The organism is Bradyrhizobium sp. SSBR45G (assembly GCF_030159255.1).
Classification (GTDB): domain Bacteria; phylum Pseudomonadota; class Alphaproteobacteria; order Rhizobiales; family Xanthobacteraceae; genus Bradyrhizobium.
The window spans coordinates 56209-112639 of the sequence record NZ_BSCT01000019.1; the positions used below are offsets into that span (position 1 = coordinate 56209).

53 protein-coding genes, 1 pseudogene and 1 riboswitch (2 of these 55 running past the window's edge) are annotated in these 56431 nt (G+C 66.0%); of the genes and pseudogenes, 32 read left to right on the forward strand and 22 right to left on the reverse strand.

The window, feature by feature from the left end:
- Window positions 1-668, forward strand: the 3' portion of a protein-coding gene (locus tag QQL87_RS21220) for a PRC-barrel domain-containing protein (protein ID WP_502871201.1). 64 nt of this gene lie to the left of the window's left edge; only the last 668 of its 732 coding nucleotides appear in the window; the start codon falls outside the window, past its left edge; it ends in the stop codon at window positions 666-668.
- 371 nt (window positions 669-1039) lie between these two features.
- On the opposite strand, the gene QQL87_RS21225 is transcribed toward QQL87_RS21220, so the two are convergent.
- Entirely contained in the window at window positions 1040-2002 is a 963-nt protein-coding gene (locus tag QQL87_RS21225; protein ID WP_284420610.1) for an AraC family transcriptional regulator, read from the reverse strand.
- 171 nt (window positions 2003-2173) lie between these two features.
- Here QQL87_RS21225 and QQL87_RS21230 point away from each other — a divergent pair, with 171 nt between their 5' ends.
- From QQL87_RS21230 to QQL87_RS21255, 6 genes are all read left to right on the forward strand, one after another.
- On the forward strand, window positions 2174-2944 hold the full coding sequence (locus tag QQL87_RS21230) for an alpha/beta hydrolase (RefSeq protein ID WP_284420609.1): 771 nt from the start codon (window positions 2174-2176) through the stop codon (window positions 2942-2944).
- A gap of 87 nt (window positions 2945-3031) precedes the next feature.
- Entirely contained in the window at window positions 3032-3904 is an 873-nt protein-coding gene (locus QQL87_RS21235; RefSeq protein ID WP_284420608.1) for an alpha/beta fold hydrolase, read from the forward strand.
- Between the two features lie 60 nt (window positions 3905-3964).
- On the forward strand, window positions 3965-4459 hold the full coding sequence (locus tag QQL87_RS21240; protein ID WP_284420607.1) for a DUF302 domain-containing protein: 495 nt from the start codon (window positions 3965-3967) through the stop codon (window positions 4457-4459).
- Between the two features lie 107 nt (window positions 4460-4566).
- Complete coding sequence (locus QQL87_RS21245; RefSeq protein ID WP_284420606.1) at window positions 4567-5094, forward strand: hypothetical protein; 528 nt, start codon at window positions 4567-4569, stop codon at window positions 5092-5094.
- Between the two features lie 64 nt (window positions 5095-5158).
- On the forward strand, window positions 5159-5938 hold the full coding sequence (locus QQL87_RS21250) for an alpha/beta fold hydrolase (RefSeq protein ID WP_284420667.1): 780 nt from the start codon (window positions 5159-5161) through the stop codon (window positions 5936-5938).
- A 411-nt stretch (window positions 5939-6349) separates the two neighbouring features.
- A complete protein-coding gene (locus QQL87_RS21255) occupies window positions 6350-6826 on the forward strand; it encodes a peptidoglycan-binding domain-containing protein (protein ID WP_284420605.1) in 477 nt (158 codons plus the stop codon).
- Window positions 6827-6864: 38 nt separating this feature from the next.
- Here the strand turns inward: QQL87_RS21255 and QQL87_RS21260 are convergent, their stop codons facing one another.
- The 4 genes from QQL87_RS21260 to QQL87_RS21275 form a co-directional block, all read right to left on the reverse strand.
- Complete coding sequence (locus QQL87_RS21260) at window positions 6865-7692, reverse strand: hypothetical protein (protein WP_284420604.1); 828 nt, start codon at window positions 7690-7692, stop codon at window positions 6865-6867.
- A 363-nt stretch (window positions 7693-8055) separates the two neighbouring features.
- The gene (gene frc / locus QQL87_RS21265; protein WP_284420603.1) at window positions 8056-9333 is read right to left on the reverse strand and encodes a formyl-CoA transferase; all 1278 of its coding nucleotides are present in this window, start codon (window positions 9331-9333) and stop codon (window positions 8056-8058) included.
- A 65-nt stretch (window positions 9334-9398) separates the two neighbouring features.
- A complete protein-coding gene (gene oxc, locus QQL87_RS21270; RefSeq protein WP_284420602.1) occupies window positions 9399-11132 on the reverse strand; it encodes an oxalyl-CoA decarboxylase in 1734 nt (577 codons plus the stop codon).
- Window positions 11133-11204: 72 nt separating this feature from the next.
- Window positions 11205-11936, reverse strand: coding sequence for a GntR family transcriptional regulator (locus QQL87_RS21275; RefSeq protein WP_284420601.1), 732 nt, complete (start codon window positions 11934-11936; stop codon window positions 11205-11207).
- 189 nt (window positions 11937-12125) lie between these two features.
- On the opposite strand from QQL87_RS21275, the gene QQL87_RS21280 reads away from it, so the two are divergent.
- From QQL87_RS21280 to hyi, 6 genes are all read left to right on the forward strand, one after another.
- Entirely contained in the window at window positions 12126-14270 is a 2145-nt protein-coding gene (locus tag QQL87_RS21280) for an acetate--CoA ligase family protein (RefSeq protein ID WP_284420600.1), read from the forward strand.
- 127 nt (window positions 14271-14397) lie between these two features.
- A complete protein-coding gene (locus QQL87_RS21285) occupies window positions 14398-15243 on the forward strand; it encodes an IclR family transcriptional regulator (RefSeq protein ID WP_284420599.1) in 846 nt (281 codons plus the stop codon).
- Between the two features lie 199 nt (window positions 15244-15442).
- Window positions 15443-16072 carry a hypothetical protein gene (locus QQL87_RS21290; RefSeq protein WP_284420598.1) on the forward strand — a complete coding sequence of 210 codons (630 nt, stop codon included), beginning with the start codon at window positions 15443-15445 and terminating at the stop codon, window positions 16070-16072.
- Between the two features lie 269 nt (window positions 16073-16341).
- Window positions 16342-18144 (forward strand): adenine deaminase, encoded by a 1803-nt coding sequence (locus tag QQL87_RS21295; protein WP_284420597.1) that lies wholly within the window; start codon window positions 16342-16344, stop codon window positions 18142-18144.
- A 171-nt stretch (window positions 18145-18315) separates the two neighbouring features.
- Window positions 18316-20103 carry a glyoxylate carboligase gene (gene gcl / locus QQL87_RS21300; protein ID WP_284420596.1) on the forward strand — a complete coding sequence of 596 codons (1788 nt, stop codon included), beginning with the start codon at window positions 18316-18318 and terminating at the stop codon, window positions 20101-20103.
- A 45-nt stretch (window positions 20104-20148) separates the two neighbouring features.
- Window positions 20149-20940 (forward strand): hydroxypyruvate isomerase, encoded by a 792-nt coding sequence (gene hyi, locus QQL87_RS21305; protein ID WP_284420595.1) that lies wholly within the window; start codon window positions 20149-20151, stop codon window positions 20938-20940.
- 173 nt (window positions 20941-21113) lie between these two features.
- Here the strand turns inward: hyi and argC are convergent, their stop codons facing one another.
- Window positions 21114-22088 (reverse strand): N-acetyl-gamma-glutamyl-phosphate reductase, encoded by a 975-nt coding sequence (argC, locus tag QQL87_RS21310; protein WP_284420594.1) that lies wholly within the window; start codon window positions 22086-22088, stop codon window positions 21114-21116.
- A gap of 618 nt (window positions 22089-22706) precedes the next feature.
- Between argC and QQL87_RS21315 the strand changes: the two are divergent.
- Window positions 22707-23277: pseudogene (locus QQL87_RS21315) on the forward strand (glutathione S-transferase family protein).
- Between the two features lie 449 nt (window positions 23278-23726).
- On the opposite strand, the gene QQL87_RS21320 reads toward QQL87_RS21315, so the two are convergent.
- From QQL87_RS21320 to QQL87_RS21340, 5 genes are all read right to left on the reverse strand, one after another.
- The gene (locus QQL87_RS21320) at window positions 23727-24392 is read right to left on the reverse strand and encodes a hypothetical protein (RefSeq protein ID WP_284420593.1); all 666 of its coding nucleotides are present in this window, start codon (window positions 24390-24392) and stop codon (window positions 23727-23729) included.
- A gap of 23 nt (window positions 24393-24415) precedes the next feature.
- A complete protein-coding gene (locus QQL87_RS21325; protein WP_284420592.1) occupies window positions 24416-25453 on the reverse strand; it encodes a hypothetical protein in 1038 nt (345 codons plus the stop codon).
- Between the two features lie 394 nt (window positions 25454-25847).
- Entirely contained in the window at window positions 25848-26528 is a 681-nt protein-coding gene (locus tag QQL87_RS21330; protein WP_284420590.1) for a response regulator transcription factor, read from the reverse strand.
- Window positions 26525-27634: a PAS domain-containing sensor histidine kinase gene (locus QQL87_RS21335; protein WP_284420589.1), complete on the reverse strand. Its 1110-nt coding sequence runs from the start codon at window positions 27632-27634 to the stop codon at window positions 26525-26527. The genes QQL87_RS21330 and QQL87_RS21335 overlap by 4 nt, the downstream gene beginning before the upstream one ends.
- Window positions 27635-27747: 113 nt before the next feature.
- Window positions 27748-28260: a hypothetical protein gene (locus QQL87_RS21340; RefSeq protein WP_284420588.1), complete on the reverse strand. Its 513-nt coding sequence runs from the start codon at window positions 28258-28260 to the stop codon at window positions 27748-27750.
- Window positions 28261-28881: 621 nt separating this feature from the next.
- On the opposite strand from QQL87_RS21340, the gene QQL87_RS21345 reads away from it, so the two are divergent.
- Window positions 28882-29271 carry a DUF1236 domain-containing protein gene (locus QQL87_RS21345; RefSeq protein WP_015665892.1) on the forward strand — a complete coding sequence of 130 codons (390 nt, stop codon included), beginning with the start codon at window positions 28882-28884 and terminating at the stop codon, window positions 29269-29271.
- 84 nt (window positions 29272-29355) lie between these two features.
- Here the strand turns inward: QQL87_RS21345 and QQL87_RS21350 are convergent, their stop codons facing one another.
- From QQL87_RS21350 to QQL87_RS21360, 3 genes are all read right to left on the reverse strand, one after another.
- Window positions 29356-29709: a VanZ family protein gene (locus tag QQL87_RS21350; RefSeq protein WP_284420586.1), complete on the reverse strand. Its 354-nt coding sequence runs from the start codon at window positions 29707-29709 to the stop codon at window positions 29356-29358.
- 119 nt (window positions 29710-29828) lie between these two features.
- Complete coding sequence (locus QQL87_RS21355; protein WP_284420585.1) at window positions 29829-30428, reverse strand: thiamine pyrophosphate-dependent enzyme; 600 nt, start codon at window positions 30426-30428, stop codon at window positions 29829-29831.
- Entirely contained in the window at window positions 30425-30973 is a 549-nt protein-coding gene (locus QQL87_RS21360) for a decarboxylase (protein WP_284420584.1), read from the reverse strand. Before QQL87_RS21360 ends, QQL87_RS21355 begins: the two co-directional genes overlap by 4 nt.
- A 165-nt stretch (window positions 30974-31138) precedes the next feature.
- On the opposite strand from QQL87_RS21360, the gene QQL87_RS21365 reads away from it, so the two are divergent.
- Window positions 31139-32188: a hydroxyacid dehydrogenase gene (locus QQL87_RS21365; RefSeq protein WP_284420583.1), complete on the forward strand. Its 1050-nt coding sequence runs from the start codon at window positions 31139-31141 to the stop codon at window positions 32186-32188.
- A 431-nt stretch (window positions 32189-32619) separates the two neighbouring features.
- Window positions 32620-32832, forward strand: coding sequence for a hypothetical protein (locus QQL87_RS21370; protein ID WP_284420582.1), 213 nt, complete (start codon window positions 32620-32622; stop codon window positions 32830-32832).
- Between the two features lie 9 nt (window positions 32833-32841).
- Here QQL87_RS21370 and QQL87_RS21375 read toward each other — a convergent pair whose 3' ends face one another.
- Together QQL87_RS21375 and QQL87_RS21380 are read right to left on the reverse strand one after the other, a co-directional pair.
- Window positions 32842-33414: a GNAT family N-acetyltransferase gene (locus tag QQL87_RS21375; protein ID WP_284420581.1), complete on the reverse strand. Its 573-nt coding sequence runs from the start codon at window positions 33412-33414 to the stop codon at window positions 32842-32844.
- Between the two features lie 8 nt (window positions 33415-33422).
- Complete coding sequence (locus QQL87_RS21380; protein ID WP_284420580.1) at window positions 33423-35780, reverse strand: Orn/Lys/Arg family decarboxylase; 2358 nt, start codon at window positions 35778-35780, stop codon at window positions 33423-33425.
- A 206-nt stretch (window positions 35781-35986) separates the two neighbouring features.
- Between QQL87_RS21380 and cobT the strand changes: the two genes are divergently transcribed.
- Genes cobT through cobS form a run of 3 tightly spaced genes read left to right on the forward strand, consistent with a single transcriptional unit; the run spans window position 35987 to window position 38351 of the window.
- The gene (cobT, locus tag QQL87_RS21385; RefSeq protein WP_284420666.1) at window positions 35987-37042 is read left to right on the forward strand and encodes a nicotinate-nucleotide--dimethylbenzimidazole phosphoribosyltransferase; all 1056 of its coding nucleotides are present in this window, start codon (window positions 35987-35989) and stop codon (window positions 37040-37042) included.
- On the forward strand, window positions 37042-37635 hold the full coding sequence (locus QQL87_RS21390; RefSeq protein ID WP_284420579.1) for a histidine phosphatase family protein: 594 nt from the start codon (window positions 37042-37044) through the stop codon (window positions 37633-37635). The genes cobT and QQL87_RS21390 overlap by 1 nt, the downstream gene beginning before the upstream one ends.
- Window positions 37632-38351, forward strand: coding sequence for an adenosylcobinamide-GDP ribazoletransferase (gene cobS, locus QQL87_RS21395; protein WP_284420577.1), 720 nt, complete (start codon window positions 37632-37634; stop codon window positions 38349-38351). The genes QQL87_RS21390 and cobS overlap by 4 nt, the downstream gene beginning before the upstream one ends.
- Here cobS and cobD read toward each other — a convergent pair.
- Complete coding sequence (gene cobD, locus QQL87_RS21400; RefSeq protein ID WP_284420576.1) at window positions 38348-39379, reverse strand: threonine-phosphate decarboxylase CobD; 1032 nt, start codon at window positions 39377-39379, stop codon at window positions 38348-38350. The genes cobS and cobD overlap by 4 nt on opposite strands.
- A 22-nt stretch (window positions 39380-39401) precedes the next feature.
- On the opposite strand from cobD, the gene cbiB reads away from it, so the two are divergent.
- Window positions 39402-40370 carry an adenosylcobinamide-phosphate synthase CbiB gene (gene cbiB, locus QQL87_RS21405; protein WP_284420575.1) on the forward strand — a complete coding sequence of 323 codons (969 nt, stop codon included), beginning with the start codon at window positions 39402-39404 and terminating at the stop codon, window positions 40368-40370.
- Here the strand turns inward: cbiB and QQL87_RS21410 are convergent.
- Genes QQL87_RS21410 through cobU form a run of 3 tightly spaced genes read right to left on the reverse strand, consistent with a single transcriptional unit; the run spans window position 40363 to window position 43007 of the window.
- Entirely contained in the window at window positions 40363-41841 is a 1479-nt protein-coding gene (locus QQL87_RS21410; protein WP_284420574.1) for a cobyric acid synthase, read from the reverse strand. The two genes, cbiB and QQL87_RS21410, sit on opposite strands and share 8 nt — an antisense overlap.
- Before the next feature lie 4 nt (window positions 41842-41845).
- Window positions 41846-42454 (reverse strand): cob(I)yrinic acid a,c-diamide adenosyltransferase, encoded by a 609-nt coding sequence (gene cobO, locus QQL87_RS21415; protein ID WP_284420573.1) that lies wholly within the window; start codon window positions 42452-42454, stop codon window positions 41846-41848.
- Between the two features lie 16 nt (window positions 42455-42470).
- Window positions 42471-43007, reverse strand: coding sequence for a bifunctional adenosylcobinamide kinase/adenosylcobinamide-phosphate guanylyltransferase (cobU, locus tag QQL87_RS21420; RefSeq protein ID WP_284420572.1), 537 nt, complete (start codon window positions 43005-43007; stop codon window positions 42471-42473).
- A 36-nt stretch (window positions 43008-43043) separates the two neighbouring features.
- Window positions 43044-43236: riboswitch (cobalamin riboswitch) on the forward strand.
- A 173-nt stretch (window positions 43237-43409) separates the two neighbouring features.
- Between cobU and QQL87_RS21425 the strand changes: the two genes are divergently transcribed.
- Genes QQL87_RS21425 through cobJ form a run of 7 tightly spaced genes read left to right on the forward strand, consistent with a single transcriptional unit; the run spans window position 43410 to window position 51704 of the window.
- Complete coding sequence (locus QQL87_RS21425) at window positions 43410-43802, forward strand: DUF1636 domain-containing protein (protein ID WP_284420570.1); 393 nt, start codon at window positions 43410-43412, stop codon at window positions 43800-43802.
- Between the two features lie 20 nt (window positions 43803-43822).
- The gene (gene cobW / locus QQL87_RS21430) at window positions 43823-44860 is read left to right on the forward strand and encodes a cobalamin biosynthesis protein CobW (protein WP_284420569.1); all 1038 of its coding nucleotides are present in this window, start codon (window positions 43823-43825) and stop codon (window positions 44858-44860) included.
- Window positions 44861-44869: 9 nt separating this feature from the next.
- Window positions 44870-48289, forward strand: a complete 3420-nt coding sequence (gene cobN / locus QQL87_RS21435) for a cobaltochelatase subunit CobN (RefSeq protein ID WP_284420568.1) — start codon at window positions 44870-44872, stop codon at window positions 48287-48289.
- On the forward strand, window positions 48286-49560 hold the full coding sequence (gene cobG / locus QQL87_RS21440) for a precorrin-3B synthase (protein ID WP_284420567.1): 1275 nt from the start codon (window positions 48286-48288) through the stop codon (window positions 49558-49560). Before cobN ends, cobG begins: the two co-directional genes overlap by 4 nt.
- Complete coding sequence (locus QQL87_RS21445) at window positions 49553-50185, forward strand: precorrin-8X methylmutase (protein WP_284420566.1); 633 nt, start codon at window positions 49553-49555, stop codon at window positions 50183-50185. The genes cobG and QQL87_RS21445 overlap by 8 nt, the downstream gene beginning before the upstream one ends.
- Complete coding sequence (locus QQL87_RS21450; RefSeq protein ID WP_284420565.1) at window positions 50182-50940, forward strand: precorrin-2 C(20)-methyltransferase; 759 nt, start codon at window positions 50182-50184, stop codon at window positions 50938-50940. Before QQL87_RS21445 ends, QQL87_RS21450 begins: the two co-directional genes overlap by 4 nt.
- Window positions 50937-51704 carry a precorrin-3B C(17)-methyltransferase gene (cobJ, locus tag QQL87_RS21455; RefSeq protein WP_284420564.1) on the forward strand — a complete coding sequence of 256 codons (768 nt, stop codon included), beginning with the start codon at window positions 50937-50939 and terminating at the stop codon, window positions 51702-51704. The genes QQL87_RS21450 and cobJ overlap by 4 nt, the downstream gene beginning before the upstream one ends.
- Here cobJ and QQL87_RS21460 read toward each other — a convergent pair.
- On the reverse strand, window positions 51668-52441 hold the full coding sequence (locus QQL87_RS21460) for a cobalt-precorrin-6A reductase (protein WP_284420562.1): 774 nt from the start codon (window positions 52439-52441) through the stop codon (window positions 51668-51670). The genes cobJ and QQL87_RS21460 overlap by 37 nt on opposite strands.
- Window positions 52442-52455: 14 nt before the next feature.
- Here QQL87_RS21460 and cbiE point away from each other — a divergent pair, with 14 nt between their 5' ends.
- From cbiE to cobM, 3 genes are read left to right on the forward strand one after another with little or no spacing between them, the layout of a single operon-like run.
- Window positions 52456-53691 carry a precorrin-6y C5,15-methyltransferase (decarboxylating) subunit CbiE gene (cbiE, locus tag QQL87_RS21465; protein ID WP_284420561.1) on the forward strand — a complete coding sequence of 412 codons (1236 nt, stop codon included), beginning with the start codon at window positions 52456-52458 and terminating at the stop codon, window positions 53689-53691.
- Window positions 53688-54086, forward strand: a complete 399-nt coding sequence (locus QQL87_RS21470) for a cobalamin biosynthesis protein (protein WP_284420560.1) — start codon at window positions 53688-53690, stop codon at window positions 54084-54086. Before cbiE ends, QQL87_RS21470 begins: the two co-directional genes overlap by 4 nt.
- The gene (gene cobM, locus QQL87_RS21475) at window positions 54083-54844 is read left to right on the forward strand and encodes a precorrin-4 C(11)-methyltransferase (RefSeq protein ID WP_284420558.1); all 762 of its coding nucleotides are present in this window, start codon (window positions 54083-54085) and stop codon (window positions 54842-54844) included. The genes QQL87_RS21470 and cobM overlap by 4 nt, the downstream gene beginning before the upstream one ends.
- Here cobM and QQL87_RS21480 read toward each other — a convergent pair.
- Entirely contained in the window at window positions 54814-55956 is a 1143-nt protein-coding gene (locus QQL87_RS21480) for a cobalt-precorrin-5B (C(1))-methyltransferase (RefSeq protein WP_284420556.1), read from the reverse strand. The genes cobM and QQL87_RS21480 overlap by 31 nt on opposite strands.
- Window positions 55957-55991: 35 nt before the next feature.
- Here QQL87_RS21480 and QQL87_RS21485 point away from each other — a divergent pair, with 35 nt between their 5' ends.
- Window positions 55992-56431, forward strand: partial view of a cobyrinic acid a,c-diamide synthase CobB gene (locus tag QQL87_RS21485; protein WP_284420555.1) — the 5' end (the start) only. Its footprint extends 901 nt past the window's final position; the window shows 440 of its 1341 coding nt (coding positions 1-440); it begins with the start codon at window positions 55992-55994; its stop codon lies beyond the right edge, outside the window.

Below are 56431 nucleotides of genomic sequence, written 5' to 3' on the forward strand. Positions count from 1 at the left end.
AGGCGGAGTGTGAGATTGCCGATGCCAGGCTGGAAGAAGCCATACAGCAAAACCCTAAGCTGCGTGGTCCCGCCAATAGTCAGTCGGTGCGCGATCTGAGAAGTTTGCGGGATGCCGCATTCACGCTCCGATCCTACGGGCGTCAGGAGGACTGTGAGCGTCTTCTGGCAAACATCCGCGAATTGATCGCTGGGCCGCCAATGGGCTCGTTGGGCGGCAATGACGAGGAAGAGGCCGACAAACAAAACGCAGCGCGGGAGCCGAAAGCTAGGCGCGGGGCGGCGCTGGGCAGTCGTGATAAAAAGGACGCAAAACCGCTTTCAAGGATTGATGAACTCACTCCCGGCTTGAGGACGGACGAAATGATCGGAGCGGAAGTCCGCAGTTCCGACGACAAGATCGTCGGCGAGGTCAGAAATATCGTTTTTGCCACCAAAGATGGCCGAGACTACGCGATCGTCGCTTCTGGCGGCTTTTTTACAGCGGGAAAGGAGAGCATTGTCGTGCCTATCAAATCGCTCAGGGTGACGCAGGATCGGTCGAGCTTCTTTCTTCCGATGTCCAGAGAGATCGTGAAAACTGTGCCCCTCATGCCTGATCAGGACTATGTGTGGCTGTCGGATAAAAACTGGCGTAGCCATAATGACGCGCTCTTTCAGGGGCGCTGAATACAGATGAACGATCTGGATTGAGACCATAAGTGCGAGCAAGATGCCCGTGCTCGTCGGCTCCGATAGCGTGCAACGATTCAATCGTTTTTGACCGTAACTTCCGTCCATTCGATCTGGATGAAGAAATCTCCGAGATCGTCGTGAAACTCGGATCGTACGAGTCACCTCAGCAACCTCGCGCAACTGCGTCAGGATGACCACTCCGGGTCGTAGACCGTCGTGTCTCAACGACTGGGCCAACTCAGCTGCATCACCGAAGCCGGGGCCTGGGTGATGAAGGAGATGTAGGCGTTGGGATCGGGCCGAAATGCGCCAAGGGACTGAACCGCCCGCGCGACAAGGCGCTACGACCTTCAGCTTGGCCAAGGTCAATCGGCGACTTCTGCTTCCAGAAGGTCACCTTGCCTTCGGCCGCCGTCAGAGCGTCGAACTGCCCGGTAACGGCCAGGCGATAGGCCGTGATGTCGAACAAACACCTTCGAAAATGCGGCCACGGTCTCGTAGCCGACACGGGTCGCGATCCGCGCAATCCCCTCGTCGCTTGATTCGAGGAGAGACGCAGCCTCATCCATTCGGCGGACGATCAGATAGCGGTACATGGACTGTCCGACGAGCCTGGTGAAGCGGGCCGAAAACGCCGAGCGACCCAGCCCCACGCGTTGCCCGAGATCGTCAAGGGTCCAGGGTCGATCCGGTCGTTCGTGGATCAACTGGAGCGCCGGTCCGATGTGCGGGTCCGCCATCGCCCCAAGCCAGCCGCCTTCTCCGGGGCCGAGAGACTTGACCCAGCTTCGCAACACTTCGACGAAGAGCACCTCCGTCAGTCGAGACAGCGCTACGCCCTGGCCGGGACGCTGATGCGCCGATTCGCTCACCATGCGGCGCAGAATCGCCTCGAGCCACTCACCGTCCTCCGCCGGCTTCAGCAGAAGCACGGGCGGAAGCAATTCGAGCACGCTCCCGCGTGAGGGCCGCGCCACGGTGAACTTGCCGCAGATCATCGTCGCGTAAGGCTGCGCGCTGCCACCGTGCCGAACGACGCCGAGATGCGCGGACGATCGATCGAGGTCGTTCACCGAAAATGGCTTCGTCCGGCGATCCGAATAAATCTCGTGGGGCTCGCCGCGCGAAACGACCACAAAGTCGCCCGCGGTCATATGGAGTTCGCGTCCCTCTTCGAGCGCGAGGGTCGCCGAGCCGCGACTGAGATAATGGAACAGCGCGTACGGGCGTTGTGGCAACGCCAGATTCCAGGGATGACCGAGCTCGAAGTGGAACAGCAGAGTCCCACCGAGGCGAATGCGGTCGAGTACTTCGGCAAGGATGTCCATGGCGGTGATGCTAATCCCGCGGACGATCCGACACAATACTTGGACGATTGGGCTCTACCGTCCAAGACCTCATCAGATTAGCTCCTGCCGAGCGCGCGGACGCATCGTGCGGTCTCATGCGTCCGGCCATCCCCGGACCTCACATCGTCCCTCGTCCAACTGGAGCTATCAATGCGACATCTTCTTCTCTCGACCGCCGCCGCAATCATGGCGGGAACGGCATTTTCCGCCTCTGCCCAATCGGCTGAGCCGCCTAAGGGGGCGGCTCATAACATTGTGCTCGTCCATGGCGCCTTCGTCGACCAGACGAGTTGGAAACCCGTCGCCGACATCCTCACGAAGCAGGGCTACAACGTCACGCTGGTCGAAAATCCGCTGACCTCCCTGGCCGCCGACGTCGAAGCCACCAAACAGGCGCTGGCGAAGCAGAACGGCAAGACCGTTCTGGTCGGCCATTCCTGGGGCGGTGTGGTCATCACGCAAGCCGGTAACGATCCCAAGGTCTCGGCGCTGGTCTACGTCTCCGCTTTCGCGCCTGACGTGGGACAATCTCTGGCGACCCTCGCCAAGAGCGGTCCGGCGACCGAAGGCACTGCCGCAATTCACCCTGACGACAAAGGCAATCTCTTCATCGATCCCAAGGTTTTTCCTTCGGCCGTCGCGGCTGACCTTCCGCCGCAGATCGCCGAATCCCTGGCAAACCATCAGCTGCCGTTGAACCACACGGCGTTCGAGGCGCCGGTCGATACGGCTGCCTGGCGCGACAAACCGACGTTCTACGTGATCAGCACCAAGGACAAGGTCATCGCCCCCGAGGTCCAGAAGTTCTTCGCCACCGAAATGAAGGCGCAGACAATCGATGTCGCCGGCAGCCATGCTTCGCTCGTCGTTCATGCAAAGGACGTCGCCGCGGTGATCGAAAAGGCCGCGCTGGTGAAGTGACAAGATCCGCTTCCGGCACGTTCGTGCCGGGAGCGCCGCACCGGTCACCCCAAACGATTATCTCATGCCAAGCATCCGGAGGATGACATGACTGTACGCGACATCGCGCGCCAGGACGCCACGCTCGAGACGGCGCCAACCCGTTACATCGAAGGCCACGGAATCCGCTTCGCCTATCGCCGCCTCGGCCCATCGAACGGAACGCCGCTGGTTCTGCTGCAGCACTTCTCGGGCAACATCGATGCGTGGGATCCCGCCGTCGTCAACGCCCTTGCCGCCGATCGCCCGGTGATCGCCTTCGACAATGCCGGGGTCGGCCGCTCGACCGGTCAAACGCCCGACAATGTCGAGGGGATGGCACGAGACGCGGTCGACTTCATCCACCTGCTCGGCCTTTCCGAAGTCGACCTGCTGGGCTTTTCCCTTGGTGGCTGCGTCGCCCAGCAGATCGCCGCCGAACACGGACAGCTGGTCCGCAAGCTCATCCTGGTCGGCACCGCGCCGAAGGGCGGAGAGCAGCATTTGTTGGCAGTTCTGCAGGAAGCGTTTTCCCAAAACGACGCGCCTGACCCGCGCCTGCCGCTGTTCTTCACGAAGTCGTCCTCCAGCCAATCATCCGGCCTGGCATTCCTGAGGCGGACGAAGATGCGTCAGGACGACCGCGACACCGATAACGGCAGTGCGGTCACCGATCCGCAGGCCAAGGCGCTGATCACCTGGTGCGCCACACCCGATCCCGAGCACGCTATTCTGCGCGCCATCCGCCAGCCCGCTCTCGTGATCAGCGGCAGCCACGACACCATGCTGCCCGCCAACAACGCCTACGCCATGTTCAAGGACCTCCCTCACGCTCAGCTCGTGCTCTATCCCGATTCAGGGCACGGCGCCCTGTTTCAGCACCACGAGACGTTCGTCAGCCACGTCCGAACCTTCCTGGAAGCGTCACCGGCGGCAGCATGATCCTCGGTGCGATCGGATGCGATCGGGGGCTTCACCATGAGAGTTGTTACGGAGGACAGGATGGCAACCGCAAAGGTCGACATCGAACGCTTCAGCCTCACGAGCTCAAAACCGTTCGACGCCGTTGTGGCCGCGTTCAAGTCTGCGGTCGGGCAACCGGATATGGTCTCGTTTTTCCGAGAGACGAGGGCGACACGATCCTTGCCGGATTTGGAGCGCGTCGTCCAGGGCGGCCTTGGCCGCACGGACCTCATGCTGTTCGCGGAATTCGACCTGGGCGACATTCTGCGTCGCGAGACCGGATCCGAGACGCCCAGGATCGTGCGCTTTGTGGTCGGCAATCCGCTCATCATGAAGGACATGGTCAAGCACGTGCCCGATGCTGGATCCTACGCTCCAGTCACCGTACTCATTGATGAGCGTCCCGATGGCGTGCACGTCTCCTATGACAAGATGGAAAGTTATCTGCTGCCTTATGGCAGCTCGGAAGCACTCGCCGTCGCTCGAAATCTCGATACGAAAGTCACAGCCTTGCTAAGCGAATGTGCAGGCTGAAACGTCTTGATAAAATCTTCGTCCGAAGGGCGCGGGTCACTCGTTTCAATCGCGGCGCGGCGGGCGTTGTCATGACGCGAGCCAGGAATTTGTAGGAAGGTTGCTCCATGTACAAGATGCTTGTTGCTAATCTCACTGCTTTGGCGCTTTCCACCGGGGCTGTCGCGGCTGCTCCCGCCGCCGGGAAAGAGCCGCTGGATGCTGCAACCCTGAGCGCGATCGAATCGAAGTTCCACAGGCTGATGGAATTGGCCAACGACCACGATTTCCAGGCTCTGCATGACATGTTCTGGCAATCGCCTTCGACCCTGTTGGTGGCGAAGAGCGCGATCCAGTCCGAGGGCAACTGGGCCGGCTTTTGGGGCAACGAGGCCGTTGATCAAAAGCTGCATGATATCGGCAGCTCTGGTCCGGTCGTGCTCGCGCCAGATTATTCCAAGCTCAAGGTCGTCGGCCTGACGCGCGACGTCGCGGAGTCCTACGTGCCGATGAACATCACGGTGTCATACGCGGGACAGGATGGAACAGCCAGGCCGTTCTTGATGATCATCAATTGGCTTCGCGTCGGGAACGACTGGAAGATCGCTGCCGAAATCATTCTGCCGGTGCCGCCGGGACCGGCCGTGAAGGGCTAGGCGCGGAGCGCGTGCGCGCTTACGTCATGAACCGGACATCCCATCCAACCCTGAAGGACGAGATATCATGATGGACAGACGCACGTTTTCCGCCGCTCTCCTGGCCGGTGCTGCGGCTTCGCTGATCTCCACACCTGGCATGGCCGCAACGTCAACTCCGGTGAAGGCGAAGAACGTCGTGCTCGTGCACGGACTGTTCGCCGATGGCTCGTGCTGGTCGGAGGTGATCGCGCGATTGCAAGGGGCAGGGCTCAATGCCACGGCGGTCCAAAATCCGCTGACGACACTGCCCGAGGCGGTGGCTTCGGCTCAGCGTGTGCTGGCGCGGCAGGATGGCCCGACGGTGCTGGTGGGGCATTCCTTCTCCGGGATGATCGTCACTGAGGCTGGTGTGCATCCGAACGTCTCCGCGCTGGTCTATGTGGCTGCACGTGCGCCGGACGCAGGCGAGGACTACACCGCTCTCGCCAAGACCTATCCGACGCCGCCGGCGACGGCGGGTATCGTCTTCGATGGCGACGAAGGACGTCTCAGCGAAAAGGCCTTTCTGCGTGATTTCGCGAGCGACCTGCCGAACGCAAAAGCGAAAGTGCTGTACGCCGTCCAGCAGCCGTTCCAGAAGGCGCTGCTCTCGGGCAAGACCACCAACGCGGCCTGGCGATCCAAGCCCAGCTATTATGCCGTTTCGACCGAAGACCGCACCATCAATCCGGACCTGGAGCGCTTCATGGCCAAGCGGATGGGCGCCAAGACCATCGAGGTGAAGGCCAGCCATCTCTCGCTGATCTCCCATCCCGACGACATCACGGGGCTGATCCTCGAAGCCGCGGGACAGCGTGCCTGACGACGGCGTGCGCGCACTCCGTGCGTCGATTCAATCGGTACGTCCCGAACTCTGAAGACTGGATGCCGGCGGCGTAGTTTCGATGAGAGGCATGTGGGGCGGGCGGGCGGCTTGCTTGGCGTCGTTCGGGTCAGTCTTCCAGGAAGGCTCACCGACGCCGGCAGATCTCGTTGCCTGAAGAGGCGTTCAGACCATCTTTCGGCAAGACGGCCAGGTTTGCGCGGGACCCATGCGCCGCGTGCGATGCGATGTAACAATCGGATCCAGCCGGGGGAACCGTGCAGGACGGACCGCAGTTACTCTGCAATGACGCGGGATGGCGCAGCCCGATGTTGGTGATTCCGTTCATTGCGCTGTATCTCTCCGGGGTAGAAACAAATTTTCGGCAGATTTGGGGGCGAAGGAAGGGCCATGCGCGCGGTGATCCTGGCATTGTTCATCCTGGTGATGGTTGCGAGCCCGAACGTGGCGAACGCCGGTCTGAGCAGCTCACCTCGTGGATCGAGCGCACCCGAAGAGACTGCGGTCGCGGCGGGGGAATCAAATCAGCAGACCGAGAACCAGATCGGCCTCACCAAGGCAAAGCGTCGTGCCGTGCAACGGGGGCTGACCAGGCTTGGGTTCGCCACCAAGATCAATGGGACGTTCGATGAATCGTCTCGCGCCGTCATCGCGCGTTGGCAGGAGGAGCGCGGCTATCCCACGACCGGCTTCCTCAATGCCGCCCAGCACAAGGCGCTGATGGACGCGGCCGCGGAGGCTGCCAAATCCGACCGCCAAGCCCGTCGCAGCACGGGACGTGGGCGAAATCAGCGGAGCGTGGGAGGTCCCATCGGCGCGATCGGCGGCGCGATGCACCGTGTGGTGGGCGGAATCTTCGGCAGGTAGCTCGTCCACCATCGAAAGAGTTGGGCGACCCGGGTTCCTCACGGATCATAGATGATCTTGGTTTTGATGCCCAATCGGGCAGCGATAGCATCGACCTCTTCCTGACTCTGAGGATAGTCTTCAAAGGCGATGCTTGCCTTGTAGAGGCGCGGAAAATATCGCGGGTTGAGCGTCCAGAGGATGTCGCTGTCCACCCCCGTTTGTCCGTAGAGGCTGGTCACTCGTTTTCTCACATAGAGGCTGTCCGGCGGCGCCACGGACGATGGGTCGATCGCCCTCTCCATGAGAAACCGGGTCAAGCGCGATGATGAGTGCTCCACGGGATCGCTGCCCTCTCGACATGGCCCACGCCGCAGCATTCTCGGACCACCTCCGCTCGGGGTCTTGAGGAATGCACAATACGGATCGGCGGGGTCGCTGCTTCTGGGATTGTGCCAGAGCACGAGGGAGTGCTTGAGCACGAAAGTGTGGTCGGGAGCGGTGATGATGAATTCAGCGCAGGCCGAGATGCAATAATCGTAAACGACGACCGTCGCATGCCGCTCGCGAATGAGATCGGCGAGTTCGAGGGCCTTGTCTTCCCTGCCGCCAGCGCTGCGGACGACGAACAGCCCGCCTGACTCGAGCGACTTGGTCAGCGAGACGTCGAGGCCTGGAAGCATCGACGCGTCGAAGCACATGATGTGCTTGTCGGGGCTGAGCGCCATGGGACTCCGTGGCCAGATCGCCCGGCAGTATGAGACGGCGCGGTAATAGCTCTCGCGATCATCCGCGTTGTCTTGGGACCATGCTGCGGGCGCCGACGCTGAAAGCGCGGCGGACAGCAGGACAATGGTCCGCCAGATCTTCTGCAACCGGTGGGCCACCGCGAAGACTCCTCAACGAACATCGACCTTTGGTTGCGTATCGTAATTTTCCATGATCTGCAGGATCAAGCACCAAGATCGTACAATCGTCGAGACGTCGCGCGCGGGTCACGAGCAGGCGAGGCAGTGACGACCTCGTCACCTCCACGCGTCCCTTGGTCCAGACATTCTTGACGGTGGCGATCAACTGACGCAACACGACCAACGCATTCGTCGGCGTGGACCCGGAGAGATGGATCCTCCGAATTGGAGCATCACCAGAATCAAAAAGCCGCCGGACGATGCCGGCGGCTTGGTATTGATGGAGGGCAGATGCGGTGGCATATGCACCGCATCTACCTTTTTTTGGCGTCGGGTCGCCGCTTACTCAGCAGCTTCCTTGCGCGGCGGATCGAGTGCGCCGGAGTCGTGGATCTCGGCGACCTGGTGGTCGCTGAAGCCCAGCACCTGGCGCAGGATCTCGTCGGTGTGCTCGCCGAGCAAAGGCGAGCGGGTGACGTTGGCCGGGCTGTCCGACAGCTTGATCGGGTTGCCGACGGAGAGGTACTTGCCGCGGGTCGGATGGTCGACCTCGACCAGGGTGCCGGTCTTGCGCAGCGACTCGTCCTCGGCGATCTCCTTCATCGACAGGATCGGGCCGCAGGGGATGTCGAACTCGTTCAGGATGTCCATGGCCTCGAACTTGGTCTTGGTCATGGTCCACTGCTCGATGCGGCCGAAGATCTCGTTCAGACGCGGCAGGCGGGCCGGCGGCTTGGCGTAGTTCGGATCGGTTTTCCAGGTCGGCTCGCCGATCACGTCGCAGATCTTCTCCCAGACCGGGGCCTGGGTGATGAAGTAGATGTAGGCGTTCGGGTCGGTCTCCCAGCCCTTGCACTTCAGGATGCGGCCCGGCTGGCCACCACCGGAATCGTTGCCGGCGCGCGGCACGGCATCGCCGAACGGGATGCCTTCGCCGAACTGGCTGTATTCCTTCATCGGGCCGCGCTCGAGACGCTGCTGGTCGCGCAGTTTGACGCGGCAGAGGTTGAGCACGCCGTCCTGCATCGCAGCCGTGACGCGCTGGCCCTTGCCGGAGTGGGTGCGCTGATAGAGTGCGGTCACGATGCCGAGCGCGAGGTGCAGGCCGGTGCCGGAATCGCCGATCTGGGCGCCGGTGACCAGCGGCAGGCCGTCACGGAAGCCGGTGGTCGAGGCGGCGCCGCCGGTGCACTGGGCGACGTTCTCGTAGACCTTGCAGTCCTCGTACGGTCCGGGACCGAAGCCCTTGATCGAGGCGACGATCATCTTCGGGTTGATCGCCTGGATCTTCTCCCAGGGGAAGCCCATGCGATCGAGCACGCCGGGGCCGAAATTCTCGACCAGCACGTCGCACTTCTTGATCAGCTCGGTCAGAACCTCCTTGCCCTTGGGGTTCTTGGTGTCGAGCGTGATCGACCGCTTGTTGTGGTTCAGCATCGTGAAATAGAGGCTGTCCACGTTCGGAATGTCCTGCAGCTGGCCGCGGGTGATATCACCCACGCCCGGCCGCTCGACCTTGATCACGTCGGCGCCGAACCAGGCCAGCAGCTGGGTGCAGGTCGGTCCGGACTGAACGTGGGTGAAATCGAGAATGCGAACGCCCTCGAGCGCCTTGGTCATGTCTTCCTCTCCGTAACGATTGGTCATCCCGCGACAGCGGGCATCTGATGTCCTTGCGGGTGGCCTTACTTCTTCTTTGTCAGCACGCTCTGCGGATTGAGGTTGCCGATGCGGCCGCTCTCAGACCCTGCAGCAGGATCGATCACGGCATTGATCAGGGTCGGCTTGCCGGAATCCATCGCTTCGTTGACGGCGCGCTTCAGCTCGTCCGGGGACGTGGCGTTGACACCGACGCCGCCGAAGGCCTCCATCATCTTGTCGTAGCGGGCACCCTTCACGAACACCGTGGTCGCCGGGTCGTCGCCCGCCGAGTTCTGATCGGTGCCGCGATAGATGCCGTCATTGTTGAAGATAACGACGCAGATCGGAAGATTGTAGCGACAGATCGTCTCGACCTCCATGCCGGAGAAGCCGAAGGCTGAGTCGCCCTCGATCGCCAGCACCGGCTTACCGGTCTCGACGGCGGCGGCGATCGCCGAGCCCATGCCGATACCCATGACGCCCCAGGTGCCGACGTCCAGGCGCTTGCGCGGCTGGTACATGTCGATCACGCCGCGGGCGAGGTCGAGCGTGTTGGCGCCCTCGTTGACCAGGATCGCGTCCGGACGCTCCTTGATGATGGTGCGGAGCACGCCGAGCGCGCCGTGATAGTCCATCGGCGAGTTGTTGTTCATCAGACGCGGCGCCATCTTGGCGACGTTGTCCTCGCGCTTCTTCTGGACGGCGCTCAGCCACTCGGCCGGTGCCTTGGCCCAGTTGCTGCCCATCGCGTCCGAGAAGGCCGACACGACCGAGCCGATGTCGCCGACCACGGGGGCCGCGATCTCGACGTTGGAGTCCATCTCCTTCGGCTCGATGTCGACCTGGATCAGTTTCTTCGGGGTGTCGCCCCAGCTCTTGCCCTTGCCGTGCGACAGCAGCCAGTTGAGGCGGGCGCCGATCAGCATGACGACGTCGGAGTCCTTCAGCACGGTCGAGCGCGCCGCACCCGCGCATTGCGGATGCAGGTCGGGCAGCAGGCCCTTGGCCATGCTCATCGGCAGGAACGGTACGCCGCTCTTCTCGACGAAGGTCTTGATGGCTTCGTCGGCCTGGGCATAGGCCGCGCCCTTGCCGAGGATGATCAGCGGGCGCTTCGCGTTCTTCAGCAGATCCAGCGCGCGCTTCACCGAATCGGGGGAGGGGATCTGCGCCGGAGCCGGATCGATCACCTTGACCAGCGAGGCCGTGCCGGCCTGCGCGTTCATGACCTGGCCGAACAGCTTGGCCGGCAGGTCGAGATAGACGCCGCCCGGACGGCCCGAGACGGCGGCGCGGATGGCGCGGGCGAAGCCGATGCCGATGTCCTGCGCGTGCAGCACGCGGAACGCCGCCTTGCACAGCGGCTTGGCGATCGCGAGCTGATCCATCTCTTCATAGTCGCCCTGCTGCAGGTCGACGATCTCGCGCTCCGAGGAGCCCGAGACCAGGATCATCGGGAAGCAGTTCGTGGTGGCATGCGCCAGCGCGGTGAGGCCGTTGAGGAAGCCGGGGGCGGAGACCGTGAGGCACACGCCCGGCTTCTTGGTGAGGAAGCCGGCGATCGCCGCGGCGTAGCCGGCATTCTGCTCGTGACGGAAGGACAGCACGCGGATGCCTTCAGCCTGCGCCATGCGACCGAGGTCGGTGATCGGAATGCCGGGCACGTTGTAGATCGTGTCGATCCCGTTCAGCTTCATCGCGTCGATGACGAGATGGAAGCCGTCGGTGAGCTCCTCGTGAGCGTCCGGTGCCTCGGTCTTGACAGCAGTCTGCGCCATGCGCCTCTCTCCCTGGTCGTTAATCGAAGGCGCGTTCCGCGTCTTCTTCCGTTGAACCTGTCAGTTGAATAACTAGCTGAATAACTCTTGGCCGTGCGTCTCGACATAGGTCGCGAGGCCCAGCGTGTGATCGCGAGCGCGCTTTTCGGCGAGCTCGGTGTTGCGTTCCTCGAGCGCCTCGATGATCGCGAGGTGCTCGGGCAGGGACGCAGCGATACGATCGGTGCGGCCGATCGTGAGCTGGCGATAACCGCGCACATGGAGCAGAATGTCGTTGGTCATGTCGACCAGGACAGGGGATTCCGACAGCGAGATCAGCGCCTGATGAAACGCGATGTTCGCCTTGGAATATTCCTCGATGTGCTCCTGCGGCGGGCGGTCCTTGCCGAAATCCTTGAAGAAGTCGCGCAGCGCCGTGATGTCCTTCTTGCGCGCGATCGTGGTGATCATGCGCGCCGCCATGCTCTCCAGCGCCGCCCAGGCGCGGATCATGTCGACGATCTCGCTCTTGGTCCGGCGGACCACGACGATGCCACGGCGCGGCACGGTCTTCACGAAGCCGTCCTGCTCCAGCATCGCGATGGCTTCGCGGATGGGCGTGCGGCTGACACCGAGGCGCTCCGACAGAGCGCGCTCGTCGAGCATGACAGGCTCGGGCGAGGCATAGATGTCCATCTTGAGAATGGCTTCTTTCAAGGCCTCATAGGCCTTATTCTTGAAGCTCGTCTCCGGGGCGATGCGAGCGATCGCGATGTCGGCCTCGGCCATGATGGGCAATGCCTTGTTTGTTTTCTCTGTAGACAAGACGGTCTCCTCTCCTTGGGAGATGCCTGTGTACAGCATTTTGCGTCCAATATTTTTGGCATGCCAGATGCCAGACTGTCAAGGCGAGCGATTTTTCCGCGTTTCCACATCTTCGATGAGCTTGACAAAGTTTGCTTCTGGCATACCAAATGCCATAAACCACGACCAATCCCCAGGAGGAAGCCCCCAATGTCTGACGCCGCCATTCCCAACGCCAAGGCCACGATCCGCGAAGTGCTCGATCGGGTGAAGGCCGACAAGCGCACCAGCCTCACCGCCCCCGAGGGCAAGGTGGTCTGCGACGCCTACGGCATTCCTGTTCCGAAGGAGGGATTGGCCAAATCCGCCGCCGAGGCAGCCAAGCTGGCCGGCGACATGGGTTTTCCGGTCGTCATGAAGATCGTATCGCCCGACATTCTGCATAAGACCGAGGCCGGCGGCGTCATCGTCGGCGTCAAGACGGCCGACGACGCGCAGAAGGCCTACGAGACCATTCTCGCGAATGCGAAGAAGTATAAGGCCGACGCCAAGATCGAAGGCATCCAGGTGCAGCAGATGCTGACCGGCGGGACCGAGGTGATCGTCGGCTCGATCACCGACGGCTCGTTCGGCAAGCTGGTGGCCTTCGGCCTCGGCGGCGTGCTGGTCGAGGTGCTGAAGGATGTGACATTCCGCCTCGCCCCCGCCACCAAGGACGACGCCCTGTCGATGCTCGACGGCATCCAGGCGCATGAGATGCTGAAGGGCGTGCGCGGTGGCGATGCGGTCAGCCGCGAGGCGCTGTCCGACGTCATCGTCAAGGTGTCGCAGCTGGTCAGCGATTTCCCCGAGATCGTCGAGCTCGACCTCAACCCGGTGTTCGCCACCAAGAACGGCGCGATCGCCGCCGACGTGCGCATCGTCGTCGATTTCGACTACAAGCCGCGTCCGGCGCCGCGCTCGAACGAAGAAATCGTCACCGCGATGAACCGCATCATGAAGCCCCGGGCGGTCGCCGTGATCGGCGCCTCGGCCGAGGACGGCAAGATCGGCAACTCCGTGATGAAGAACCTGATCAACGGCGGCTACAAGGGCGAGATCTATCCGATCCACCCGAAGGCCTCCGAGATCCTCGGCTACAAGGCCTATAAGAGCGTCAAGGACGTCGCCGGCGTGATCGACACCGCCGTGTTCGCAATCCCCGCCAAGTTCGTCGCTGGCGCTCTGACCGAGTGCGGCGAGAAGCAGATCCCCGGCGCGGTGCTGATTCCGTCGGGCTTTGCCGAAGCCAATGAGCCCGAGCTGCAGGCCGAGATCGTCGAGATCGGCAAGAAGTACAACGTCCGCCTGATGGGGCCGAACATCTACGGCTTCTACTACACGCCGGCCAATCTCTGCGCCACGTTCTGCACCGCCTATGACGTCAAGGGCCAGGCGGCGCTGTCGTCGCAGTCGGGCGGCATCGGCATGGCGATCATCGGCTTCTCGCGCTCGGCCAAGATGGGCGTCTCCGCGATCGTCGGCCTCGGCAACAAGTCCGACATCGACGAGGACGATCTGCTCGCCTTCTTCGAGCAGGACCCCAACACCAACCTGATCGCGCAGCACTGCGAGGACCTCAAGGACGGCCGTGCCTTCGCGGAAGCCGCCAAGCGCGTTTCCAAGAAGAAGCCGGTCATCGTGCTCAAGGCCGGTCGCACCTCGGCCGGCGCCAAGGCCGCCTCGTCGCACACCGGCGCGCTCGCCGGCAACGACAAGATCTATGAGGACGTGCTGAAGCAGTCCGGCGTGATCCGCGCCCGCAGCTTGCGCCAGCTGCTCGAGTTCGCCCGCGGCGTGCCGGTGCTGCCGACGCCGAAGGGTGAGAACGTCCTCATCATCACCGGTGCCGGTGGATCGGGCGTGCTGCTGTCCGACGCGGTGGTCGACAATGGCCTGTCGCTGATGGCGATGCCGGCGGATCTGGATGCCGCGTTCCGCAAGTTCATCCCGCCGTTCGGTGCCGCCGGCAATCCGGTCGACATCACCGGTGGCGAGCCGCCGATCACCTATGTGAACACGGTCAAGCTCGGCCTGTCGGACGAGCGCATCCACGCGCTGATCCTCGGCTACTGGCACACGATCGTGACCCCGCCGATGGTGTTCGCGCGCAACATGGTCGAGGTGAAGAAGGAGATGGAGGCCAAGGGCTTCGTCAAGCCGATCGTCGCCTCGCTCGCCGGCGACGTCGAGGTCGAGGAAGCGGCTGAATATCTCTACCAGAATGGCATCCCGGCCTATGCCTACTCGACCGAACTGCCGGTCGAGGTGCTCGGCGCCAAGTACAAGTGGGCGCGCGGCGCGGGCCTGCTCTGAGCTCAATTGACGCAAATGCCGCCTCGGCCCTGGCCGGGGCGGCCCTTTCTTTGGTAGCGTACACGAAAGCAAGATCCGTCCGTCCTGCAACGGCGCCGCCTTCGATGGCCGCGCAAAGAGGCGCCACGTGATCCGTCGCAAGACGATTGAGCCACGCGCAGATGCCGCGGCCGAGCCCCGCGACGGCGGCGTTCAATCCGTCGGCCGTGCGCTGCAGATCCTGGAAATTCTCGCCGAGGACGATGAAGGCTATCGCCTCAGCGATCTGGCCGTGCGCGCTGGCTTGTCGACCTCCACCGTCCATCGCCTGCTGACGACCTTGGAAAAGCGCCGCTTCGTCCAGTTCGACCGCATGGAGTCGAAATGGCACGTCGGCGCCCAGAGCTTTGCCGTCGGCGCGACCTTCACCCGCCGGCGCAATTTCGTGGCGCTGGCGATTCCCTATCTGCGACGCCTGCGCGACCAGTCGCGCGAGACCGCCAATCTCGCCGTCGTCGACGACGAATCCCTGATGGTGCTGATGCGGCTGGAGAGCCGCGAGATCATGCGCTCGCTGACCAAGGTCGGTGGCCGCCTGTCGATGGTCACCTCCGGCATGGGCAAGGCGGTGCTCGCGACCTATTCCGACGACGACGTCAACGGCATCATCCACCGCCAGGGCATGCCGCGCCTGACCGAGAAGTCCATCATCCGCGCCGGCGACCTGTTCCGCGAACTCGAGACCATCCGCCGCCAGGGCTACGCCGTCGACGATGAGGAAGCCCGCCTCGGCCTGCGCTGCATCGCCGCCGTCGTCCACGATTCCTGCCGCGAGCCGGTGGCGGCGATTTCGGTGTCGGGCCTGGCGAGCCGGCTGACCGAGGAGCGGGTGCCGGTGGTCGGCGGCATGGTGCGGGACATCGCGGCGGAGCTGACGGCGGCGTTGGGTGGGGCGGGGCTCGTGGCCGGATCTGGGAATCGGCTGGCAGATTGATAGGACGCGCAGAACGACTGCGGGGCCGTGAGGCGCACATGCTTCGTTAATTTTCGCCGCGATCTCATTCGGTCGCTCGACGATCAGGCGCGGGTCCCGATCAGTCTCTTAAGCGTTTTGTGATGATGTTTTCCGGCTGGATCAGCCCGTCGAAACAAGGGGATTTCCGGCACTGATGAGTGGCCACGGGAGAGGGACAATGACGGTGCGCGTCGCCTTTGATGAAGACGAGTGTCAATTGATCGCGCGTCTGGCCTGCGCTGATATCTCATCGGTCGAAGAAGTCGAGAAGACCTTCATTGATCTCAATATTGCGCTGAGCAAAATTGACGAAAATCTGGGCAATTCTGATATCTGCTTCTTTCTCGTCGAGCTCAAGGCCAAGGGCGTGCGGCCGGGGTATGGTGCGTTCGATCCATACGAGGGCGCGAATTCGTTGGGCGCGGGCAATCCCTGGAAGGTGTTTTGTCCACCGTTTTGGACGAAAGCCTGCTCCCTTCCTCATCTGCGTCAGCGTGCGAAGGACTACATGCGTCGTGTCGAGCACACATTGAAGCTTGCCGCGACGCATTCCCGCTCGACCGACAGTCTTTGGGAAGATGACGAAACTCAATTTGGTCAGCCGCTCGCCACTCATCTGGCGCTTCTTGATATCGAGTTTGTCCCTGATCTGGTCCGGCTGCTGCCGATGTGGGATCCGGGCCACGACGTCCATATCCAAGGGGCGATCTCTGAGATTGTCGAGAAGCACGGCGTGCGGGCGGAAACCGAGGCTCTGCTGACGACCTTTACGGAGTGGAGCGGGTCGGACGAGCTGATCACGTCATGAAACGCGGAATGGGCAGGGTGGGCAAAGCGGCCGCCGCAGGCGGCAGCGTGCCCATCGCCCGTCCACGAATTCCACCGCTAGTCGTTCATGCGAATCCAGCGGCTTGAACCGCACGGCGGACATCGGCTGTGAGGTGCAGAGGCGATCCAGATGAAGCGGCCCCGCTGCTCAAGGCGTGAGCAGGTGGTTGGCCGTATTTGGGCTTGCCGGGGCGGCGGCGTCGCGCAACGATCGCTCAGGAATAGGCCAACACGTTCAGCGAGCCTGCCATGTTCAAACTCACCCGCTTCTCCGTCGCCCCCCTGCATACGATGACGCGGCGACTAGCCGACGTTGCCTCGGGACGCGCCGCGCCTGACCTCGTCATCACCGGGGCGAGGGTTCTCTCGACCTATTCGGAGCGCATCCTGCCGAACCGCGAGCTCTGGATCACGGGCGGCCGGGTCGCGGCGGTGAAGCCGGCTGGTGCGCACAAGGCGATCCCGAGCGGGTTCGCGATCTACGACGCGGCCGGCGGCATCATTGCGCCGGGGCTGGTCGACCCTCACATCCACATCGAATCCTCGATGGTGACGGCCTGCGCCTATGCGGAGGCCGCGCTGCTCAACGGCACCACGACGATCTTCTGCGACAGCCACGAGATCGGCAACGTCATGGACGTCGCCGGCGTCGAGGCGATGCTGGAGGACGCGCGGCAGGCGCCGCTGTCGATCTTCCTCACGGTGCCCTCGACCGTGCCGGCGACATCCGCCGCGCTGGAGACCGCGGGCGGCGACCTCACGCCGGACAAGATTGCCGGCCTGTTCGACCGCTGGCCCGAGGCGGTGGCGCTCGGCGAGAAGATGGATTTCGTGCCGGTCTGCATGGGCGACGAGCGCAGCCATGCGATCCTCGCCGCCGCCCTGCAGCGCGGGCGGCCGGTGTCGGGCCACGTCTACGGCCGCGATTTCGTCGCCGCCTATGCCGCGAGCGGCGTCACCGACACCCATGAGGCGATCGACCGCGACATCGCCGACGATTTGCTCGATGCCGGCGTCTGGATCTTCCTGCGCGGCGGTCCGCCGACGACGCCGTGGCACAGCCTGCCGCAGGCAATCCGCACCATCACCGAGCTCGGCGCCTCGCACAAGCGCACGGCCGTCTGTACCGACGATCGCGACGCCGACGATCTCATGCTGTTCGGTCTCGACTGGGTCGTGCGCGAGGCCGTGAAGGCTGGGATGTCGCCGGAGCAGGCGTGGTCGATGGGCTCGCTGCACGGCGCGACGCGCTTTGCGATGGACGGCGAGATCGGCGGCCTCGGCGGCGGCCGCCGCGCCGACCTGGTGCTGCTCGACGACGGCCTGAAGCCGCAATCGACCTGGTATGGCGGCGAGCTCGTCGTCGACAAGGGCAAGATCACGCCGCGTCTCGATCAGGCGCTGTCGCAGCGCTATCAATATCCGAAGGCGGCCTATGCCACGGTCAAGCTGCCGGCGCAGGTCAAGCTGACGCCCGAGTTGCCGACCAAGGCCTGCACGGTGAATGCGATCAAGACGGCGCTGCCGGGCATCACGCTGATCCACGACAAGGTCGCGATCGAGCCGGCCCACGACTGGGCGACGCTGTTCGCGCGCCACGGGCTCTGTTTCGTGTCGGTGATCGAACGTCACGGCAAATCGGCCGGCAACGTCGCGCATGGGCTGCTGAAGGACTTCGGCTTGAAGCGCGGCGCGGTCGCCTCCAGCGTCGGCCATGACAGCCACAACATCATCGTCGCCGGCACCAACGAGGCGGACATGCAGGCGGCCGTCGCCGCGATCGGCGCGCAGCAGGGCGGCGTCTGCGTCGTGGCCGACGGGAAGGTGAGGGCGATGGTTCCGCTGCCGATCGCCGGCCTGCTGTCGGACAAGCGCGTCACCGAAGTCGCCGATGAGGTCAAGCTTTTGAAGACCGAATGGGTCGAGGCGGGCTGCACCATTCCCTACATGGGCTTCAATCTGATTCCCCTATCGGTCATTCCGGAAATTCGTATCACCGACAAGGGCCTCGTGCTGGTGCCGCAGATGGAGCTCGCGCCGCTGTTCGAATAGCAGGCGCAAGGCGTGAACTTGTTAGGACATGTCAGCTGTCGTCCGTCCTAACTAACTGAGCCATCCACTGTTTTGCTGAGCGTGCCGCATCGTGGGAAAAATCGACGAGTGAATTGAGATCGCAGCCGTCAGCAGCGAAGCTCGCGCATCAACCATAAGGGGAAGCGCGAGATGGCGAAGATGCGGGCGATCGATGCTGCGGTGCGTATCTTGGAGAAGGAAGGCGTCGAATGCGCCTTCGGCGTTCCCGGAGCGGCCATCAATCCGCTTTATTCCGCAATGCAGCGGCGTGGATCGATCCGCCACATTCTCGCCCGCCACGTCGAGGGCGCCTCGCACATGGCCGAGGGCTACACCCGCGCCAAGGCCGGCAACATCGGCGTGTGCATCGGAACCTCCGGCCCGGCCGGCACCGACATGATCACCGGGCTCTACGCGGCGATTGCCGACTCCATTCCGATCCTCTGCATCACCGGCCAGGCGCCGCGCGCGCGGCTCTACAAGGAGGATTTCCAGGCCGTCGACATCGAGCAGATCGCCAAGCCCGTGACCAAATGGGCGGTGACGGTGCGCGAGCCGGGCCTCGTGCCGCGCGTGTTCAGCCAGGCCTTCCACATCATGCGCTCGGGCCGCCCGGGACCGGTGCTGATCGACCTGCCGCTCGACGTGCAGCTCGCCGAGATCGAGTTCGACGACGAGACCTATGCGCCGCTGCCGGTCTACAAGCCCGCGGCGAGCCGCAAGCAGATCGAGAAGGCGCTCGAGATGCTCAACGCCGCGGAGCGCCCGCTGATCGTCGCCGGCGGAGGCGTCATCAATGCTGACGCCAGCGATCTGCTGGTCGCGTTCGCCGAGACCGTCAACGTGCCGGTCGTGCCGACCCTGATGGGGTGGGGCGCCATTCCCGACGATCACGTGCTGATGGCCGGCATGGTCGGCCTGCAGACCAGCCATCGCTATGGCAACGCGAATTTTCTCGAATCCGATTTCGTCCTCGGCATCGGCAACCGCTGGGCCAACCGGCACACCGGATCGATCGAGACCTACACCAAAGGCCGCAGCTTCGTGCATGTCGACATCGAGCCGACGCAGATCGGCCGGGTGTTCAATCCCGATCTCGGCATCGTCTCGGATGCGAAGGCCGCGCTGGAGATGTTCCTCAGCGTCGCGCGCGAATGGCGCAAGGCCGGCAAGCTGCGCGAGCGGCAGGCCTGGCCGGCCGCGTGCCAGGATCGCAAGCGCAGCATGCTCCGGCGCAGCGATTTCGACCAGGTGCCGATCAAGCCGCAGCGCGTCTATCACGAGATGAACAAGGCGTTCGGCCGCGACACCTGCTACATCAGCGTCATCGGCCTGTCGCAGATCGGCGGCGCCCAGTTCCTCAGCGTCCACCGTCCGCGCAACTGGATCAATGCCGGGCAGGCGGGACCGCTCGGCTGGACCCTGCCGGCCGCGCTCGGCGTGCGCGTCGCCGATCCCAAGCGCGAGATCGTCGCGCTGTCGGGCGACTATGATTTCCAGTTCCTGATCGAAGAGCTCGCGGTCGGCGCCCAGTTCAACCTGCCTTACATCCATGTTGTCGTGAACAACGCCTATCTCGGTTTGATCCGCCAGGCGCAGCGCGGCTTCTCGATGGACTACCAGGTGCAGCTGTCGTTCGAGAACATCAATGCGCCTGAGGTCGGCGGCTACGGCGTCGACCACGTCGCCGTCGCCGAAGGCCTCGGCTGCAAGGCCATCCGCGTCACCGATCCCGACAAGGCGCAGGAGGCGTTCGCGACCGCGCGCGAATGGATGGCGGAGTACCAGGTGCCGGTCGTGGTCGAGTTCGTGCTCGAACGCGTCACCAACATCGCCATGGGGACCGAGATCGACAACGTCATGGAGTTCGAGGAGGTGCTCGACCTGCCGGTGGACGACACCCCGGCCGATCCGCCGCGCACCCTGCAGCCGGCCTGACCGCAGCAACCGCCCTCAGTCGAGACCCAAGTCGAGGACCATGACATGCCGCGCTTTGCTGCCAATCTCACCATGCTCTTCAACGAGCTGCCGTTTCTAGAGCGCTTTGCCGCCGCCAAGGCGGCTGGCTTCAGCGGTGTCGAGTATCTGTTCCCGTACGACTTCGACAAGGCGGAGCTGCGCGAGCAGCTCATGCGCCACGGGCTGACGCAGGTGCTGCACAATCTCCCCGCCGGCAACTGGGCCGCGGGCGAGCGCGGCATCGCGATCCTGCCGGATCGCGTCGACGACTTCCGCGACGGCGTCCGTCGCGCCATCGAATACGCGCGGGCGCTCGACTGCCGCCAGCTCAACTGCCTCGTCGGCATCGCACCCGACAATGCGGACCCGCGCGAGCTCAATCAGGTGCTGGTCCGCAATTTGCGTTTCGCCGCAAACGCGCTGAAGGCGCAGGGGATCAAGCTGCTGATCGAGCCCATCAACACGCTCGACATTCCCGGCTTCTTCCTCAACCGCACCGCCCAGGCGTTGCAGCTGATCGCCGAGGTCGAGTCCGACAACCTGTTCGTCCAGTACGACATCTACCACATGCAGATCATGGAGGGCGATCTCGCCCGCACGATGCAGAAGCATCTCGCCCGCATCGCCCACATCCAGCTCGCCGACAATCCCGGCCGCCACGAGCCGGGCACCGGCGAGATCAACTACGCCTTCCTGTTCCGCCACCTCGACGCGATCGGCTATTCCGGCTGGATCGGCTGCGAGTACAAGCCGCGGACCACGACGCAGGACGGACTCAGCTGGTTGACCGACCGCACGATCGTTCCCGCGAATTGAGCTGAACCGCACCGGACGTCATATAGGCACGCAGCTCTTGCTCCGAGCACACTGCGCTCCCTCTCCCCGTTCTTACGGGGAGAGGGGTGGGGTGAGGGGCCGCCGCAGGCATAGACCGGGCTGAGTCCTGACATTTCAGACCGGGTTGATTCCTGACAGGCAGACCAACAGCCTCACGGCCAGACAGGCGTTCCCTCCAATCCTACGGTCTCTGGCAGGCCGCAGATCAGGTTCGCATTCTGCACCGCCTGACCGGCCGCGCCCTTGCCGAGATTGTCGACCACGCCCATCGCGATTACCAGGTTGCGCGCGGGATCGGCCGCATAGCTGATGAAGGCGAGGTTCGATCCCGTCGCCCATTTGGTCTGCGGCGGCCTGTCGGTGACGCGGACGAATGCCCGCCCGGCGTAGAAGCTGCGGGCGGCGTCCAGGCACTGCTCCGTCGTGACGCGGCCGCGGCAGTAGATGGTGGCGAGGATGCCGCGGGTCATCGGCACCAGATGCGGCGTGAACACCAGGCCAGCGGCGCTGCCGCCGCTCAGCCGCTCGATCGTCGTGGCGATCTCGGGCATGTGGACATGCTGGAGCAGGCCGTAGGGCACCAGATTCTCGTTGCTCTCGGCGTAGCCGAATTTGCTGTCGCCGCCGCGGCCGGCGCCGGAGATGCCGGTCTTGACGTCGATCACGATGTTGCCGGGCTCGATCAGCCGCTCCGCCAGCAGCGGCGCCAGTGCAGTCAGCGTCGCGGCGGGGAAGCAGCCGGGATTGGCCACGCGGGTCTGCCCTTCGATCTCGGCCGGCCAGACGTCCGCCAGTCCGTACGCCCACCCCGCGACGTAGCGATGGTCGCCGCCGATGTCGACGATCTTCACGTCGCGGGGCACGCGCGCCAGCGCCGCGGCCGAGGCGCCGGTGGGCAGCGACGCGAACAGCACGTCGAGCTTCGGCAACGCCTCGGGGTCCCATTTCTCGATCACCAGCTCGGCCAGCCTCGCCGGCACACCGGGGAAGCGATCCACCAGCCGGCTTCCGGCGCTGCCTTCGCCCGCCGCGTAGACCAGCTCGAACGACGGATGGCTCGCGACCAGGCGCATCGCCTCGCCGCCGCCAAAGCCGCTGATCCCGACAATGCCGACGCGAATGCTCATGGGGGTGTCCGACTGCTGGAGTGAGCGAAAAAGCCTGGCGAACGCGCGCGGTCGGTGCTGCAGCTCAGGCCGCTAGCGGGCGTTCCATGCGCGACAGCCAATTGCGCAGCTCGCCGGGCAAGTCAAGCGATCCAGGCACTGCTCGCACTGCGGCCTTTCGCGCGCGATCCCATGACCGCTTGAGGTCTCTACCGGCGTACGGCTCCTCGAATGCTGGCTTCCGGTTGAACTCAATGAGCCGACATCCTCGACGCAGACCGGAAGGTCGGAGATGGGCACAAAAGCAGCCCTTAGGGCTTTGGTCGACTGCTTCCGGTTGAGATCTGAAAGCCCGCATTCGTCCCGCCCGTCCCGTTAGGGAGCAGGGCAATCGCATTAGGGCTATCGCGGCACGGACTCCTGCCTTGACGGCGTAGAAACAGGCATGCGCAACATGGCGAGCGCCACATGCGACAGCCGTGCGCTCGCGGTCGCGAGGCAATCGGCGCCACAGCTTGATGACCGGCCGGCGCTCGAGTAACCGCATAGTAGCCAGGGACTCGTCAAAAATCTCCGGCCGCATGTCGGGCTGGCCAACGTACAATCGTCCTGGGAGCTGACGACCGAGGAGGTTGCGCGATGATCACAGTGTACGGAGAAGGCAGGGGCTTCCGCGTCGTCTGGTTGCTGGAAGAGATGGACCTCCCATACCGGCTGCGGGACGTAGCCTCCTGGCCGGGGTCAAGAACGACGCCGAGTTCCTGGCGATCAATCCCGCCGGTTTCATTCCAGCGATCCGTGATGGCGATGTGACGATGGTCGAGTCGATTGCGATCATGGAGTACATCCTGGGGCGCCATGGGCCGACAGGCCTGGCGCCAGCTGCTCAGGACGCGGCCTTTCCCGCCTATCAGCAGTTTCTCCACCTCGGCGAGGCAGGCCTCGCCGCCTCGCTTTTCTTCGTGTCGGGAGCGCGGCACCTGGCGCCGGAACCCGAGCGCGACAATTGGAGCGCGGGCGCTACATGGCCGGCGATGCGTTCACCGCGGCGGACATTTCCGTGGGCTACGCGCTCGAAATGGCGCGGAAGAACGTCGGTGTCGTGTTCGGGGATAGTGTGCAAGCGTATGTGACGCGGCTGCGCGCCCGCGCCGGCTATCAGCGCGCCCTGGAGACGTGCCACGCGACGCGGCGCTGGTGGACGAGCTAGGTGGAGAGGCCAGCCGATTGTGGCATATCGGCTGGTCAGGTAGATTCGAATTTGCCGAAGGAGCTCGGAGGAGAGTTTCGAAGATGATCACGCGAATACTCGTCGTGGGGCTGCCTCAGCTCCTGTGAACCTCTCCATGAGCAGGTTGATCATGGTCAGTTGTCGGGACGGTCCAGCGCGACGCTCGCTGCCGGCTTCTCCCCGCCTGCTGGGAGAGGCCGGATTGCATCGCAGATGCAATCGAGGGGGACTCGCCGCACGGTCGGTGCGCGTGGCTGCCCCTCACCCCAACCCTCTCCCCGTGAAGAACGGGGAGAGGGAGCGCACCGACATCGCCGAGCGGGGCGTAACGCGCGATCGTCACGATACGTGAGGCAGGGATGCGGTGGCCGCGATGTGTCGCAGCAGGCTCAGCGCATGTCAGCGTGCTCTCGCGCCCCGGTGAGAGCCTAGACCGGAGTGAGCACGCCATTGCCGGAGGAGTCGAACACCAGAGTATAGTCATGCCCTATCGGCATCGGCCAACTCGGCGAGTCGGTCGGTACAGGGGCGCCAATGACCTCCGTCCCATTCGAGCGCACAAGCTCGTATGAGCCGGCTTTGACCACGACGCGTGCTTGCGGCGCGCATTGGATCGAGTAGCCCCATGCGACGTAGGGGACGCCGACGCCAAATCCAACGTTCACGGTATACTGCTGGGAATCGTAGGCAGGAATGAGCCACCCCTCCTTGCCGTGCGTCACGGTGATCGACGCGTTCAGGACGAGCCTGAAGCTGTCGTCGTCGCTCGAATAGAGAACGTAGCTGGTATTCGGTGCGAGCTCGCCGTTCTTGAGGACGGAGGCCATCCAATAGAGCGGCAGGATCGTACTGAAATCGATCGCGACGTTCGAGGTCACGGTTTGCAGACCCGCGACTCGGGCAACGCCGTTCGCTACCGGAGTCGCGGGCAAGAATGTCGCTACCAGGTCGACTTCGACGCTGGCCGTCGAAATCCAGACGCGGGTCGGTGGAACGACGGTCGCGTGGGGTGGGAGGGCCGGCGCCGTCGCGGGCTGGAAGAACGGGTTAGCGTTCTCCAGCTGCGACTTGGTAATGAGGAAGCTAGGCACCATTTGCAGGTCCGAAACCGCCAGTGTCAGGCCTGGCCGCTCCCGCCGCCAAAAAGCAATTTGGCGCCGACGATGAACATGTCCTTGATGGCCTGGACGTTCTGCGACCCGGAGTAGGTGAAGTTCACGGTGGTGCCACCAACGATGCTGTTGACCGTGAATGTCGTATTCGACAGTACGAAGAAGGCGAACGCCGCGGTCAGCGCCGTCGTCACCGTGATGGTTCCGGTGAGGTAGGTGAAGTCGGCGTCGGAGGAGGCGCTTGAATTCCAGGACACCGACTTGAGGTAGTCGATTTGCCCGTTACCGTCGCTGAGATAGGCGAGCGCAAGCAGCTGATTGTGCTCGTCGGACCGGAGCCAGTCGAGATTCTCGGCAATCAGCATCGTCGGCGGCTTGCCGGGCGTCTTCGACCAATTGCCCGACGCGTCGTAGGTGACCGTGGCGTTTGCATATTGAAAATCGGTGGGCACGTTGACTTGAATCGAGTTGGTGGAGACGGTGTTCCAATCCGCCAACGAATTCGATCCGTAGTCGCCGATCGCGATATAGAACGAGAGCTTGGGTGTCAGCGTCCGTTTTTGCTGCGGCTTGGGCGACCAACTCATCCCGATAAAGCCCGCTCCGGTCTGAATTCCGAACGACTGGTTGGAAAACCAGCCGCCATTCTCATTCTTTGCCTTGTCGAATTCGCCAGACGTGATGGAGATCGAGTTCGCCGGAGCTTGATTTCCGAGGAGCCTCATCGTGGGTCCCTGCTGGGGCGGTATGGTCTTGTAGTCCGCCTGCCACTGGTCCTTGAGCGATGCATTGTTGGTCACACTGGAGGTGACCACGACGTCCAGCCCGACGGCATTGTTGCTGGCGCCCGCGCCGACCTTGTACTGGACGGGGACCGCGAAGAAGTTCGTCCCAGGCTGATTGCTGGCGATGGCAAGCGATGCGCTGGAATTGGCGTAGACGCCGGGATCGCTGACGAGCTCCTGGGGACGCTCCAGAAAGCACCAGAAGATCTGTGTGTCGGCGGATTTGTTGACGAGGTAAATCGTATAAGTATCGACCATGGAAGAACCCTCCGGCTTGGTTGGTGGCTATGGCGGCTGCCTGATCGTCAGGCTCGAACGCCACAGTGTGAAGGGTAGTCTCTGCTGATGCGGGTCAACATCGGTGATCGCCCGTTCTTCGTTCAGGAGAAGCTGGGCGTTCGATGTCGGGGAATCCCCGATGACAGTCTGCGCGAGATGGCGCGCGGGAGCGCGAGCAGGCCTTGGCTTGGCTCTCCTCTGAGATAGCTGCACGATCGAAGTGGCCATCGCTTGCGCGGACGTCGCGGGCTGCAATCGAATGCGGACGGCGCCCTGCGAGTCCGCCGCTGCTCCGCCACGCGAGGGTGTGGTGTGTTCGCCGCAGAACGCGGAGGAATCTGTTTGGACATCCGTGAATGCAGCGCCTCCGCGATCATTCTCCGCTCTCGACGAAGCGGATCGCGTGGCGCAACAATTCGGACCCGTTCTCAAGGCCGAGTTTCTGCTTGATGTGTTCGCGGTAGGTTTCGATGGTCTTGGGGCTCAGATGCAGGGCGGTGGCGATCTCACGGGTGCGACTGCCGACGCCGATCAGCCGGAAGACCTGCAATTCGCGATCGCTGAGCGCGGCAAAGGAATTCGCTGCGGGGCAGGCGTCACCGAAGAAGCGCGCCGCGAGCGTCGTTCCGAATGCTTCGCTGACATAAATCTGGCCATTCAGGACGCGACGGATCGCCTTCAGGACGTCCTCGCAGAGTTGCTGCTTGTTGACATACCCGTGAGCGCCGGCGCGCAAAGCCCGTTCTGCATAGAGAGCCTCTTCGTGCATGGAGAGCACGAGGCTTGGAATGTCGGGGTGATTGATCTTCATCGCCTTCACAAAATCGAGCCCGTCCGCGCCACCCTTGAGCGTGAGATCGACGATGGCGAGATTCGGCGGCCGACGGGCCAAGGCCAGCAGCGCAGCTTTGCCGTCGCCGGCTTCAGCCGAAACGGCGAGGTCGGGCTCGCCCTCGATCAGCGCGATCAGAGCGCGCCGCATCAATGGATGGTCGTCAACGACGACAATCGTGCGTTTCGTCGTCGAGCCGTCGCCGGATTTGGCTGGAATCATGTCTGTGCTGGCCGAGGATAGACCGGTCGGGTCGCGCTAGGAGGAGGGCTCAATGTTGCTGCGGGGGCGGCGTTTCGCGTTCGCGCGTCGACCGCCCATGCACATTCCACGCGCGTGCCGCGCGGCGAGGCCGGCTCGACCATCAGTGCAGCGCCGATCAGGCGCGCACGATACTCCATGCTCCGCAACCCAATGCCTGCGGCTTCGAGCCGGCGTTCCCCCATGCCAATGCCGTTATCGACGACGCTCAGCAAGATCCGACCCTTGCGATAGCGCAAGCGAATGATGATCCGTGTGGCTTTGGCGTGGGCGATGACGTTGCTTACGGCTTCCTGAGCGATCCGATAGAGATGCGTGGCGACCTGGGCGTCCAGCCCGGGCAGATGCCGGTCATGGAGAAGGATGCAGCTGACGGGGTGCAACGCCCCGATGTTCGCCGCCAGCGTTTCCAGCGCCAGGGGCAGGCTCGACGGCGTCACCCCGGCCCAGTCCAATCCCCGGGCGAGATTTCTTGCATCCCCCACGCTTTGCTTGAGAAGTGCCGTGAGCTCGGCCGCGGCTGCGGCCGCGGGATCGTCGCGTCCCGCCAATTTGCGCGCAAGCGTCGCGCTGAGGGTGCATATGCCGGCCAGGCTCTGACACAAGCCGTCGTGCAACTCGCGGCCAATGCGTCCCTTCTCGCGATCTGCGGCCTCGATGAGTTCACGTTGCAACCGACGCTCGCCCGTCACGTCACGCCCGATCGCTCCGATCCCTGGTCGCAAGGGCGATGCGGCCAGGCTCCAAATCATCCGGAGTTCGGTCCCATCTTTGCCGCGCAGGCGATTCTCGAAGCCTCTCGTCTCGGCGACCGCAGCCGCGTCGCACAGCGCGGCTGCGGTCGCGGCGCGATCGTCGGGATGGGCAAGATCGACGAAGCGCCTGCGACTGAGGTCTGCTTTCGTCCATCCAAGGCGCGCTTCCCAGGACATGTTGACGCGTTCCAATTGGCCGCTCACGTCAATGAGACACGTCAAGTCGCTGCTTAATTCGAATAGGCTTTCAAACCGGGCATCGTCGCTAGTCGGCGCCGTCCAAACAGGGTTCGAGCCGCACTGGCCTGACATACAAAGACTCCCGCAATTCGAGGAGTGGCCAACCTGATGAGACAAAAGCAATAAGCTGGTTGCGCTCGTTTTCGATCTAAATCACTCGAAAGCTCGTGTGAACTAACACAACGTCAGATTGTATTGTTGGATTGTTCGCTGGTCAAGCTGCTGCATGTCGTCATGCTGAAGATAGAGACGCATCCACGAAGATATTTCCACGCGCCGTCGGCGCTCGATGCGACGTTGCGCTCGTCTTGGTAGTTAGGCGAAAAGTTGATCCTAATTGTTGATAATCCGTCTTGGCGGCGCGGGATGGTGCCGTGCTCGTCGAAATGACGGCAATCCAGGATAATCGCCTGACGGGCCGAGGGTGCGAACCGAGTCGTCAGGATGAGAAGGTGGCCGCCGCTGAGGCTCGATCGCGCGATCATCAGCACGACCAGCGCTACTCGTGACGGTCTGGAACGCCGAACGTGCCCGTCGGGCAAATCACTCTGCGCGCTTTGACTGCGTTGCGCGGAATCCGGTATGGCCGGCGCAGCCGTATCACGGCTGGGGCGATCTGAATTCGTCCGACAAATCAGAGCGATGTCACGCTGGTCGTGACGCCGGCGAAAAATCGCTTTCGTTTTTGCATAAATCATGCATGATGCGCGCATCCTGCCTCGCCGAGAGGGACGTAGCGCGCGATCGTCACGACACGTGAGGCAGGGATGCGGTGGCCGCGAAGGTTCGCAGCAGGCTCGAAAGAGCATGCCGACGAACGAACCTCTTGCGGACGTGAAGTCGCAGCGGCCCGACACCCCGAAGCTGGTGTCAACTCGCGACGAAGCTTCGCTTCGCGCGGGAATGGTGGCCAACAAGCCGGCGCACCAGGGCGACTGCGTATAAGCGTGAAGACCATCGCGCAGGGAAGGCCGGGTGTTCTCGGCTGCACCTGTGGTACCTGCCGCCTGCATTTTTTTTCGCAGGCGGGCCGCAGGCGTCAGCCGACGCCTGGCCTTCCCTGCGCCCTCTCGATCCGTCGAAGGGCCATCCACTCGCATAACTCGGGCGTGATCCGCCGCGAGATTGCGGATGCGCGCGCCGGCTGTTTGAAACGTGGATAGGACTGCGAGAGAGTCCCTTCGTCAGGCGCGGCGCATCGTGCTGGTTTCCAGCATTTGTTCCATCAGCATCATGACGTTTTAGGCCACATGGAACCGGAACCGCAGGCGCTTCTCGTTGTTGTTCGGCATCTCGACAACACTGGAGGAGAGAGAATGATGAGGACACGTCTTGCCGTTTCGCTGATCGCCACCTCGCTGCTGGCCTCGACCGCGGCGTTTGCCCAGTCCACCACCGTCGAAGGTGCGGCCAACGGCGCTGCCGCGGGCGGCGCGGTGGCTGGACCGGTCGGCGCGATGGTCGGTGGCACGGTTGGTGCCGCCGTGGGCGCTGCCGTGGAGATCCCGAATGCCGTGATCACCTCGATCGATGCCGAGCGGGCGCCGTCGGTGGTGGTGCGCGAGCGCGTCGTGGTCGGCGAGCCGCTGCCCGATACGGTCGAGCTGCGCCCCGTGCCGCGCTACACCGAGTATCGCTACGCCGTGGTCAATGATCGCCGTGTGATCGTCGATCCGCGCACCCGCCGGGTCATCAAGATCATCGAGTGATCTGACGAAGCAAAGAGGGGCCCGGCCGCGATCGTGGCCGGGCCCCTTCTGCGTTGAGGGAGCGCGCGTTCAGGGAATTTGCGTTCAGGTGGTCTGCGGACGAAGCTGGCGCGCCAGCCAGTCCAGCGCGGCGGCCAGACCGAAGCCTGCGCAGGCGGCCGCAGCGTCGACCACGAAATCCTCCAGCCGTGCGTGGCGCCCGGGCGCCCAGAACTGCGCCAGCTCGAGGGCCCCGATCAGGATCACCGCGACGGCGGTCGTCAGCAGCCGCTGGCTGCGATAGGCGAGGCCGAAAGCGAGGCCGATCAGGACGAAGGCGAGGGCGTGCTCGCCATCCTGGCCGAGCGGGGAATGTGGCCGATAGTTCGGGGGGCCCAGCGTCGCGAACGCAACGGCTGCCGCGAGCAGCCAGGCCGAGAGACGGAACACGATCTTCATGAGCGCTGCTTAGCATGATCCGGGCCGCGAGCCCGGCTCACGGCTGCTTGAGCCGCGGGTTTAGTTAACGTGGTTCGGAATGCGGAACCGAGCCCCCATCGGTCCGCGCGCGGTCGCCGTCAGATCGGCTGGCGAACGCCGAGGCCCTGCATGAAACGCTCGCGGATCTGCGCGGGATCGCGCCGGGTGGCGCCGACGCCGGGCTTGTCGTCGATCCGCGCCGCAATCAGCACAGGGCCGGCGGTCGCCAGCGCAGCATCGACCAGTCGTTCGAAATCCTCCTCGTCGGCTGCCCAATGACTCGCGGCAATGCCGCAGCCTGCGGCGATGGCCACGATGTCGGCGTGCCGGGCCGGCGTCGGCTGGCTGCCGGTGATCTGGTAGATGCCGTTGTCCATGACGATGATGGCGAGATTTTTGGGAGCGAGCGTCGCAATTGTGGTCAGGCATCCGAGCTGCATCAGCAGCGAGCCGTCGCCTTCGAGCGCGAACACGGGGCGCTGCGGCTGCGCCAGCGCGACGCCGAGCGCGATCGGGCAGGCCAGCCCCATGCTGCCGAGCATGTAGAAATTCTGCGGCCTTGGGCCCGCCGCCCAGAGGTCGAAATTGGTGTTGCCGATGCCGCCGATCACGGCTTCCTCGTGCTTGAGCTTCGCGACCAGCCGGCAGGTGAGGTCGGCGCGGTTCATGATCTTGGTGTTACTCAGAGCCGCGCTCATGCAAACACCTTTCCGCCGGTGAGCAGCGGCGACAGGATCAGCGCCACCGGCGCCTGCGTCGCGACCGCCTGCTTGATCGAGCGGTCGACGGTGAATTCGAGCTCGTCGAGGCGGGTCATGGTGTGGTGCTCCATCGCCAGCGCATCGAGCACCGGCCGCATCGTGCGGCAGACCAGCGACTGGCCGTAGTTGAATTCGCCGAGCGTGCCGCGCTCGGACACGACCATGATCAGCGGGATCTGGCAGGGCACGACCAGCGAGGCCAGCACGTTCGGCAAGGTCGCGAAGCCCGAGGTCTGCATCAGGAGCGCGCCGCGCCGGCCGCCCATCCAGGCCCCCGTGAGAATGCCGACCGCTTCCTCCTCCCGCGCGGTGGCGAAGGTGGTGAAGAACGGGTCGTCGTGCAGGCCCTGGATCAGCGGCGTCAGGACACGGTCGGGAACGTAGGGGACGAGGCCGATCTCGTTGCGCTTGAAGCTGCGCAGAATGATGTCGTGCCAGCCCGGCGTGGATGCCGATCGCGCCGCATCGGCCTCGGTGGCCATTCCCGTCTCTCCCGTCATGGTCGCGGCGTTGCCGACGCCTGCGTGGCTCGTTGGCGCCGAGCTTGACGGCCCGGGGACGATTGTCAACATGCCGGCCCCGGCCGGTCGGGCATCCGCCTTCCCAAGTCCGGGATCAAGAGCAAGAAACCAGGAGGTCACCTGTTCATGGCCGCGAATTCCAAGCGCGTCTTCTATGTCAAATATCTCGCGCATCCGATCTTCAGCGAGCTGCTTGCGGCGCGCCCCGACGTCCGGCTCGACCGGCTGGAGAACGACAGTTCAGAGGCCGAGACGGCGCCGATCCTGGCGGCGGCCCACGCCTACCAGATCGGCGCCGCCCGCGACGAGCTGGCCCCGCGCTTCCATGTCGATGCCGACCTGCTGCGCCGCGCGCCCAACCTGCTGATCGTCTCCAGCAACGGCGCCGGCTACGACCCGGTCGATGTCGAGGCCTGCACGAAGGCCGGCGTGCTGGTCGTCAACCAGTCCGGCGGCAACGCCCATTCCGTCGCCGAGCACACGCTGGGCATGATGCTGACCCTGTCGAAGCGCATCATCCAGTCCGACCGCCGGCTGCGGCGGGAGCGCGACGTCAACCGCAACGATCTGATCGGCAACGAGGTGCAGGGGCGCACGATCGGCATCGTCGGGCTGGGCAACGTCGGCCGCCGCGTGGCCGAGCTGTGCCGCGGCCTGCTCGGCATGACGGTGCTGGCCTACGATCCGTATCTGTCGGCGGACGAGATCGCCGCACGGGGGGCCGAAAAGGTCGAGCTTGAAGACCTGATGCGACGCGCCGACTTCGTCTCGATCAACTGCCCGCTGACGAGGGACAGTCGCGGCATGATCGGCGCCCGGGAGTTCGCGCTGATGCAGCCGCATGCCTATTTCGTCACCACCGCCCGCGGCTTCATCCACGACGAGGAGGCGCTGCTCGCGGCACTCACCGAGCAGCGCATCGCCGGCGCCGGGCTCGACGTCTGGGCCAAGGAGCCGCCGCCGCCGGACCATCCGCTGCTGCAGCTCGACAACGTCCTGGCGAGCCCGCACACGGCCGGGGTCACCCGCGAGGCGCGGCAGAACATGGGCCGGATCGCGGCCGAGCAGCTGCTGGGTGCGCTGGATGGCGGGCGGCCACCGCGGCTGATCAACCCGGAGGCGTGGCCACGCTACAGCGCCCGGTTCCGCGAGGCGTTCGGCGTGACGCCGGCCTAGCCGGCGGAGGCGAGAGGGTGGGGAGAAGATTTGGTGTGCCGGGGGCTGCAATGCAGCAACAAATCTTCTCTCCAGCGTGGCTTCGACGAAGCGGACATTGCTATTTTCCGCCGCGTCTCGACAGGCCAGGGGTTGCTGATCATTTTCCCAGGAGCGCCATGAGCTTGAGCAGGACTTTTCGCTCGGCGCCGAAGGGAATCGGGTCCAATGCGCCGGCTGAATTCAATCCTGAAGTCGACCCACGGTCGCGTTCGGCGCGCGGTGTCGAAGTTCGTCGCGATCGCCGCTGCCAGCCTGCCCTCCGTCGGCGCCTGAGCGTCGGTTCCACTGCTGCATCAAATATTTGCATCGGCTGTTTGATATCGGTCAACGGCGGACCCGCAAGCGCGGTAACATCTCCTTCGAGCACTGCTTGAGAGGCAGGAGGTTGCATGGCGCGCTATGTCATCCATTTCATGAAGGACGTGCTGGGCGAGAACGGCCGCCAGTGCGAGATCTGCCAGAGCACGCTGGAGGTTGAGGCCGACAGCGAAGGCGAGGCGGCAGAGATCGCCAAGCAGGAGTTCTGCAAGACGCAGAACCTGCGTGACTGGTCGCTGCATGCCGACCGGATGCAGGTGAAGGCGGCCGACTTCCCGTCCTGACGCGCAAGCTCAGCGGCTGAGCCCTGCAGGCGGCTCGCCGCTGCCCGGGCCGAGGGAGCGCTGAACCATCACCGTGTCGGACCATCGGCCATAGCGATAGGCAACCCCCGGAAGCAAGCCGACCCGAACGAAGCCGAACCTCTCATGGATGCCGAGTGAGGCGGTGTTGTCGGCGTCGATATAGCCGATCATCTGCCGGTAGCCGGCCGCAGCCGAGGCATCGATCAGGGCCTGCATCAGCAGCCGGCCGACGCCGCGGCCGAGATGCTCGTGGTGGACGTAGATCGAATGCTTGACCGCGAACCGGTAGGCCGGCCGCTTCCGGAACTGGACGACATAGGCATAGCCGACCACCTCGCCGCGGAACGTCGCGACCAGATGCGGCAGCCGCTGGTTACGCAGGTTCTTGCGCCGCTGCTTGAGGTCGTCGGGCTCCGGCGCGCCGGAGTTCGCGGCGCCGTCCTCGACGCCGCGGCGGATGTGTCGCCGGTAGATGGACAGCATCGCCTCGACGTCCTCGTCGCGCGACGGCCGAACCAGGACCGGCGGTTCGGTCTCGAGACCGGTCGGGGTGCTGTCCATGGTTCGAATTACTCTGCGCAAACATAGGTATGGAGCCGGATCCGGCCAGCTTCGTCGATCTCCTTGTACAATCCCTGAATCTCGACGTCGAAACCCGGAAAGACGTTGAAGGCGCGCTCGAACATCTTGAGGTAATCGATCATCGGCCTGGCGCGGTCCGACAGCCGTTCGCCGGGCACGATGGTCGCAATGCCCGGCGGATAGACCACGAAGGGCGTTGTGGCGATGCGACCGGCAATGCGGTCGATCGGCAGGTAGTCGACTTCGTTGCGCATCAGCGCGCGCGCCGCCTCGCGCGGCGACAGCGCGATCTCCGGCATGTGCTGCGGCTGGAACTGCCTGGCCTGCAGCGCGCTGACCTCGGCCTCGCGGTAAAACCGGTGCATCTCGGCACAGAGGTCGCGCAGCCGCGTCTTGCCATAGCGGGTGAAGCGCTTGCGCGTGAACTCCGGGATGGCATCCTCCAGCAGCACGTTGTCGTCGTGCAGCCGCTTGAAGGCGACGAGGCCGCTGATCAGGGTGCCGGCCTTGCTCGCCTCGACGCCCGGCGTCAGAAGGAAGAGCAGCGAGTTGAGGTCGTTCTTCTCGGCGACGATACGGTTCTCGCGCAGATATTGCGCGACGACCGGCGCCGGGATTCCGTGCTCCGCATAGCCGCCATTGGCGCGGTCGAAGCCGGGGGTCAAAAGCGTCAGCTTGTTCGGGTCGGTCATGGCGAAGCCGGGCGCCAGATCCGGGAAGCCATGCCAGGCCTCGCCCGGCGCGAGCTGCCACAGCGCGGCGTCGGTTGCGAGCTGGTCGGTCGAGATCGCTTCCCAGGCGACGTCGTGCCGGGCGCCCGGGCTGGCTGCATCGGCGATCGACACCCGGTCGGGCACGAACGGCTCGAAGAACCAGCGCCGCGCCGGATCCTTCTCCTTCTCCTCGAACTCCCGGCGCATCGCTCTGATCTTCTTGCGCAATTCGATGCCGAGCCGGATCGTGTCGTCCCACAGCACCTCGCCCGAGCGGCCCTTCATCATCTGGGCGCCGACGTCGAGCGAGGCGAACAGCGGATAGAACGGCGAGGTCGAGGCGTGCTGCATGAAGCTTTCGTTGAAGCGGCGGTGCTCGACGCGGCGCCGCTGCCCCTTGATGTGGCGATCCTTGACGTGGATCTGCGAGGCCTGGGAGAAGCTCGCGAGCTGCTTGTGGGTCGACTGCGTGGCGATGATGCCGGGCGCGTCGGGCCCGAGCTCGCCGAGGCCCATGGCGAAGCGGCCGGCATAGAGCGGGTGGAACTTCATGAAGCCCGCCCAGGCCTCGTCGAACATGATGTAGTCGCAGAGGTGGCCGATCCGTTTGAGGATCATCTCCGCGCTGTGGATGGTGCCGTCATAGGTGCACTGCTCGACCACGGCGACGCGGAACGGCCGCTGCTTTCGCCAGGCGTCGGGGTCCTTGACCAGCGGATTGTCGCGGATCTGTTGCCGCAGCTGCTCCTCGTCGAGCAGGTCCCAGCGCATCGGGCCGATCAGGCCCCAGGCATTGCGGACGGTGGGGACGTACACGGGCACGCCGCCCGCGATCAGCAGCGCGCCATGATGGGCAGCCTTGTGGTTGTTGCGGTCGAACAGCACGAGATCGCCGTCGGTGACCAGCGCCCCCAGCACCACCTTGTTGGAGGTCGAGGTGCCGTTGAGGACGAAATAGGTCTTCTCGGCGCCAAAGATCTGCGCCGCCTCCTTCTGCGCCCGCAGCGCCGGTCCCTCATGGGTCAGGAGATCGCCGAGATCGAGCACGGAATTGTCGAGGTCGTCGCGAAACACCGCCTCACCGAGATGCTCGACGAAGATCCGGCCGATCGGGCTGCGGCTGTAGAACACGCCGCCATTGTGGCCGGGGCAGGTCCAGAGCTGGTTGCCTTCCTCGGCATAGTCGACCAGCGTCCCGAAGAACGGCGTCTTCAGGGTCTCGGCATATTGCTTGAGGCGGCTGATCAGGTTCTTGGCGATGAACGCCGGCGTCTCCTCGGAGAGGAAGACGTAGCCGTCGATGAAGTCGAGCACCTCGACCGGCAGGTCCTCGAACCGTTTGCGCCGGATCAGCAGGATGATCGGGAAGTCGAGGCCGCGCCGGCGCATCAGGTTGATCAGAGCCGCCGTCTTGCCCTCCAATCCCTTCTTGCCCCAGTCCACCAGCATGCAGCCGATCGCAGCATCCGTCTGGACGGCGATTTCGGCGTCTTCGAGCTTCCGGGCGCGGACGACCTCGAAACCCGAGCGCTGGATCTCCTCGATGATCTGGTTGAAGCGGACGCCGGCGAGGTCGTCGGTCTCGAAGACAGGCGCGGCGAACAGGAATGTGAAGCGGCGGAAGTAATCCATGAGACTCTTTCGGGCTGGGCGGGCAGCCACGTGTCGACGGGTTCGATGACAGCGGGATGACAGGAGGCAGGCAGCCGCGCGCAGGTTCTGCCCATGGGCCTGCTTTGTTCGCGTCCGTCGCGGCAGGCGACTGCGCGCTTGCGCTTGTGTTGGCGGTGTCGCAATGGCAATCGTCCCAACACTTTGCAGGGCTGAAAGGATCCGTGGTGCTTCCAGAATGGATCAGCGTTGATTGTGCGGCTCCCTCCGAGGCGCATCGTGAGGTGGCCTTGGCGCGTCAGGCGCAGCTGACCAAGCCGCTCGGAGCGCTCGGCCGGCTGGAGGAGGTCGCGGTCGAGCTCGCGGCGCTGCAGGCCTCGGACCGGCCGGGGGCCGAGCGGGTGCCGGTGGTGCTGTTCGCCGGCGACCATGGCGTCGCGGCGCAGGGGGTCTCCGCCTATCCGCCGGAAGTCACGGTGCAGATGATGCACAACTTTGCCGGCGGCGGCGCGGCCATCTCGGTTCTGGCGCGCAGCCTGGGCTGTCCGCTGGAGGTGGTCGATGTCGGGACGCTGGCGGATGAGCCGGTGCGCGGCGTGGTCGTCGACAAGCCGCGGCGCGGCACACGCGATTTCAGCGTCGAGCCGGCACTGACGCCGGAGGAGGTTGCCTTCGCCTGCGAGGCCGGGCGGCGCGCCGTGGCGCGGCAGGCCGACCACGCGCCGGAGCTCGTGATCTTCGGCGAGATGGGAATCGGCAATACGACCGCGGCGGCCGCCCTTGCCGCGGCGCTGTTGTCCTGTGCGCCTGCGGACATCGTCGGCAGCGGCACGGGGCTTGACGCCGATGGGCGGGCCAGAAAGGCGGCGGTCATTGCGGATGCCCTGGCGCGGCACGGATTGTCGTCCGGAGCAGCCGTCGCGGATATCATGGCCGCGGTCGGTGGTCTGGAGATCATCGCGATGGCCGGGGCGATCATCGCCGCCGCACAGCGGCGCTGGCCGGTGCTGATCGACGGCTTCATCGTCTCGGTCGCGGCGCTTGCGGCCGTCAGGCTCAACCCGTCATGCCGGCCGTGGCTGCTGTTCTCACATCGCTCGGCCGAGCGCGGCCATGCCGTCGTGCTCGAGGCGCTCGGCGCCCGTGCTCTGATCGATCTCGACCTGCGGCTCGGCGAGGCCTCCGGTGCGGCGACGGCGTTGCCGATCATTCGGCTCGCCTGTGCGCTCCACAACGGCATGGCCACCTTCGCGGAGGCTGCGGTCTCGGGGCGCGACGCCTGATGCGGCTCGACCTCCTGCGGCACGGCACCACCGGACGAGACGGCTATCTCGACGGCCGCACCGATCCGCCGCTGAGCGAGATCGGCTGGGAGCAGGTCCGGCGGCAGACGCAGAGCAGGATCTGGCGCCGCGTCGTCAGTTCGCCGTTGGCGCGCGCCTGCGCGGCGGCGGAGGATTACGCCCGGCAGACCGGCGGTGCGCTGGAGATCGACGGGGATTGGCGCGAGCTCGACTTCGGGCACTGGGACGGACGAAGCCGCAGCGACATCGCCGCCGAGCCGGGAGGTGAAGCCCTGCTCGATGCCTTCTACGCCGATGCTGCCGTCTCTGCGCCGGCCGGCGAGAGCTGGGCCGATCTGCAGACCCGGGTCGCGCGCGCGGTCGAACGCGTTCTCACCGTGCCCGAACCCACGCCGGTGCTGGTGATGACGCATGGTGGCGCCATGCGCGCCGCGCTCTCGCATCTGCTCGGCTGGCCGTTGCGGCAGCTCTGGAGCCTGCGCATCCATCCCGGCACCCGGATCACGCTCGAGGCGGGACTTGGCGGTGAGCGTGGTCCCTGGGGCGAAATCGTCGAGGTCATCCAGCCATGAGTCTGCGGGAATTCTGGATCGCGTTGCAGTTCCTGACGCGGCTGCCGACGCCGCGGGTCGCAGAGACGCGATCCGACGACCTTGCAAAGGCGGTGGTCTGGTTTCCGGCCGCCGGATTGGTGATCGGCGCCTGCCTGGCAGTGATCGCGCGGCTGCTGCACGGCGCCGATCCGTGGCTCGTCGCGCTGGCCGTGCTGGCCGCTTGGATCTGGATCACCGGCGCGCTGCACCTCGACGGGCTTGGCGACGTCGCCGACGCGTTCGGCGCCGCGCATGGCAAGCCCGAGCGCTTCATCGCCGTGCTCGGCGATCCCCATGCCGGCAGCTTCGCCGTCGTCGCGATCGCTCTGCAGATCGCCGCCAAGCTGGTGCTGATCGCCGAGCTGGCGACGGGACCGACCGCCTGGGCGCTCGTGCTGATCCCTGCCTGGGCGCGGCTCGGCACGCTGGTCTGCAACAAGACGCTGCTGTCGCTGAAGCCGGGGCTGGGGGCGAGCATCTCGAACAGCGTCGGCTGGAATGTGATTGTCTCCTGGGGCGCTGCACTCGCGGTCGGCGCGCTGGCCGGCGCGGTCCCGACCTTGCTCGCCATCGTCCTCATGCCGGCGGTCGCGTTCTACTGGCAATGGAGGATCGGCGGCATCACCGGCGACTGTCACGGCGCCAGCATCGAGGTGATGGAAACGCTGCTGCTCGTCGCCTGCGTGCTCGGCTAGGACGCGTTGCCGAGCGCCTGCGCCAGGCGTTGCCAGTCGGCCTCCCGGCCCGGCAGGCCAAAGCGCAGCCAACGCGGATGCGCCGGAAAACGCCGGACATGGATGCCGTGACGGGCGAGCCGGTCGGCGATGTCAGGCGCGCCGGCCGCCGTGACCAGCCGGAACAGCGGCGTGCCGCCGACGGCCGTGCACCCGGCCTGTCCCAGAAGCGCGTCGAGGCGCAGACAATCCGTCGCCAGGCGGGCGCGCGTCTCGTGCAGCCACGAATCATCGGTCAGCGCGGTGGTTCCGATCGCAAGCGCTGCGCCCGACACCGCCCAGGGTCCGAGCTCGTCGCGCAGCTGCTGCACGATGTCGTCTGAGCCGATTGCAAAGCCGAGGCGCACACCGGCCAGGCCATAAACCTTGCCGAACGAGCGCAGCACGATCGTAACCGGCGGTAGCGCCGCTGCGAGGCTTGCATCAGCGGGATAGAGGTCGGCGAACGCCTCGTCGACGACCAGCAGGCCGTCGCGCCGGCGCAGCCTCGCGGCCAAGCCGATCAGCGTGTCGCGCGGCAGCAGACGACCGGTCGGATTATTGGGATTCACCACCACCACGATGTCGGCGTCAGCGCATGCGTCGAGGTCCTCCACGAGCAGCACGCGATGGCCACAGCGGCGCCAGCACAGCGCATGCTCCTGATAGGTCGGTGCGAGTACCGCGACGGTCGATCGCGGGCGCAGCCGCGGCAGGATCTGCAGAACGGCCTGGGTGCCTGGTGCGGCAACGATCGCATCGGGGCTGGCGACGCCATAGCGCATCGCTGCCGCCGCCCGCAGCGCACGGTCGTCGTCCCCGGTTGGCAGGCGAGCCCAGCTCGCGGGGGGGATGCCGGGGATGGGATAGGGCACCGGATTGATGCCGGTCGACAGATCGATCCACGGCTGCGGCGCATCCGGGTAGCGGAGGCTGACGCCATCGAGATCGCCGCCGTGAACGATCGCTTCCGGCTGATCGGTGCGCGTGCTAGTCGCTCTCTCGTCCATGTCTGTCCTTTAGCGGAGATCGATGTTCGTCTCTCTCGCGCTTGCGGCGCTCCTCATCGAGGCGGTCGTCGGTTATCCCCAGATCATGGTGCGGCGGATCGGCCATCCCGTGATGTGGATCGGCGCGCTGATAGCATGGGCGGACCGCCGCTGGAACGGCGCCGAGGACAGCTTTGCCGTGCGCCGGGGGCGCGGCGCCGGGCTCGTCGTTCTGCTCGTGGCCACGATGGTCGCCATTGGCCTCGCCGCAAGCTGGCTGCTGGCTGTGGTTCTCGGCGAGCCGGTCGCAACGCTCATCCTCGGTCTGTTGGCGAGCAGCCTGCTGGCCCAGCGTAGTCTCGACGCACACGTCGCTGCTGTGGCGGACGGCCTGGAGAAGGAGGGGCTCGACGGCGGCCGCCGCGCGGTGGCCATGATCGTCGGGCGCGATCCCGAGCGGCTGGACGAGGCCGGCGTGTCACGCGCCGCCATCGAGAGCCTGGCCGAGAATTTCTCCGATGGCATCGTCGCGCCGTTGGTCTGGCTGGTGATCGGCGGGCTGCCCGGCATTTTGATCTATAAGGCCGTCAACACCGCCGACAGCATGATCGGACATCTGTCCGAGCGTCATCGCGCCTTCGGCTGGGCGGCGGCGCGGCTCGACGATCTCATCAACCTGCCGGCCTCGCGGCTGTCAGCGCTGTGGCTTGCCGCGGCTGCGGTCGTCGTTCCCGGTGCCTCCTGGATCGCGGCACTGCAAATCGTCAGACGCGATGCGTCCAAGCATCATTCGCCCAATGCGGGCTGGCCAGAAGCCGCGATGGCCGGCGCGCTGGGGCTGCGGCTGGCCGGCCCGCGCGTCTACGATGGTGAAACGGTGGCGGATGCGTGGATGGGCGACGGACGGGCGGCTCTGACGGCCGATGACATCAGGCGGGCGCTTCGTCTCTACCGTGTCGCCTGCCTGATACAGGCCATTGTCATCGCCGCGCTGACCATCGCATTCATGTGATCGTGTGCGGCCCACGCGCGAGATCGAGAATTCGGTCGACATCGACGTGGCGCTCGAGATGGGCCGCGAGCGCGTCCAGTGTCGCGTCGACATCGGACTCGTAGGCGAGGCCGCTTGTGACGGCGCCGAGGCCGCGCAGCCAATGCGCGCGCAGGCCGTCATCGGCGAACAGGCCATGCACATAGCAGCCCGCGATCTGGCCGCCGGCCGCGACGGCACCATCGCGGCGACCATCGGTGAATGTCAGGAAGGGGCTTTCGGTGGCCGGGCCATCGGTGCGGCCGATATGCATTTCATAGCCGCGGAACGACACGTGATCGTGCATCAGCGTGCCCTGGACCTCGCGCAAAGCCTTGTCGTCGGTCAAGGTCGTTGCGATGTCGAGCAGGCCGAGTCCTGCGACCGAACCCGGCGTACCTTCCCGTCCATCTGGATCGCGGATCGTCCGCCCGAGCATCTGATAGCCGCCGCAGATGCCGAGCACGCGGCCGCCGCGCCGCAGATGCGCTGTCAGATCGATGTCCCAGCCGGTCTCGCGCAGGGCGGCGAGATCGGCAATCGTGGCCTTTGACCCCGGCAGGATCACGATTGCAGCGTCGCCGGGAATCGGCGTGCCCGGCCGCAGGAATTGCAGATCGAGTCCGTCTTCCAACCGGAGCGGATCGAACTCGTCGAAATTGGAGATGCGGGGGTAGGCGAGCACGACGGCCTTCGGCCTTCGTCCGCCTGCAGTTTCCTGCGCAGGCAGGCCGAGCGCATCCTCCGCCGGCAGGCGGCGCGCATCTGCAAAGTGCGGAACGAGCCCGAGCGACGCCCAGCCGGTCCGTGTCGCGATCTCATTCATGCCCGAGGCGAACAAGGAGGGATCGCCGCGGAAGCGGTTGACAAGGAAGCCGGCGATGAGCGCGGCATCGTCGGGCGCGATCACCGCCTTGGTGCCGACCAGGCTCGCGATGACGCCGCCGCGGTCGATGTCGCCGATCAGCACCACAGGGATCTGCGTGGCCTGCGCGAAGCCCATGTTGGCGATGTCGCCGGCGCGCAGGTTGATCTCCGACGCCGAGCCCGCGCCTTCCACCAGCACGACATCGGCATCGGCTGCGAGATGGTGAAAGCTGTCGAGCACCGCGTTCATCAATTGCGGCTTCATCGCCTGATAGGCGGAGGCCTTGGCGTTGCCGATGACGCTGCCTTGCACGACCACCTGCGAGCCGATCTCGCTCTGCGGCTTCAGCAACACCGGGTTCATGTGCACGGTCATCGGCCGCCGCGCCGCGCGGGCCTGCAGCGCCTGGGCGCGGCCGATCTCGCCGCCGTCGGCGGTGACGGCGGCGTTGTTCGACATGTTCTGCGGCTTGAACGGCGCCACCTTAAGGCCGCGCAAGGTGAGTGCGCGCGCCAGCCCCGCGACGATCAGCGATTTGCCGACGTCGGAGCCGGTGCCCTGGAACATGATGGCGCGCGCGGGCATCGGCTTAGTACTCGATGCCTTCCTGCGCCTTCACGCCGGCCGCGAAATGGTGCTTGACGAGGTTCATTTCGGTGACGAGATCGGCAGCCTCGATCAGCTCCGGCTTGGCATTGCGGCCTGTGACGACCACGTGCAGATCAGGACGCCGCGCGGCCAGCGTCGCGACGACATCTGTGATCGGCAGGTGATCATAGCGCAGCGCGATATTGAGCTCGTCGAGAATGAGCAGCCTGATCGAGGGATCGGCCATCAGCTCCTGCGCTTTTGCCCATGCCTTCTCCGCTGCGGCGACATCGCGCGCGCGATCCTGGGTTTCCCAGGTGAAGCCCTCGCCGAGCGTGTGCCACGAGACCTGATCACCGAACACCGCGATCGCCTTGCGCTCGCCGGTTTCCCACGCGCCCTTGCCGAACTGCACCACGCCGATGCGGAAGCCGCGGCCGAGCGCCCGCAGCATCAGGCCCCAGGCCGCGGTCGACTTGCCCTTGCCCTTGCCGGTGTGGACGATCAGCAGGCCCTTCTCCACGGTCTTCGAGGCGACCTCGGCATCCTGCACCGCCTTGCGGTTCTCCATCTTCGCCTTGTGGCGTGCATCGTCGGGGCTGTCGGTCATGGGTTCGTCCTGTTGATCATTTCAAGGTCAGCGGCAGGCCGGCCGCCATCAGAATCACACGATCGGCCAGGGCCGCGACATCCTGGTTCAGCCGTCCCTGGGCATCGCGAAAGGCGCGCGCCAGCGCGTTGTCCGGCACGATCCCGAGCCCGACCTCGTTGGAGACGGCCACGATCGGGCCACGGGCGGAGGTCAGCGCATCGACGAGCTCCGCGCAAGCGGCTGCGACGTTCATCTCGGCGAGCATCACATTGCTGAGCCACAGCGTCAGACAGTCGATCAGCAGCGGCGCGGGCGACCCCGCGTGTTGGCGGACCACGGCGGCCAGATCATGCGTGGTCTCCAGCGTCTGCCATCCAGCGGCGCGGCGCGCCTTGTGATGGGCAATGCGCTCGGTCATTTCGTCGTCGAACGCCTGCGCGGTCGCAATATAGATCCAGGGCGGCGCCTCGGCGGTGACCAGCGCCTCGGCGTGGCGGCTCTTGCCCGAGCGCGCGCCGCCGAGCACCAGGGTCAGGCGCGGCAGGGCAGGATGGCCAGGGGCGGCGGTCATGGGGGGACGATTCCGATTGACGGGCTTTGGTGCGACCCGTATCTAACAGATGACGGTTCTCCGAAAGGAGAGATTTAGGGAACACGGTGCGGGTCCTTGACCCTAGGCCGCGGCTGCCCCCGCAACTGTAATCGGCGAGTGTGAGGCCAAATAGCCACTGGGAAACCGGGAAGGCGGTCTCACGCAGCGACCCGAGAGCCAGGAGACCTGCCGTCGACATTGCTGTTGGCCGACCCGTCGCGCGGGGAGTCGCGATGCTGGGTTTGATCTCGCCGGGATGGGCGGGATGCCGTCGGATGCAGCGCATCGTCCGGTTCTCCTGGGAACCGGCAAGCGACGGAGACGGTCATGACGTTCAGCCCTGCTCAGATGATCAAAGCCGCCGACGTGGTCGGCTGATCGATGTCGATTTTGGAGCAGAGCGGGACGACCCTGTTCGTCTGCGTCACCTGCCGCGCGCAAACGGCTGCGGGCCCGTCGGATGAGCAGCCGCGGGCCGGAACTCGGCTGCTCGCGGCCATCGAAGCCGCGCCGTCGGAGTTGCGGGCGGGCCTCACAATTGCGCCGGCCGAATGTCTTTCCAACTGCAATCGCGCCTGCTCGGTTGCGGTGACCGCGCCCGGCAAATGGACCTATGTGCTCGGCGCGCTCGATCCGGATCTGCATGCCCAGGACGTGCTGGCTTTCGCGCGCCTGCATCAGAAGCACGAGGCGGGCCTGCCGGCCTGGCGCGAGCGTCCCGAATATATCCGCAAGAACACCGTTGCGCGCGTGCCTGCGCTGCCGACGCGATAAGAGCGAAAGATAAAGCTGTCATGACGAAGTCGTTCGCCAAAACGCCTTGCACCATCGTCACCGGTTTCCTCGGGGCGGGGAAGACCACGCTGGTGCGCAACCTGATCGAGACCGCGAATGGCCGCAGGCTCGCGATCATCGTCAACGAGTTCGGCGATGTCGGCATCGACGGTGACATTCTGAAAAGCTGTGGCGTGCCGGACTGCCCGGAGGACCGCATCGTCGAATTGTCCAACGGCTGCCTGTGCTGCACCGTGGCCGATGATTTCGTGCCGGCGCTCAGGAGCCTGCTCGACCAGAAGGAGCCGCCCGAGCACATCGTGATCGAGACCTCGGGGCTGGCGCTGCCGAAGCCGCTGGTGCAGGCCTTCAACTGGCCGGAGATTGCGACGCGCGTCACCGTCGATGGCGTCGTCGCTGTCGTCGACGGTCCGGCCGTCATGGCTGGCCGCTTCGCCGATGATCCCGCAGCGCTCGCTGCGCAGCGCGCCGCCGACGATTCGCTCGATCACGACAATCCGCTCGAGGAGGTCTATGAGGATCAGCTGCTCTGCGCCGACCTCGTCGTCATGAACAAGAGCGACCTGATGAGCGACGAGGATCGCAAGGCGGTCGCCTCCGAGATCGCCGCGAAGGTGCAGCGCGCTGTCAAGGTGATCGCGACCGAACACGGCCAGATCTCAGCCTCCGTCCTGCTTGGACTCGGCGCCGCCGCGGAAGGCGATCTTGCCGCGCGTCCTTCGCATCACGACAACGAGGCCGAGCACGATCACGATGATTTCGAGAGCTTCGTGCTCGACGTGCCGCCGCAGGCCTCGCCCGACGCGCTCGTCGACCGCATCGCGGCCGCCGTTGACGCTCATGACGTCTTGCGGGTGAAGGGATTCGTGGAAGTCGCCGGCAAGCCGCTGCGCCTGCTGGTGCAGGCCGTCGGCAGCCGTATCCAGCATCAGTTCGAGCGCCCCTGGCGCGCAGGCGAGTCGCGGCAGGGGCGGCTGGTGGTGATCGGCGAGCGCGGCCTCGATGCCGCCGCGATCACGACCCTGATTGCGGGCTAGGCGAGGGCGATGCACCTCCTGGCGACATCCGGCGCCGATCTCGACGACCTCGAACAGGCCGTGGATCTCGCACAGTCGCCCGCCGAACTGGTCGTGCTGTCGTTCTCCGACAGCGACCTGTCGGCGCTCGCCGAGGCCTGGACGTCGTGCGCGGCGGACCTGCCGGGCCTCCGTCTTGCCAGCCTGAAGCGGCTGAAGCATCCGATGTCGGTCGATCTCTATCTCGACCGCGTCGTGCTCGGCGCGCGCGCCGTGGTCGTACGCTGTCTCGGCGGACTCGATTATTGGCGCTACGGGCTGGAGCGCATCGCATCGGTGTGCCGCAGCCGGAACATCCTGTTCGCGGCATTGCCCGGCGACGATCGGGCCGATGACCGGCTCGATGCGCTGTCGACCTTGCCGTCGGACGTCACGGCCCGGCTCTACGGCTATCTGCACGAAGGTGGCGTCGGCAATGCGCGCGAGTGCCTGCGCTATCTCGCCGCGCTGCTCGGGCGTGACACGCATTTTGCCGAGCCGGTTGCCATCGGCTCGATCGTCGGCTTCGCGCCGGATCGCGGCGCCCTGACCATCGATGCGCTCTGCCTCAGCGACGATGCGCGACCGACCGCGCTGATCGTGTTCTATCGCGCCAGCCTGCTCGCCGCCGATACCGTTGCCATTGCGGAGCTGATGCGCGGGCTGGAGCGCGAAGGGCTTGCGGCGGTGGCCGTTGCGGTGACCAGCCTGAAGGATCCAAGCATTGCCGATGCGCTGGCGCGACTGATCCGGCAGCGGCGTCCGGCGATCATCCTCAACGCGACCGCATTCTCGGCGCTACGCGAGGACGGCACGACCGTGCTGGACGTCGCCGACGCGCCGGTTCTGCAGATCATCCAGGCGCAGAGCACGGAAGAGGCCTGGACATCGTCGTCGCGCGGATTGTCGCCGACCGACCTTGCCATGAACGTCGTGCTGCCTGAGCTGGACGGCCGTCTGCTGGCGCGGCCGATCGCCTTCAAGGGCGAGATGCCGGCGGATGAACGCCTGCAGTTCGGGGCCGTGCGCTATGTGCCGCAAGCCGACCGCATCGCCTATGTCGCGCGGCTCGCGGCAAGATGGGCACGGCTGCGCGCGCTGCCGGCCGGGGAGCGCCGCGTCGCGCTGATGCTGTCCGACTATCCGGCGCGCGGCGGCCGCCGCGGCTACGCGGTTGGCCTCGATACCAGCGCCAGCGCGGCTGCCATCGCGCGGCTGCTGGCGGAGGCGGGATACGACATCGGCTGTGAGCCTCCGACTGTCGATCGTATCGAAGCGTTGCTGCGCGATGCGGCCGATGAGCTCGTCGTGCCACTCGCCGACTATCAGAGCGCCCTGGCGCTGTTGCCCGCGGATCTGCAGCGTGCCCTGTGCGACAGCTGGGGCGAGGCCAGCGCCGATCCGGCGTTTCGCGACGGTGCGTTCCGCTTTCGCGTGCTGCGTGCCGGAAAGCTTTCGATCCTGCTGCAGCCGGATCGCGGCAGTCGCGCCGACCGCAAGTCCGGCTATCACGACACGACCGTGCCGCCGCGGCATGCCTATGTCGCGCTCTACGCGCATCTGCGCGAGGTGGACAAGATCGACGCGCTGATTCATCTCGGCGCGCATGGCACGCTGGAATGGCTGCCGGGCAAGGCGTTGGCGCTGTCGAGCCAGTGCTGGCCGGAGGCCGTGCTCGGTCCGCTGCCGGTGATCTACCCGTTCATCGTCAACAATCCCGGCGAGGCGATGCAGGCCAAGCGCCGGCTCGCTGCGCTGACGCTCGGACATCTGACGCCGCCTCTGTCGCAGGCTGGGCTGCACGGGTCTCTGCTCGAGCTGGAAGGCCTGGTCGAGGAATATGCCGAGGCCGATGGCCTCGACCGGCGCCGCCTCGGCCTGTTGGAGGACGAGATCATCGCGCGTGCCTGGCAGAGCGGCCTCGCCGCCGATTGCGGGCTCGAACGCACGATGACCGGACGCGAGGCGATCGCGCAGCTCGATGCGCAATTATGCGACATCAAGGAGCTCGCGGTGCGTGATCGTCTGCATGTGTTTGGTCAGGCGCCGGACGCAGCCGCGAACGGTCTGCTGACCGACGCGATCATGGCCGCGGCCGGGCCGGGCGGCAGTGTCGGTCGCGACGACATCGACGCGCGGATCCAGACGAGTGCCTTGGCCGAGCGCAGCGCATTGCTGACGGCGCTCGACGGCCGCCGCGTGGCTGCAGGTCCGGCCGGCGCCCCGAGCCGCGGCCGGCTCGACGTCTTGCCGACGGGGCGTAATCTCACCGCGATCGATCCCCGCGCGATCCCGACGCGGACGGCCGCCCTCGTCGGTGCGCGCGCAGCCGATGAGGTCATCCGGCGCTATCTGCAGGACCATGGCGACTATCCGCGCGCGCTGATGCTCGATCTCTGGGCCTCGGCGTCGCTGCGGACCGGCGGCGACGATCTCGCCCAGGCGCTGGCCTATCTCGGCGCGCGGCCGCGCTGGGACCACAACTCCAATCGCGTGACCGGCATCGAGGTTCTGCCGCTCGCCGCGCTCGATCGTCCGCGGATCGATGCGACGCTGCGGATCTCCGGACTGTTCCGCGATCTGTTCGAAGCGCAGATCGCGCTGTTCGATCTCGCCGTGCAGACGGTCGCGGCGCGCGACGAGGACGATGCCGACAATCCGCTGGCCGCTGCGCGACGCCGCGGCGAAAGCCTCGCCCGCGTGTTCGGCGGCGCGCCTGGCAGCTATGGCGCCGTCGCCGCGGATGTCGCGCTGGGAATGGCGTGGGACAGCAAGGCACAGCTCGGTGAGGCTTATCTCGACGGTGCCGGCTACAGCTTCGGCGGAGCGCATGATGCCGTCCCGGCCTCCGACACGTTCCGTGACCGCGTCCGCTCGGCCGACGCGTTGGTGCATGCGCAGGACGACCGCGAGCGCGACCTGCTCGACGGTGAGGAGGTCGCCGATTTTGCCGGCGGCTTTGCAGCCGCTGCGGCGTCGCTCGGTGCTGCGCCGGCCCTGCTGCATCTCGACACCAGCCGGCCCGACCAGCCGAAGGCACGGACCTTCAGCGAGGAGATCGCCCGCGTGGTACGCGGCCGGCTCACCAATCCGCGGTGGCTTGCGGGAATGCTCGGCCATGGCCATCGCGGCGTCGCCGAGATCGTGCAAGCCATCGACGCGCTCTACGCCTTTGCGGCGACGTCCGATACGGTGGCCGAGCACCTGTTTGATCTGGCGCATGGGGCGCTGCTGTGCGACGAGGCAGTGTTGCAGGCCATGGTCGCGCGCAATCCGGCGGCCGTGGCTGCCATCGTCTCCCGATTCGAGGATGCGTTGCGCCGGCAGCTATGGGTGCCGCGCCGAAATGCGGTGATGGACGAGCTGGCTTTCGTCCGCACGCGCCTGACGCAGAGGGAGATCGTCTTGTGACCGCCGTCGCCGAGATCAAGGGCTGGTGTCCCGGTGCACGCCGGCCGATGCCGAGCGGCGACGGGCTCATCGTCCGGGTTCGGCCGCATGGCGGCGCATTGTCGGTTTCGGCGCTGGGCGAGCTCGCGCGGGCCGCGCAACGCTTCGGCAACGGCCAGATCGATCTCACCCGCCGCGCCAATCTGCAGATCCGCGGCGTCTCGGACCAGACGCTCGTGCCGCTGTGGGACCTGATGGCCGCGCTCGATCTGCTCGATGCCAGCGCGGAGCTGGAGGCGATCCGCAACATCGTCGTCAATCCGCTGGCAGGACTCGATCCAGCCGAGATCCTGGACATGCGTCCTGTCGCCGCCGCGCTGGAAACAAGACTGGCGTCGGATCAGGCGCTCCAGGCCCTGCCGGCCAAGTTCGGCTTCGCGCTGGACGGCGGCGGCAGGCTGCCGCTTGCGGACCTTGCCGCGGATGTCCGTCTCGTGGCCCAGGTCCGTGACGGAGATTGCCGCGTCGCGATCGGCCTGTCTGGGTCGGATGACGTGAGATGGCTGGGAACGACGTCGGTGGCCGATGCTGCGTCGGTGGCAATCCAGCTTACGCGCGTCGTGCTGAAGCTCGGCCCGACGCGCCGGTCCGCGACACTGCTCGCGCCAGCGATAGCCACCATCGGCGCCGAACTGGGCCTCGATGGCGCAGGCGCGATGACCCGGTCTGCCACGCCGCAGCGGCGTTGCGGAGTCATTGCTTTGACGGATCAGACATGCGCCGTCGGTCTCGGTGCCCCGTTCGGACGTCTCGACAGCGATGCTCTGACGCGGCTCGCGGATGTGCTCGCAACCCATGGCGTCTCCGAGGTCCGTCTGTCGCCCTGGCGCACGCTGTATGTGCCCGCAGGTCCCGAGATCGCAGCGCAGATCGTTGCGGACGCCGCTCGGCTAGGCCTGATCGTCGACGATGCGGATCCCCTGATGCGCATCGATGCCTGCTCGGGTGCCGGCTGCTGCCCGTCGACCGGCCTTGCCACCCGGCAGCATGCGCGCGTGCTGGCGGATGCGATGAGGCGCACGCAGTTCAAGGGCACGCTGCACGTTTCGGGCTGCGCCAAGGGCTGCGCCCGCTCGGCGCCCGCCGACATCGTGTTGATCGGGGAGGGGGAGCGCTACCATCTCGTGCGCGATGGAACGGTCAGGACTGAGGCGTGCGGCACGGTTGATGCCGCCGGCCTCGACGCTGATGGCGATGGGCTGTTCGAAGCTGGAGAGAGGGCCCATGTCTGACCTGCGCGACTACATCAAGGATGGCGCGGAGATCTATCGCCGCTCGTTCGCGACCATCCGCGCCGAGGCCGATCTGTCGCGCTTCCAGGGGCTTGAAGAGAAGATCGCCGTGCGCATCATCCACGCCTGCGGCATGGTCGAGATCACCTCGGATATCGAGATGTCCGAGAACTTCGCGGCCGCGGCGCGGGCCGCGCTCGATCGCGGCGCACCGATCCTGTGCGATGCCAAGATGGTGGCGCAGGGAATCACGCGCGCCCGGCTGCCGGCCGGCAACGAGATCATCTGCACGCTCGATCAAGCCGACGTGCCGGCGCTGGCGGCGCAGCTGGCCACCACGCGCTCGGCTGCGGCGCTGGAGCTGTGGCGGCCGCATCTCGAAGGCGCGCTGGTCGCGATCGGCAATGCGCCGACCTCGCTGTTTCATCTGCTCGACATGCTGGATCAGGGCGCGCCGCGGCCGGCCGCGGTGATCGGAACGGCGGTGGGCTTCGTTGGCGCGCGCGAATCCAAGGAGGCGCTCGCGGCCGACGGCCGGGTGCCGTATCTGATCGTCCGGGGACGCAAGGGCGGCAGCGCCATGGCGGTTGCCGCCGTGAACGCCATCGCGAGCGATGTCGAATGAGCCTGCTCGACACCATCGCCGGCACAGCCGGACCCGGCACGCTCTACGGCATCGGGGTCGGTCCCGGCGACGTGCGCTATTTGACGCTGCGGGCGGCCGGGTTGATCCGCTCAGTCGACGTGATCGCATTCTTTGCCAAGCGCGGCATGGAAGGCAATGCACGGCGGATCGTCACAGCGCTGATGGAGCCCGGCCGCCATGAGCTGCGGCTGGAATATCCCGTCACCGAAGAGGTGCCTGTGGCGGATCCTGTCTACGAGGCCCAGATCGGCAACTTCTATCAGCGGGCGGCCGGAAGCATCTCTGCGCATCTTGCGGCAGGACGATCCGTCGGCCTGCTCGCCGAAGGCGATCCGTTCTTCTATGGCTCGTTCATGCACATGTGGCGCCGGCTTGAGCAGGATCATCCGGTCGAGGTCGTCCCCGGCGTGACCGGCATGTCCGGCTGCTGGACCAGGGCCAACGTTCCGATCACCTGGGGTGACGACATCCTGTCGGTGCTGCCCGGCACGCTGGCCGAGGATGTCCTGCAGGATCGGCTGACGCGCTGCGAGGCCGCCGTGATCATGAAGGTCGGGCGCAATCTCACCAAGGTCAAGCGGGCGATCGCGCGGGCCGGGCTGCTCGATCGTGCCATCTATGTCGAGCGCGGCACCATGGAGGCGCAACGCGTCGCGCCGCTCGCCGAGGTGATGCAGGACCGCGGTCCGTATTTCTCGATGATCCTGATCCCGGGACAGGGGCGGCGGCTGTGACGGGCACGCTGACCATCGTGGGCGTCGGCCCGGGGCGGCGCGAGCTGATCACGCCGGCTGCCTCTGCCGCGATTGCCGACGCCACCGATCTCATCGGCTATGGTCCCTATCTGGACAGGGTGAGCACCTTGACGCCCGGCCAGATCCGTCATGCCAGCGACAACCGTGTCGAGCTCGATCGTGCACGCCATGCGCTCGCGCTCGCCAGTGACGGCCGGCGCGTGGCCGTGGTGTCCGGCGGCGATCCCGGCGTGTTTGCGATGGCGGCCGCCGTCTTCGAGGCGGTCGAGGCCGGCCCGCCGGAATGGCGCGCGCTCGACATCCGCGTCGAGCCCGGCGTCACGGCGATGCTGGCGGCCGCCGCCGAGGTCGGGGCGCCGCTGGGCGGCGATTTCTGCGCGATCTCGTTGTCCGACAACCTCAAGAGCTGGACCACGATCAGTCGCCGGCTGCAGGCCGCGGCCGGAGCCGACTTCGTCATCGCGCTCTACAATCCGCTCTCCAAGGCGCGACCGCATCAGCTCGGCGAGGCGTTTGCGCTGCTGCGTGAGATCAAGCCGCCGTCAACCGTGGTGGTGATGGTGCGTGCCGCCGGCAGCGGCGAGGTCAGGCGGATCATCACCACCCTGGGCGAGGTCGATCCCGACAGCGCCGACATGCGCACGCTGGTGCTGATCGGCTCGACGGCGACGCGTCTGATCGCGCGCGACGGCAAGGCGCCGTTCGTCTATACGCTGCGGCGTGAAGCCGGGGCCGGCCCATGAGCAAGCTGCGTCTCCAGCCATTGCAACGCGGCCCGCGCACTGTCCAGCGCGACGCCATGGGGCTTGTCGGGCCGCGCGATCATCACGACCGGAAGGGCGAGCTGTCGTGCGGCGGCGATCTTCGCATAGGTCGCAGCTCCGCCGGAGTTCTTCGACACCACGCATGCGATGCGTTCCTGTGCGAGAAAGGCTTGCTCCTTCGCCTCGTCGAACGGTCCGCGATCCCGGACGAAGCGGATCTCGGGCGGCAGCGCGATATCGCCGGGCGGGTCGATGGTGCGCGCGATGTAGTGATGCTGCGGGGCTGCGGCGAACGCCGCAAGCTCCAGCCGTCCCAGACTGAGGAACACCCGCGAAGCCGCGAGCCCGAGCGCATGGGCCGCAGCCTCCGCACTGTCGACCTCGATCCAGTGATCACCCGCCTGGGATTGCCAGGCCGCGCGCCGGATCGAGGCCAGAGGCAGCGACAGCGCGTGACAGGCGGCCACGGCATGGCGCGAGATCTGATCGGCATAGGGATGGGTCGCGTCGACCACCGCATCCACAGCATGATCGCGCAGCCACGCCTCCAGCCCCTCGATGCCGCCGAAGCCGCCGATGCGGGTCGGCAGCGGCTGTGGCCTTGGCGAGGTCGTGCGGCCGGCCAGCGACAGCGTCGCGTCGAACCGGCTATTGCCGGCCAGCAGCTGCGCCAGCTCCGAAGCCTCGGTCGTTCCGCCGAGAATAAGAATGCGCATGCGGGGCAGGGTCCATGGTGAGTCCCGATGCAACTTGCAACGTGGTGCGCTGGCTGTCCATCGTCGGCATCGGCGAGGATGGTCTCGACGGTCTCTCGGCGCAGGCGCGCAATCTCGTCGCGGGGGCGGCGCTCGTCGTCGGCGGTGCGCGTCATCTCGAGCACGCCGCGGCGCTGATCACGGGCGAGCGGCTGGCATGGCCGAGCCCGCTGCACCTGGCGTTCGATCAGATTGCCGCGTGCAGGGGACAGTCGGTCGTCGTGCTCGCGAGCGGCGATCCCTTCAACTACGGCGTCGGCAAGCAGCTGATGCAGCGCTTCGATGCTGCGGAAATGCTGTGCGTGCCGCAGCCTTCCGCCTTCAGCCTGGCAGCCGCCCGGCTGGGATGGCCGCTGCAGGACGTGGCCCAGGTGACGCTGCACGGGCGGGCGCTCGAGGGCATCATCCGCCATCTGGCGCCTGGCGCGCGCATTCTGGCGCTGGCCTGGGACGGATCGACTGCCGCAAAGCTGGCTGCATTGCTGACGTCGCGGCACATGGGGCGCTCGCGCTTGACGGTGCTGGAAGCGATCGGCGGTCCGCAGGAGCGGGTGCGCTGCGCCGACGCCGACGGCTTCGCGCTCTCGGATATTCATCCTCTCACGACGATCGCCGTCGAGGTGATCGCCGAGCCGGACGCGCCGGTGATCCCGCTGACATCGGGCCTTGCCGACGACCTGTTCGAGCATGACGGCCAGCTTACCAAGCGCGACGTGCGGGCCGTGACCTTGTCGGCGCTGGCGCCGCGTCCCGGCGAACTGCTGTGGGACGTTGGATTGGGCTCTGGCTCGGTCGCGATCGAATGGCTCCTGCGGCACGGTTCGTTGCGCGCGATCGGCATCGAGGCGCGGCAGGACCGCGCCGACCGCGCGATGCGCAACGCGCTCGCGCTCGGTGCTCCCGATCTGAAGGTCGTGGTGGGGCGCGCGTCGGCATTGCCGGCCGGCCTCGAGCCTCCGGATGCGATCTTCATCGGCGGCGGCATTTCTGAAGAGGGCGTCTTCGAATCGGCGTGGTCGCGCCTGAAGCCCGGCGGCCGCCTTGTCGCCAACGTCATCTCGCTCGAAGGCGAGTCCCGGCTGATCGATCTGTTCGGCAGGCATGGCGGCGAGCTGGTCCGGATCGCGGTGTCGCGCATCGAGCCGGTCGGCCGCATGCACGGCTGGCGGCAGGCGATGCCGGTCACGCAATGGCGGGTGAACAAGCCATGATCGCGCTCGGGATTGGCTGTCGTCGTGAGGCGAGTGCGGAAGACATCGGCAGCGTTGTCGCAGAGGCGCTGACCGCTGCGCGCATCGCGCTCGACGATGTCGCGGTGATCGCAACCGCGCTCGACAAGCTCCGGGAGCCCGGCGTGATCGAGACGGCACAGCGGCTTGGACGGCCGCTGCTCGGGATCGGCACCGACGATCTCGCGGCCGTCGCCGATCTTGCCGTGACGCGCAGCGATCTCGTCCAGCGTCTCAAGGGCGTGCCATCCATTGCGGAGACTGCAGCGCTCGCCGCCGCGGGCCGCCATGCGCGGCTGATCCTGCCGCGACTGGCCCATGCCTCTGCGACCTGTGCTCTGGCGCAAGGCGAGGGCGCTGCGGAGAACGGCCGATGACGGTGCATTTCATCGGTGCCGGACCTGGCGCGGCCGATCTGATCACCTTGCGCGGCCGCGACCTGATCGCGCGCTGCCCGGTGTGTCTCTATGCCGGCTCGCTTGTCCCGAAGGCGCTGCTCGATCATTGCCCGCCGGGCGCGCGTCTCGTCGATACCGCGCCGCTGGCGCTCGACGAGATCATCGCCGAGATGGTCCGGGCCACCGCCGCGGGCGAGGAGGTGGCGCGGCTGCACTCGGGCGACCTCTCGATCTGGAGCGCGCTCGGCGAGCAGCTGCGGCGTCTCGACGCGCTCGAGATCGCCTACACGGTGACACCCGGCGTACCGTCCTTCTCGGCCGCGGCCGCCGCGCTCGGCCGCGAGCTGACCCTGCCGGGGTTGGCCCAGTCGGTCGTGCTGACGCGCACGTCCGGCCGCGCTTCGGCCATGCCCGAGACGGAACAGCTGTCCTTGTTCGCGCAATCGCGCGCCACGCTCGCCATCCATCTGTCGATCCATGTGCTGGACAAGGTCGTCGACGAGCTGCGCCCGCATTACGGCGACGATTGTCCGATCGCCATTGTCTATCGCGCGAGCTGGCCGGATGAGCGCGTCGTGACCGGCACGCTCGCGACCATCGCTGCGCAGGTCGCGACGGAGCCGATGGAGCGCACTGCGCTGATCCTGGTCGGCCGTGCGCTCGGCGCGGAGGATTTTCGCAACAGCGCGCTCTACGACGCCGACTATCAGCGGCGCTTTCGCGGGAGAGGCGAATGAGCCGGTCCGCTGCTCTGGCCGACCAGTCTGCCGTCGCGATCGAACACGGCGATGTCGAGCGCGATGGCGTCGTTGCCGAGGGCACGGTGCGCGGTCTGCCACGCAGCCTCGGCCACGATCGCGCCCGCAGGGAATTCCGCACGCTCGGCGTCCTGCAGCACCTGCAGCGCGGTGTTGGCGCCGCGCGCCGTGGCGACCAGCGCATCCGGCGCGCCTGCGTCGTGCAGCGTTTGCGCGAGCCAGCCGAGATCGACCTCGCCGGCCCGCGAATGCAGATCGAGCAGGCCCTGGCCGAGCTTGGTCATCTTGGCGAAGCCGCCGGCCACCGTCACGCGCGGGACGGGATGACGGCTCAGATATTTCAACATGCCGCCGGCGAAGTCGCCCATGTCGATCAGCGCGGCGTTGGGCAGGTCGTGGAGCTGCTGCACGGCCTTCTCCGACGTGCTGCCGGTGGCGCCGGCGATGTGCGGCAGGCCGCTCGCGCGCGCGACATCGATGCCGCGGTAGATCGAATGGATCCAGGCGGCGCAGCTGAAGGGCACCACGATCCCCGTCGTGCCAAGGATCGACAGCCCGCCGACGATGCCGAGCCGCGGGTTCAGCGTCTTCTTCGCCAGCTCCTCGCCACCGGGAATGGAGATCTCGATGATCACGTCCCGCGTCGCGCCGAGCGCGGCGGCGGCCTCGAAGATCGCTGTCGAGATCATCTCGCGGGGCACCGGATTGATCGCGGGCTCCCCGGGCGGCAGCGGCAGTCCCGGCCTGGTCACCGTTCCGACGCCGGGACCTGCACGGAACGTGATGCCGGTTCCAGCCGCGCCGTGCTGCACCGTCACCTTGATCAGGGCGCCATGGGTGACGTCGGGATCGTCGCCGGCATCTTTCACGACCGCGGCGGTCGCGTTTGCATCGCAGGACTCGTGCATCGCCACAGCAAAGCTGACGCGGCGCCCGCCGGGCAGGGCGATCTCGACCATCGCGGGACAGCTGCCGGTGGCCAGCAGCTCATAGGCTGCGCGCGCGGCCGCCGTCGCGCAGCTGCCGGTGGTCCAGCCACGTTTCAGTGGTCGGTTCGGCGCGGCCACAGGTTCCATCATGGCCGACCGCATAGCACATTTTGCCGGCACACGGCGGTGCTCCGGCCATGACGGCAGCGGCCCCCAGGGGGATCATCATTGCAGCGCCGCGTTCGGGCGCCGGCAAGACCACCGTGACGCTCGGGCTGCTGCGCGCCCTGGCGCGGCGCGGCCTGCGCGTGCAGCCGTTCAAATGCGGTCCGGACTACATCGACCTCGCCTTTCATTCGGTCGCGGCCGAGCGGACCAGCTACAATCTCGACAGCTGGGCGATGTCGGAGGCGCAGCTCACCGGGCTGGTCTCCAGCGTGACGGCCGACGCCGACATCGCCGTCGTCGAAGGCGTCATGGGCCTGTTCGACGGCGCCCCGCAGGTCGGCCGCGCGGGCCGCGGCTCGGCCGCGGATCTCGCAGCGCTGCTCGGCTGGCCGGTGGTGCTCGTTCTCGACGTCAGCGGCCAGACCGAGACGGCTGCCGCCGTCGCACTCGGCTGCGCGCGCTTTCGCGA

Coding starts and splice junctions, on each gene's coding strand:
- QQL87_RS21230 (WP_284420609.1), top strand. CDS start 2,174: ATGCGACATCTTCTTCTCTCGACCGCCGCCGCAATCATGGCGGGAACG.
- QQL87_RS21345 (WP_015665892.1), top strand. CDS start 28,882: ATGAGGACACGTCTTGCCGTTTCGCTGATCGCCACCTCGCTGCTGGCC.
- QQL87_RS21365 (WP_284420583.1), top strand. CDS start 31,139: ATGGCCGCGAATTCCAAGCGCGTCTTCTATGTCAAATATCTCGCGCAT.
- QQL87_RS21410 (WP_284420574.1), bottom strand. CDS start 41,841: ATGCCCGCGCGCGCCATCATGTTCCAGGGCACCGGCTCCGACGTCGGC.
- QQL87_RS21335 (WP_284420589.1), bottom strand. CDS start 27,634: ATGTCAGGCCAGTGCGGCTCGAACCCTGTTTGGACGGCGCCGACTAGC.
- QQL87_RS21295 (WP_284420597.1), top strand. CDS start 16,342: ATGTTCAAACTCACCCGCTTCTCCGTCGCCCCCCTGCATACGATGACG.
- cbiE (WP_284420561.1), top strand. CDS start 52,456: ATGGTGAGTCCCGATGCAACTTGCAACGTGGTGCGCTGGCTGTCCATC.
- cobO (WP_284420573.1), bottom strand. CDS start 42,454: ATGACCGACAGCCCCGACGATGCACGCCACAAGGCGAAGATGGAGAAC.
- QQL87_RS21350 (WP_284420586.1), bottom strand. CDS start 29,709: ATGAAGATCGTGTTCCGTCTCTCGGCCTGGCTGCTCGCGGCAGCCGTT.
- QQL87_RS21320 (WP_284420593.1), bottom strand. CDS start 24,392: ATGGTGCCTAGCTTCCTCATTACCAAGTCGCAGCTGGAGAACGCTAAC.
- argC (WP_284420594.1), bottom strand. CDS start 22,088: ATGAGCATTCGCGTCGGCATTGTCGGGATCAGCGGCTTTGGCGGCGGC.
- QQL87_RS21340 (WP_284420588.1), bottom strand. CDS start 28,260: ATGATTTATGCAAAAACGAAAGCGATTTTTCGCCGGCGTCACGACCAG.
- QQL87_RS21375 (WP_284420581.1), bottom strand. CDS start 33,414: ATGGACAGCACCCCGACCGGTCTCGAGACCGAACCGCCGGTCCTGGTT.
- QQL87_RS21425 (WP_284420570.1), top strand. CDS start 43,410: ATGTCGATTTTGGAGCAGAGCGGGACGACCCTGTTCGTCTGCGTCACC.
- QQL87_RS21480 (WP_284420556.1), bottom strand. CDS start 55,956: ATGCGGTCGGCCATGATGGAACCTGTGGCCGCGCCGAACCGACCACTG.
- QQL87_RS21255 (WP_284420605.1), top strand. CDS start 6,350: ATGCGCGCGGTGATCCTGGCATTGTTCATCCTGGTGATGGTTGCGAGC.
- QQL87_RS21380 (WP_284420580.1), bottom strand. CDS start 35,780: ATGGATTACTTCCGCCGCTTCACATTCCTGTTCGCCGCGCCTGTCTTC.
- frc (WP_284420603.1), bottom strand. CDS start 9,333: ATGACCAAGGCGCTCGAGGGCGTTCGCATTCTCGATTTCACCCACGTT.
- QQL87_RS21235 (WP_284420608.1), top strand. CDS start 3,032: ATGACTGTACGCGACATCGCGCGCCAGGACGCCACGCTCGAGACGGCG.
- QQL87_RS21280 (WP_284420600.1), top strand. CDS start 12,126: ATGTCTGACGCCGCCATTCCCAACGCCAAGGCCACGATCCGCGAAGTG.
- QQL87_RS21445 (WP_284420566.1), top strand. CDS start 49,553: ATGTCTGACCTGCGCGACTACATCAAGGATGGCGCGGAGATCTATCGC.
- QQL87_RS21355 (WP_284420585.1), bottom strand. CDS start 30,428: ATGAGCGCGGCTCTGAGTAACACCAAGATCATGAACCGCGCCGACCTC.
- oxc (WP_284420602.1), bottom strand. CDS start 11,132: ATGGCGCAGACTGCTGTCAAGACCGAGGCACCGGACGCTCACGAGGAG.
- cobU (WP_284420572.1), bottom strand. CDS start 43,007: ATGACCGCCGCCCCTGGCCATCCTGCCCTGCCGCGCCTGACCCTGGTG.
- QQL87_RS21325 (WP_284420592.1), bottom strand. CDS start 25,453: ATGGTCGATACTTATACGATTTACCTCGTCAACAAATCCGCCGACACA.
- gcl (WP_284420596.1), top strand. CDS start 18,316: ATGGCGAAGATGCGGGCGATCGATGCTGCGGTGCGTATCTTGGAGAAG.
- cbiB (WP_284420575.1), top strand. CDS start 39,402: ATGTTCGTCTCTCTCGCGCTTGCGGCGCTCCTCATCGAGGCGGTCGTC.
- QQL87_RS21240 (WP_284420607.1), top strand. CDS start 3,965: ATGGCAACCGCAAAGGTCGACATCGAACGCTTCAGCCTCACGAGCTCA.
- QQL87_RS21370 (WP_284420582.1), top strand. CDS start 32,620: ATGGCGCGCTATGTCATCCATTTCATGAAGGACGTGCTGGGCGAGAAC.
- cobS (WP_284420577.1), top strand. CDS start 37,632: ATGAGTCTGCGGGAATTCTGGATCGCGTTGCAGTTCCTGACGCGGCTG.
- cobD (WP_284420576.1), bottom strand. CDS start 39,379: ATGGACGAGAGAGCGACTAGCACGCGCACCGATCAGCCGGAAGCGATC.
- cobM (WP_284420558.1), top strand. CDS start 54,083: ATGACGGTGCATTTCATCGGTGCCGGACCTGGCGCGGCCGATCTGATC.
- QQL87_RS21450 (WP_284420565.1), top strand. CDS start 50,182: ATGAGCCTGCTCGACACCATCGCCGGCACAGCCGGACCCGGCACGCTC.
- QQL87_RS21245 (WP_284420606.1), top strand. CDS start 4,567: ATGTACAAGATGCTTGTTGCTAATCTCACTGCTTTGGCGCTTTCCACC.
- QQL87_RS21225 (WP_284420610.1), bottom strand. CDS start 2,002: ATGGACATCCTTGCCGAAGTACTCGACCGCATTCGCCTCGGTGGGACT.
- hyi (WP_284420595.1), top strand. CDS start 20,149: ATGCCGCGCTTTGCTGCCAATCTCACCATGCTCTTCAACGAGCTGCCG.
- QQL87_RS21290 (WP_284420598.1), top strand. CDS start 15,443: ATGACGGTGCGCGTCGCCTTTGATGAAGACGAGTGTCAATTGATCGCG.
- QQL87_RS21330 (WP_284420590.1), bottom strand. CDS start 26,528: ATGATTCCAGCCAAATCCGGCGACGGCTCGACGACGAAACGCACGATT.
- QQL87_RS21390 (WP_284420579.1), top strand. CDS start 37,042: ATGCGGCTCGACCTCCTGCGGCACGGCACCACCGGACGAGACGGCTAT.
- cobN (WP_284420568.1), top strand. CDS start 44,870: ATGCACCTCCTGGCGACATCCGGCGCCGATCTCGACGACCTCGAACAG.
- QQL87_RS21360 (WP_284420584.1), bottom strand. CDS start 30,973: ATGGCCACCGAGGCCGATGCGGCGCGATCGGCATCCACGCCGGGCTGG.
- QQL87_RS21470 (WP_284420560.1), top strand. CDS start 53,688: ATGATCGCGCTCGGGATTGGCTGTCGTCGTGAGGCGAGTGCGGAAGAC.
- QQL87_RS21460 (WP_284420562.1), bottom strand. CDS start 52,441: ATGCGCATTCTTATTCTCGGCGGAACGACCGAGGCTTCGGAGCTGGCG.
- cobW (WP_284420569.1), top strand. CDS start 43,823: ATGACGAAGTCGTTCGCCAAAACGCCTTGCACCATCGTCACCGGTTTC.